At 70.6% G+C, this 54602-nt stretch carries 56 protein-coding genes, 2 tRNA genes and 3 pseudogenes (1 of these 61 running past the window's edge); 30 read left to right on the top strand and 31 right to left on the bottom strand.

Going from position 1 to position 54602, the window contains the following annotated elements; genetic code table 11:
* The 12 genes and pseudogenes from ACWDAS_RS28630 to ACWDAS_RS28575 all read right to left on the bottom strand — a co-directional run.
* Positions 1-1167: the 5' portion of a ParB N-terminal domain-containing protein gene (locus ACWDAS_RS28630; protein ID WP_450396569.1), read on the bottom strand. 315 nt of this gene lie to the left of the window's left edge; 1167 of the gene's 1482 nt are visible here — the first part of the coding sequence; the start codon lies at positions 1165-1167; its stop codon lies off the left edge, out of view.
* Positions 1164-1913, bottom strand: a complete 750-nt coding sequence (locus tag ACWDAS_RS28625; protein WP_450396566.1) for a ParB/RepB/Spo0J family partition protein — start codon at positions 1911-1913, stop codon at positions 1164-1166. Before ACWDAS_RS28625 ends, ACWDAS_RS28630 begins: the two co-directional genes overlap by 4 nt.
* A gap of 86 nt (positions 1914-1999) precedes the next feature.
* The gene (locus ACWDAS_RS28620; RefSeq protein ID WP_450396563.1) at positions 2000-2281 is read right to left on the bottom strand and encodes a hypothetical protein; all 282 of its coding nucleotides are present in this window, start codon (positions 2279-2281) and stop codon (positions 2000-2002) included.
* Positions 2282-3721: 1440 nt separating this feature from the next.
* Positions 3722-4132 carry a hypothetical protein gene (locus ACWDAS_RS28615; protein ID WP_450396560.1) on the bottom strand — a complete coding sequence of 137 codons (411 nt, stop codon included), beginning with the start codon at positions 4130-4132 and terminating at the stop codon, positions 3722-3724.
* A pseudogene (locus ACWDAS_RS28610) lies at positions 4129-4347 on the bottom strand (IS5/IS1182 family transposase); the annotation flags it as partial. The gene ACWDAS_RS28615 and the pseudogene ACWDAS_RS28610, both read right to left, overlap by 4 nt.
* 15 nt (positions 4348-4362) lie before the next feature.
* On the bottom strand, positions 4363-5064 hold the full coding sequence (locus ACWDAS_RS28605) for a zinc finger domain-containing protein (RefSeq protein ID WP_450396558.1): 702 nt from the start codon (positions 5062-5064) through the stop codon (positions 4363-4365).
* Positions 5061-5534, bottom strand: a complete 474-nt coding sequence (locus tag ACWDAS_RS28600) for a hypothetical protein (protein WP_450396555.1) — start codon at positions 5532-5534, stop codon at positions 5061-5063. The genes ACWDAS_RS28605 and ACWDAS_RS28600 overlap by 4 nt, the downstream gene beginning before the upstream one ends.
* A complete protein-coding gene (locus ACWDAS_RS28595; RefSeq protein ID WP_450396552.1) occupies positions 5483-5824 on the bottom strand; it encodes a hypothetical protein in 342 nt (113 codons plus the stop codon). Before ACWDAS_RS28595 ends, ACWDAS_RS28600 begins: the two co-directional genes overlap by 52 nt.
* A gap of 259 nt (positions 5825-6083) precedes the next feature.
* On the bottom strand, positions 6084-6335 hold the full coding sequence (locus ACWDAS_RS28590) for a hypothetical protein (protein WP_450396549.1): 252 nt from the start codon (positions 6333-6335) through the stop codon (positions 6084-6086).
* Positions 6336-6401: 66 nt separating this feature from the next.
* On the bottom strand, positions 6402-7550 hold the full coding sequence (locus ACWDAS_RS28585) for a ParB/RepB/Spo0J family partition protein (RefSeq protein ID WP_450396547.1): 1149 nt from the start codon (positions 7548-7550) through the stop codon (positions 6402-6404).
* Between the two features lie 167 nt (positions 7551-7717).
* Positions 7718-7867: a hypothetical protein gene (locus ACWDAS_RS28580; RefSeq protein WP_450396544.1), complete on the bottom strand. Its 150-nt coding sequence runs from the start codon at positions 7865-7867 to the stop codon at positions 7718-7720.
* 193 nt (positions 7868-8060) lie between these two features.
* Complete coding sequence (locus ACWDAS_RS28575; RefSeq protein ID WP_450396541.1) at positions 8061-8288, bottom strand: hypothetical protein; 228 nt, start codon at positions 8286-8288, stop codon at positions 8061-8063.
* A gap of 485 nt (positions 8289-8773) precedes the next feature.
* Between ACWDAS_RS28575 and ACWDAS_RS28570 the strand changes: the two genes are divergently transcribed.
* The gene (locus ACWDAS_RS28570; protein WP_450396538.1) at positions 8774-9520 is read left to right on the top strand and encodes a hypothetical protein; all 747 of its coding nucleotides are present in this window, start codon (positions 8774-8776) and stop codon (positions 9518-9520) included.
* Between the two features lie 17 nt (positions 9521-9537).
* On the opposite strand, the gene ACWDAS_RS28565 is transcribed toward ACWDAS_RS28570, so the two are convergent.
* On the bottom strand, positions 9538-10500 hold the full coding sequence (locus ACWDAS_RS28565; RefSeq protein WP_450396535.1) for a recombinase zinc beta ribbon domain-containing protein: 963 nt from the start codon (positions 10498-10500) through the stop codon (positions 9538-9540).
* A 20-nt stretch (positions 10501-10520) separates the two neighbouring features.
* On the bottom strand, positions 10521-10829 hold the full coding sequence (locus ACWDAS_RS28560; protein ID WP_450396532.1) for a hypothetical protein: 309 nt from the start codon (positions 10827-10829) through the stop codon (positions 10521-10523).
* Between the two features lie 90 nt (positions 10830-10919).
* On the opposite strand from ACWDAS_RS28560, the gene ACWDAS_RS28555 reads away from it, so the two are divergent.
* Positions 10920-12473 (top strand): tyrosine-type recombinase/integrase, encoded by a 1554-nt coding sequence (locus tag ACWDAS_RS28555; RefSeq protein ID WP_450396530.1) that lies wholly within the window; start codon positions 10920-10922, stop codon positions 12471-12473.
* Positions 12474-12569: 96 nt separating this feature from the next.
* Here the strand turns inward: ACWDAS_RS28555 and ACWDAS_RS28550 are convergent.
* Positions 12570-12642 (bottom strand) — tRNA-Arg (locus tag ACWDAS_RS28550).
* Between the two features lie 173 nt (positions 12643-12815).
* Positions 12816-13298, bottom strand: coding sequence for a MarR family winged helix-turn-helix transcriptional regulator (locus ACWDAS_RS28545; protein ID WP_450396528.1), 483 nt, complete (start codon positions 13296-13298; stop codon positions 12816-12818).
* Positions 13299-13402: 104 nt separating this feature from the next.
* Between ACWDAS_RS28545 and ACWDAS_RS28540 the strand changes: the two genes are divergently transcribed.
* The 3 genes from ACWDAS_RS28540 (at position 13403) to ACWDAS_RS28530 (ending at position 16412) form a co-directional block, all read left to right on the top strand.
* Positions 13403-13813 (top strand): organic hydroperoxide resistance protein, encoded by a 411-nt coding sequence (locus ACWDAS_RS28540; protein ID WP_450396525.1) that lies wholly within the window; start codon positions 13403-13405, stop codon positions 13811-13813.
* 330 nt (positions 13814-14143) lie between these two features.
* Complete coding sequence (locus ACWDAS_RS28535) at positions 14144-14773, top strand: TetR/AcrR family transcriptional regulator (protein WP_450396523.1); 630 nt, start codon at positions 14144-14146, stop codon at positions 14771-14773.
* A 121-nt stretch (positions 14774-14894) separates the two neighbouring features.
* Positions 14895-16412, top strand: a complete 1518-nt coding sequence (locus ACWDAS_RS28530; protein WP_450396520.1) for an MFS transporter — start codon at positions 14895-14897, stop codon at positions 16410-16412.
* A gap of 88 nt (positions 16413-16500) precedes the next feature.
* Here ACWDAS_RS28530 and ACWDAS_RS28525 read toward each other — a convergent pair whose 3' ends face one another.
* Together ACWDAS_RS28525 and ACWDAS_RS28520 are read right to left on the bottom strand one after the other, a co-directional pair.
* A complete protein-coding gene (locus ACWDAS_RS28525) occupies positions 16501-17268 on the bottom strand; it encodes a dioxygenase family protein (RefSeq protein WP_450396517.1) in 768 nt (255 codons plus the stop codon).
* Between the two features lie 9 nt (positions 17269-17277).
* A complete protein-coding gene (locus ACWDAS_RS28520) occupies positions 17278-17928 on the bottom strand; it encodes a GTP cyclohydrolase II (RefSeq protein WP_450396514.1) in 651 nt (216 codons plus the stop codon).
* A 104-nt stretch (positions 17929-18032) separates the two neighbouring features.
* Between ACWDAS_RS28520 and ACWDAS_RS28515 the strand changes: the two genes are divergently transcribed.
* Complete coding sequence (locus ACWDAS_RS28515; RefSeq protein ID WP_450396512.1) at positions 18033-18536, top strand: MarR family winged helix-turn-helix transcriptional regulator; 504 nt, start codon at positions 18033-18035, stop codon at positions 18534-18536.
* 10 nt (positions 18537-18546) lie between these two features.
* Here the strand turns inward: ACWDAS_RS28515 and ACWDAS_RS28510 are convergent.
* A pseudogene (locus ACWDAS_RS28510) lies at positions 18547-19071 on the bottom strand (N-acetyltransferase family protein); the annotation flags it as partial.
* Positions 19072-19260: 189 nt separating this feature from the next.
* Here ACWDAS_RS28510 and ACWDAS_RS28505 point away from each other — a divergent pair.
* From ACWDAS_RS28505 to ACWDAS_RS28485, 5 genes are all read left to right on the top strand, one after another.
* Positions 19261-20247 (top strand): sigma-70 family RNA polymerase sigma factor, encoded by a 987-nt coding sequence (locus ACWDAS_RS28505; RefSeq protein WP_450396511.1) that lies wholly within the window; start codon positions 19261-19263, stop codon positions 20245-20247.
* A 220-nt stretch (positions 20248-20467) separates the two neighbouring features.
* Positions 20468-21235 (top strand): DeoR/GlpR family DNA-binding transcription regulator, encoded by a 768-nt coding sequence (locus ACWDAS_RS28500; RefSeq protein WP_450396509.1) that lies wholly within the window; start codon positions 20468-20470, stop codon positions 21233-21235.
* Complete coding sequence (pfkB, locus tag ACWDAS_RS28495; RefSeq protein ID WP_450396506.1) at positions 21232-22191, top strand: 1-phosphofructokinase; 960 nt, start codon at positions 21232-21234, stop codon at positions 22189-22191. The genes ACWDAS_RS28500 and pfkB overlap by 4 nt, the downstream gene beginning before the upstream one ends.
* Positions 22188-24335, top strand: coding sequence for a PTS fructose transporter subunit IIABC (locus tag ACWDAS_RS28490; RefSeq protein ID WP_450396503.1), 2148 nt, complete (start codon positions 22188-22190; stop codon positions 24333-24335). Before pfkB ends, ACWDAS_RS28490 begins: the two co-directional genes overlap by 4 nt.
* A gap of 101 nt (positions 24336-24436) precedes the next feature.
* Positions 24437-24652: a hypothetical protein gene (locus ACWDAS_RS28485; RefSeq protein ID WP_450396500.1), complete on the top strand. Its 216-nt coding sequence runs from the start codon at positions 24437-24439 to the stop codon at positions 24650-24652.
* 13 nt (positions 24653-24665) lie between these two features.
* Here ACWDAS_RS28485 and mscL read toward each other — a convergent pair whose 3' ends face one another.
* Together mscL and ACWDAS_RS28475 are read right to left on the bottom strand one after the other, a co-directional pair.
* Positions 24666-25145, bottom strand: a complete 480-nt coding sequence (gene mscL, locus ACWDAS_RS28480) for a large conductance mechanosensitive channel protein MscL (protein ID WP_450396497.1) — start codon at positions 25143-25145, stop codon at positions 24666-24668.
* Between the two features lie 183 nt (positions 25146-25328).
* Positions 25329-25940 carry a hypothetical protein gene (locus ACWDAS_RS28475; protein WP_450396494.1) on the bottom strand — a complete coding sequence of 204 codons (612 nt, stop codon included), beginning with the start codon at positions 25938-25940 and terminating at the stop codon, positions 25329-25331.
* Positions 25941-26143: 203 nt separating this feature from the next.
* On the opposite strand from ACWDAS_RS28475, the gene ACWDAS_RS28470 reads away from it, so the two are divergent.
* Complete coding sequence (locus tag ACWDAS_RS28470) at positions 26144-26833, top strand: helix-turn-helix domain-containing protein (RefSeq protein WP_450396491.1); 690 nt, start codon at positions 26144-26146, stop codon at positions 26831-26833.
* A 74-nt stretch (positions 26834-26907) separates the two neighbouring features.
* On the opposite strand, the gene ACWDAS_RS28465 is transcribed toward ACWDAS_RS28470, so the two are convergent.
* From ACWDAS_RS28465 to ACWDAS_RS28445, 5 genes are all read right to left on the bottom strand, one after another.
* Entirely contained in the window at positions 26908-27768 is an 861-nt protein-coding gene (locus ACWDAS_RS28465; protein ID WP_450396489.1) for a universal stress protein, read from the bottom strand.
* A gap of 106 nt (positions 27769-27874) precedes the next feature.
* Positions 27875-28885: a zinc-dependent alcohol dehydrogenase family protein gene (locus ACWDAS_RS28460; protein ID WP_450396852.1), complete on the bottom strand. Its 1011-nt coding sequence runs from the start codon at positions 28883-28885 to the stop codon at positions 27875-27877.
* Positions 28886-29009: 124 nt separating this feature from the next.
* Positions 29010-29318, bottom strand: a complete 309-nt coding sequence (locus ACWDAS_RS28455) for an FmdB family zinc ribbon protein (protein ID WP_450396486.1) — start codon at positions 29316-29318, stop codon at positions 29010-29012.
* Between the two features lie 66 nt (positions 29319-29384).
* The gene (locus ACWDAS_RS28450; RefSeq protein ID WP_450396483.1) at positions 29385-30638 is read right to left on the bottom strand and encodes an MFS transporter; all 1254 of its coding nucleotides are present in this window, start codon (positions 30636-30638) and stop codon (positions 29385-29387) included.
* 291 nt (positions 30639-30929) lie between these two features.
* Positions 30930-32429: a potassium/proton antiporter gene (locus ACWDAS_RS28445; protein WP_450396849.1), complete on the bottom strand. Its 1500-nt coding sequence runs from the start codon at positions 32427-32429 to the stop codon at positions 30930-30932.
* 165 nt (positions 32430-32594) lie between these two features.
* Here ACWDAS_RS28445 and ACWDAS_RS28440 point away from each other — a divergent pair, with 165 nt between their 5' ends.
* On the top strand, positions 32595-35375 hold the full coding sequence (locus ACWDAS_RS28440; RefSeq protein ID WP_450396480.1) for a penicillin acylase family protein: 2781 nt from the start codon (positions 32595-32597) through the stop codon (positions 35373-35375).
* 103 nt (positions 35376-35478) lie between these two features.
* On the opposite strand, the gene ACWDAS_RS28435 is transcribed toward ACWDAS_RS28440, so the two are convergent.
* Complete coding sequence (locus ACWDAS_RS28435) at positions 35479-36075, bottom strand: 5-formyltetrahydrofolate cyclo-ligase (RefSeq protein WP_450396477.1); 597 nt, start codon at positions 36073-36075, stop codon at positions 35479-35481.
* An 80-nt stretch (positions 36076-36155) separates the two neighbouring features.
* Between ACWDAS_RS28435 and galU the strand changes: the two genes are divergently transcribed.
* The 7 genes from galU to ACWDAS_RS28400 all read left to right on the top strand — a co-directional run bounded on the left by galU (position 36156) and on the right by ACWDAS_RS28400 (position 41201).
* Entirely contained in the window at positions 36156-37064 is a 909-nt protein-coding gene (gene galU / locus ACWDAS_RS28430; protein WP_450396476.1) for a UTP--glucose-1-phosphate uridylyltransferase GalU, read from the top strand.
* On the top strand, positions 37061-38404 hold the full coding sequence (glp, locus tag ACWDAS_RS28425) for a molybdotransferase-like divisome protein Glp (RefSeq protein ID WP_450396473.1): 1344 nt from the start codon (positions 37061-37063) through the stop codon (positions 38402-38404). The genes galU and glp overlap by 4 nt, the downstream gene beginning before the upstream one ends.
* 56 nt (positions 38405-38460) lie before the next feature.
* Positions 38461-38943, top strand: a complete 483-nt coding sequence (gene moaC, locus ACWDAS_RS28420) for a cyclic pyranopterin monophosphate synthase MoaC (protein WP_450396471.1) — start codon at positions 38461-38463, stop codon at positions 38941-38943.
* Complete coding sequence (locus tag ACWDAS_RS28415; protein WP_450396468.1) at positions 38940-39428, top strand: MogA/MoaB family molybdenum cofactor biosynthesis protein; 489 nt, start codon at positions 38940-38942, stop codon at positions 39426-39428. The genes moaC and ACWDAS_RS28415 overlap by 4 nt, the downstream gene beginning before the upstream one ends.
* On the top strand, positions 39425-40045 hold the full coding sequence (locus ACWDAS_RS28410; RefSeq protein ID WP_450396848.1) for a GNAT family N-acetyltransferase: 621 nt from the start codon (positions 39425-39427) through the stop codon (positions 40043-40045). The genes ACWDAS_RS28415 and ACWDAS_RS28410 overlap by 4 nt, the downstream gene beginning before the upstream one ends.
* 140 nt (positions 40046-40185) lie before the next feature.
* Positions 40186-41064, top strand: coding sequence for a divisome protein SepX/GlpR (gene sepX, locus ACWDAS_RS28405; protein ID WP_450396465.1), 879 nt, complete (start codon positions 40186-40188; stop codon positions 41062-41064).
* Positions 41065-41127: 63 nt separating this feature from the next.
* Positions 41128-41201: transfer RNA gene (locus ACWDAS_RS28400), tRNA-Ala, on the top strand.
* A gap of 73 nt (positions 41202-41274) precedes the next feature.
* On the opposite strand, the gene ACWDAS_RS28395 is transcribed toward ACWDAS_RS28400, so the two are convergent.
* A complete protein-coding gene (locus ACWDAS_RS28395; protein ID WP_450396845.1) occupies positions 41275-41634 on the bottom strand; it encodes a tyrosine-type recombinase/integrase in 360 nt (119 codons plus the stop codon).
* 138 nt (positions 41635-41772) lie between these two features.
* Between ACWDAS_RS28395 and ACWDAS_RS28390 the strand changes: the two genes are divergently transcribed.
* Entirely contained in the window at positions 41773-42219 is a 447-nt protein-coding gene (locus tag ACWDAS_RS28390) for a hypothetical protein (protein WP_450396463.1), read from the top strand.
* A 306-nt stretch (positions 42220-42525) separates the two neighbouring features.
* Here ACWDAS_RS28390 and ACWDAS_RS28385 read toward each other — a convergent pair whose 3' ends face one another.
* Entirely contained in the window at positions 42526-42915 is a 390-nt protein-coding gene (locus ACWDAS_RS28385) for a hypothetical protein (RefSeq protein WP_450396460.1), read from the bottom strand.
* A gap of 68 nt (positions 42916-42983) precedes the next feature.
* Here ACWDAS_RS28385 and ACWDAS_RS28380 point away from each other — a divergent pair, with 68 nt between their 5' ends.
* Positions 42984-43310, top strand: a complete 327-nt coding sequence (locus ACWDAS_RS28380; RefSeq protein WP_450396459.1) for a hypothetical protein — start codon at positions 42984-42986, stop codon at positions 43308-43310.
* Positions 43311-43413: 103 nt separating this feature from the next.
* Here ACWDAS_RS28380 and ACWDAS_RS28375 read toward each other — a convergent pair whose 3' ends face one another.
* A complete protein-coding gene (locus ACWDAS_RS28375) occupies positions 43414-45675 on the bottom strand; it encodes a SpoIIE family protein phosphatase (protein WP_450396457.1) in 2262 nt (753 codons plus the stop codon).
* Between the two features lie 365 nt (positions 45676-46040).
* Between ACWDAS_RS28375 and ACWDAS_RS28370 the strand changes: the two genes are divergently transcribed.
* From ACWDAS_RS28370 to ACWDAS_RS28360, 3 genes are all read left to right on the top strand, one after another.
* Positions 46041-46514, top strand: a complete 474-nt coding sequence (locus ACWDAS_RS28370; RefSeq protein ID WP_450396455.1) for a VOC family protein — start codon at positions 46041-46043, stop codon at positions 46512-46514.
* A gap of 142 nt (positions 46515-46656) precedes the next feature.
* Positions 46657-48087 (top strand): dihydrolipoyl dehydrogenase family protein, encoded by a 1431-nt coding sequence (locus tag ACWDAS_RS28365; RefSeq protein ID WP_450396452.1) that lies wholly within the window; start codon positions 46657-46659, stop codon positions 48085-48087.
* Positions 48088-48771: 684 nt separating this feature from the next.
* Positions 48772-49305 carry a sigma factor-like helix-turn-helix DNA-binding protein gene (locus ACWDAS_RS28360; RefSeq protein WP_450396449.1) on the top strand — a complete coding sequence of 178 codons (534 nt, stop codon included), beginning with the start codon at positions 48772-48774 and terminating at the stop codon, positions 49303-49305.
* Positions 49306-49366: 61 nt separating this feature from the next.
* On the opposite strand, the gene ACWDAS_RS28355 is transcribed toward ACWDAS_RS28360, so the two are convergent.
* Complete coding sequence (locus tag ACWDAS_RS28355; RefSeq protein ID WP_450396446.1) at positions 49367-49846, bottom strand: MarR family winged helix-turn-helix transcriptional regulator; 480 nt, start codon at positions 49844-49846, stop codon at positions 49367-49369.
* A gap of 186 nt (positions 49847-50032) precedes the next feature.
* On the opposite strand from ACWDAS_RS28355, the pseudogene ACWDAS_RS28350 reads away from it, so the two are divergent.
* The 5 genes and pseudogenes from ACWDAS_RS28350 to tatB form a co-directional block, all read left to right on the top strand.
* Positions 50033-50650 (top strand): annotated as a pseudogene (locus ACWDAS_RS28350) (alpha/beta hydrolase fold domain-containing protein); the annotation flags it as partial.
* Positions 50651-51236: 586 nt separating this feature from the next.
* A complete protein-coding gene (locus tag ACWDAS_RS28345) occupies positions 51237-52568 on the top strand; it encodes an epoxide hydrolase family protein (RefSeq protein ID WP_450396443.1) in 1332 nt (443 codons plus the stop codon).
* A gap of 297 nt (positions 52569-52865) precedes the next feature.
* Complete coding sequence (gene tatA, locus ACWDAS_RS28340) at positions 52866-53129, top strand: Sec-independent protein translocase subunit TatA (protein ID WP_450396842.1); 264 nt, start codon at positions 52866-52868, stop codon at positions 53127-53129.
* A 79-nt stretch (positions 53130-53208) separates the two neighbouring features.
* Entirely contained in the window at positions 53209-54021 is an 813-nt protein-coding gene (tatC, locus tag ACWDAS_RS28335) for a twin-arginine translocase subunit TatC (RefSeq protein ID WP_450396440.1), read from the top strand.
* 42 nt (positions 54022-54063) lie between these two features.
* On the top strand, positions 54064-54471 hold the full coding sequence (tatB, locus tag ACWDAS_RS28330; protein ID WP_450396438.1) for a Sec-independent protein translocase protein TatB: 408 nt from the start codon (positions 54064-54066) through the stop codon (positions 54469-54471).
* The last annotated feature ends 131 nt before the right edge of the window (positions 54472-54602 follow it).

Below are 54602 nucleotides of genomic sequence, written 5' to 3'. Positions count from 1 at the left end.
CAGCCGCGTGGAGTCGTTGGCGCTGGTGGTGTGCTGCTTCGCCTCGAACGCCTGCTCGGCCAGCAGGTTGCGGGTGCCGATGCACACCGTGCCGTCGGCGGCGACGAGCGCGTTGACGACCGTCAACACCCAGTGCTGGTAATCCAGCGACGTGGTCGCGTTGATGACGGAGTCCAGCACCACCATCTCGTACAGGCCGTGCTGCGCCACCCGCTTCTCGATCGTGCGGATCATCGAGACGACGCCCCGGATGTCGACGGCGTACTTGCCGGGGGTGGTGCGGTACGGCTCGTAGTCGTCGATGCTGTAGCCCTCGGGCCGCAGCTTCTTGGCGTAGTCGCCGTGCCCGGCGCCGAAGTCCACCACCCGCGTCTCGGGGCGCTCCCGCAGCCGGGGCAGGGCCAGCTTCTCCCACACCTCCGACTTGTAGGCGAGCTTCCCCTGCTTCTTCAGCGAGGTGTACTGGCGCAGCCGCTTGGGCTGCACGATGTGCTGGTTGTAGACGGGGGCCTGGTCCTCCAGGCCGGACCAGTCGTACACGCCGTACTCGCCGGTGAGGTCGGCGACCAGCTGCGCCGCGTCCATGGACGTGCAGGTCCAGGCGAGGACGTCGAAGTGGTTCGCGGCGGCGACCACCGCGTACTCGGCGTTCAGCGCGATCTGGCCCTGGTCGTCGATGACGACGGAGCCCCACGCGCCGTGCCCGCCGGTCATGTGGGAGATGGCCTGCTGGAACGGCTTGTTGCGGGAGACGGCCACCTCGATGGTCTGCCACGGGATCCACGACCACTCGCCGATGGGGCCGGGCTGCGCGTACACCACGCTCGCCTCGGTCTCCACGCGGTTGTGCAGGAGGTTGAACTGGATCTCGTCGGTCAGGCGCACCACCTGGCCGAGCATCACCGCCGGCGTGTGCGTCATCCCCAGCGCGGTCATGGCCTTGGTTCTCTGGTGGCCTGCGACCAGCGTCCCGTTGGCGTTGAGGATGACCGGCTTGACGATGCCGTGGCGGCCGATGGACCCCTTGAGCCGCTCGAAGGCGTCCTCGGACAGGTGCCGCGGGTTGTAGTCGGCCGGCCGCAGGTCCTTGAGCGGGTACGCCTCGTAGAAAGTGGTCTGCGGGCCGCTGCTGTTCGGGGCGGAGATGCCACCCGGGACGTCGCTCATGCGTCCTCGTCCTCGTCGTCCTCGTCGGCCTCGTCGGCGTCGTCGGGCTCGGCCTGGTCGACGGGGGCGTCCTCACCGTCGCCGGGCACCTCGGCGGTGTCGGTGTGGGCCTCCTGCAGCAGGTGCCAGCCGAAGCCGAGGTCGGTGCGGGACTCCTTGAGGAACCGCTCGTAGATCGCGTTGAGGGTTTCCACCTCGGCCGCGGTGATCTGCACGCGGGTGGTGGACCACTGCAGGTACCCCCACTGCAGGTACTCCAGCTTGGCCATGGCCCCGGTGCCCTGCCCGTCGGAGGGCAGGTCGATCGTGGCGGGCAGGGCCCGGCTGTCCAGCAGCTTGTCCAGGGCGGTCTGGTCGTAGCCGGTGCCGTCCAGGTCGGGCAGGTCCTCCAGGATGTCGGCCAGCAGCTCGCTGTCGTAGCCGGCCAGGTCGGAGGTGCGGTTGTCGACGACGACGATGCGGGCCGCGTCCTCGTCGGCGACGTCGACCCACGTGGCGGCGATCTGCTCCCAGCCGAGCTGCTTGGCGGCGGTCCAGGTGTGGTTACCGGCCAGGATCTCGTTGGGGCGGCCGGTGTGGGTGCCGCGGTTGACGACGATGGCCTTGTACTGGCCGTTGACGCGCAGCGATTCGGCGATGGCGTCGACGTCGCCGGTGCGCGGGTTGCGGTGGTACACCGTCAGGTCGTCGATCGGCACCGCCAGCGGCAGCAGCGACTCGGGAATGCGGGCGGGCGCAGCACTCACAGCAGGAGTCCTTCGTGTAGGAGCGTGCCCCCGCGCCCTACGCCCGCCCACCCTAAGGGATCAGCTCGTGCACGTTGCTGCCGTGATCAGTCGTCGTCGCCGAGGACATCGTCCTCAGTCGGGGCGGTCGGTGCGCAGGTCGGGCAGAAGTCGCCGGCGAAGTCATTGCGCCAGCCCGCGGCAGCCGCCAACTCGGTCGCCTGCTCGGTGAGCTCGTCCGCGCTTGGGTCGGGGCTGAGGCCTTCGCTCAGCTCAGACAAGGAGTAGGTCAGGGACTCGATGCACGTGGTGCCCTGCGTGCCGTCGCATTCGATGGTGGCGCCGGCGGGGATGCTGCCGATGGCAGTGTCGGTAATGGTCATGCCCATCCGGTCACTATGCCAGGGCTGGGACCACAGCCCCGGGCGGCTCCGCGAAAACCTCGCGGCGAGGTTCGGCGACCTCGGCCCGTCGAACGGGTGGAGTCCGTGTGGCGCGAGTGGTAGCGCGGCCGAGACACGGTTCATTGAGGCGATTGTGGAAGACGGCAGTGGCCAGCACTCTGGTCCGCGTCGTGGGACCCCCCTCATCCGAGACCAACGCACCTTCACCACCGAGCCACCGCAACGTGGACTCACAGCGGCGTGACCTGATCGCCAAGCGTCACCGAAGCCCTTGACAAACACCATTGGGAATCAGTGACTGCCCGCGATCGGCGAAGACGGCGAGGATGTGCCGATAGACGGGGTTGTCCCACCGGCCGCCTACGTGTCATCCCAGACGAACACGACGGCTTGACTCTTCTTTGACACCACGAAGTTCATGCCTGACCAGCGGAAACCAATCGATCATGTTCGGTGCAACAACGGCTACTCAACGCGGACCGGAACGTTGCAACGCTCCTCTACCGGCACCCGTGACGTGCCGTTAGCATCTCTGGCCAGGAACCGTCCGATCGGGGAGCCGCGGCGTGGCACAGGATGGCAATACTCCCAGTAATGGAGCAGGCGGAAGCCAGGTCGACTCCTCGACCGAATCCTCACAGGATGGATCAACATCCCAGGGCTTCTTCCACTGGTCAGGATTCAACGCAGTTGGTGCAATAGCCGGGGCGCTGAGTGTGGTCGTTGGAGTGATTGCACTGCTCCCCGATAAGCCAGGAGTCCTACCTCCGGCGCCTCCGTCATCAACCAGTCCTTCCTCGTCCCCTCCTTCCTCGTCCCCTCCTTCCCCGTCCAAGTCCTGCCTGGTTGGCAGGTGGCGCCTGACCCAGTTCACCACAACGCTGAAAGATGGTGGGAACACCCTCGACTTGGCTCTAGCAGGCACCGGCCCGACCAAAACCTTCAACGCGAATGGAATAGGAGTCTGGGACACCTCTCCCTCCGGCCTGCGTTTGAAGATCGTCCGAACATCCCTCGGGGAGCTCGATGGCAACCTGGAGGTGAGAACATTCGGGCGGGCTGACTTCAACTACGAGGTAAGTGGAAATCAGCTACGAGTGGGCCAATACACGTGGCATAACAGCTCTGGCGCATTCTACAAGAACGGCCAGCTGGATAGACCTGCCACCATCCAGCCCGAAGCCGGGGTGGGAACGTCCGACTTCCTCTGCGCCGGCAGCTCGCTCGATATCTCCGACGACGAAGGAGCTCAGCACTTCGAGCGTATCGGGTAATAGGCCTCGACATCATTTCCCGGCGGGTCTGCGTCCGGGATGCAGACCCGCCGAAGTTGTCAGGGGCTTTTGAGAGGGCTTGTTGAGAGTTGATGTCCGTTTCGTTCTTGGGGTTGGGTGAAGTCGGCTGTTCGCCTGCTCCGACGCCGGGTTACGGGCGCGGTTGGGAGAACGAGCCCGGTTCGGTCTCGGCGAGGATGCCGCGACCGACGAGGCGCTTGAGCTTGGCGCGCACGCCCTCGATGCGCTTCGGCTCGAAACCGAGGTTCAGGGCTTCGCACAGGTCGCGGGCGCGCAGTGACTGCCCGCAATCGGCGAAGACGGTGAGGATGTGCTGGTGGGCGGGGTTCTCGGGCAGCTCCGGCCGCTCGTCGGGTTTCTCGGCGAGCCCGTCGGCCAGCGCCAGGACGGTCTTGTAGGTGACCTGTAGCTGCTCCACCTCCTGCTCGGTCTGGCGCAGGCGGAAGGGCAGGACGTCGATATCGGCGCGCAGGCGCTCCGCGCGGCAGGCGGCGTCCCGCCCGCACTGCGCGAGCCTGTCGAGCAGCGGTTTCAGCGTCATGCGCGCACCGCCTCCGGCTCGCGCCAGGTCGGAGTCGAGGCACCGGTCAGCCGTCGGCTCATCGTGTCGGTCATCGCCCAATACACCAGCGACTCCGACGAGGCCGGGCGGATCTCGTAGTCCCACACCAGCCTGCGGTGCAGTATCAAGATCCCGTAGGTCTGCTCCACGACCCACCGTACGGGCTGCGGGACGAAGCCGGTGTCCTTCGGGTGCGCTGCTGGCAGCGGTCAGGTGCTGCTGTCGTTGTCGACGTCGCCGCCCGGCATGGACAACACTGCAGTGTAGGTGCGGATACGCCGGTACTTCTGCTCGAAGGTGTGGCCGTCCCACTGGGCCCTTGGGTCGTCGGCGGGCACGCGCTGGACGTGGTCGAACAGGGACAGGTCGCCGGGCGTGACGTGCCAGCAGAACTGCCAGCCCCCGGCGCGCAGGAACAGCACGTACCAGCCGTCGCCGGTGTCGGGCGGGGCGGGAGCGATGACGGAGGGGTGAAGGCCCGCGAGCCATGCCGCGAGGTGGGCGCGTTCCCGGTAGGCGGCGTTCAGCAGCTTATCGAGGGGCCCGGCGGCGCTGATGTGGACGGCCCGCTGCCGGTGGGGGTCTCTGGTGCCGGTTCCGGTGACGGCGGCGGCCGCGAGGCGTTCGGTGTGCGAGCCGGACAGGGGCGGCCCCAGGCGCGTGACGCACCCGGACCCGGGAGGCGCCTGGCACACGGGACATTCGACGTCGAGGACGGGGCGGGCTCCGCCCGAGAGTCGGCGGGTGAGCTCGGCGACCTTGGCGGCAAGGCCGGCCTGACTGGCGACCAGGTGCTCCACGCCGGCGCGCAGCCGTTCGGACTCCACGACGCTGAGGACCCGGTGCCCGGTGTGGCCGATCAGGTGCCGCAGCTGGTCCAGCGTCGGCCGGTCCTTGCGCGTGCGGGTCACCGGCGTGCCTCCTGGTCGGCTTGCGTCCAGCGGCGCAGCAGGCGGCGGCGCTGGCCGTCGGTGAGCTGCACGGCCCGGTCGTAGACGGACACCACGCGGGCGGCGGGCGTGCACCAGGTCGGGAAGGGTTCCTCGGTGGACGGCTCCATCTCGCCGACGGGCTGCACGGTGTACAGGTCGCCGTACCAGGTCAGGGAGGCGTAGAAGCGGCCGTAGTCGCGGTCGGTGGTGATGTACACGCGGTCGGGGCGACCGGTGGGCGGGTCGATGGGCTGGCCGTCGAGGGTGGCGGTCAGGCCCTGGGCGCGGGCGGTGCAGACCGGGCAGCCGTCGAGGGAGCGCGGCGGGTGCGGGGTGATGAGGTCCCCGGGCCGAAGCCCGGGGACACCACCGTGGAAGTAGCGCAACGCTGCCTCGTCTACCGGTCGTTGCAGCGGCACATGCCCGCCGGGGTGCACCAGCTGCTGCACGAGTCGCACCAGACCGCGCCGGGCACCGGCGGTGTGCGCTCCTTGGGGGCGACGATCGGGCGCGGCCGGCGGGCGGACTCGGCGAGGTCCTGCTGGAGCTCGGCGAGGTGCGCGGCCGCGTTGGGGTCGGGGTCGAGGCGGGGCATGAGGCAACTCCGGGCGAAGGTTGGAGGGCGGCGGGAGGTGCCTCGTTCGGCGAAGACCTTCGCCGGCGGCCCGTACCGCTCCCGCATGAGCCGTTCGTACAGCTCGGGGTCGGCGGCGTGGTCGCTGCGGTAGGTCTCGATCACGAGGTGCCTCCCGGGGACGCGGGGACCCGCCCGGCCTTGCGGCGCGGGCGGGTCCGAACGCGGTTGCGTGGGGCGGCGTCCCCGTGCGGCTCCGCATGGGGCGGGGCCGGTGTCTGGCGGGTAGGGCGCGGGGGATTGCCACCCGCCAGACACCGTTGGGGGATGCCGCATGCCACGGCATTGCTGAGGGGCCGGTCCCGCGGCTGCGGCCGTTCCCGTTCAGCGAGCAGAACGTACCACGATCCAATGTTGTGGCACATCATTCGGGACCTGTGATCGTTCCGTCCGCCAGGCCCGGAAGCGGATCGGGGTCGGTCGGGACCGCGGCGGCGGCCGAGTCGCCGGGTGCGCCGTCCCACAGGTCGACGCCGAACATGGCCTCGGTGCCGCCGGCGTCGAGCTCGTCGGCGGAGAACAGGCCGCGCCCGGCCTGCGGCGCCTTGGGGCGGCGGCCGGTGAAGTCGCCGGGCTTCATGTGCCGCCAGTCGGGGCGGCCGGTCGTGTCGCTCACAGGGTTTCCCTTCGGTGGTGGGGACAAGGCCCGGCCCGCCCCCGGGTGGGGGCGGGCCGGTTCGGGTCAGGCCGTGGCCGCGGCGGCACGCTTGGCCGGGGCCTTGCGCCGCGCCGGGGCCTTCGGCTTGGCGGCGGCGGTCTTGGTCGGGGCCTTCGGCTTGGGCGTGGCGGCCGCGGCCGGGGCGGCGGGCTCGGCCGGCGTGGCGGGATCGGCGGGGGCTTGCGGCTCGGCCGGCGTGGCGGGGGCGGCCACGGCCTTGGGCTTGAGGCTTCCGTGCTCGGCGTCGGGGTTCAGGCGGGCGATCTCGCGGGCCTCGGCGTGCGCCTTGGCCTGCCGCACGTTGAACCGCGCCTTGGCAACGGCGTCGGCCACGCGGTCCATCTGCTCCAGGCGCTTGCCGACCTCGCCCTCCAGGGCCACGGCCAGCTTCATCGGGTCGGCCTTGCCCAACTCCTCCAGCAGGCCGAGGATCTGCTCGATCTTGTCGATGGTCGAGCGGGCCTTGGTGCGCTCGCGCTGCCGCTCCTCGCGCTCCTCGGGGCTCATGTCCTCCACCAGCATCGCGACGACCTGGCCCTGCTGCTGCTTGAGCGCGTACGCGAAGTGGACGAGCTCGTTGTCGCCGGCGAAGGCGCCCTTGGCCCACTTGGCCATGACCGCGCGCTGGTTGCCCGGGGTCAGGGCCGCGATCTGCACGGCGGCCTGGGTGCCGATCGCTCCGGAGTTGACGTGCTGCTGCACCTCGTCGGTCAGGTCCAGGAGGGCCAGGCGCAGCGACACGTACACCGAGGACTTGCCGAACTCCTTGGCGACGTCCTTGACTTCGGCGCCCTCCTGATCGTCGAGGATGCGCCGGAACGCCTTGGCCTCCTCGATCGGCGTCATGTCGGCCCGGTTGATGTTCTCGGCGACCGACCGCTTGAACCGCTCCAGGACGGTCAGGTCGTCGTCGGTGACGATGCACTTGATCTCGGTCAGGCCGGCGAGCTGGTGCGCGCGCCACCGGCGCTCGCCCGCGACGATCTCGTAGCGGGTGTGACGGGGGTCGTCCGCGAACTCGGGCAGCCCCAGGCGGCGGACCTCGATCGGCTGCATCAGGCCGAACCGCGTGATGGAGTCCGCCAGTTCCTGCAGGGCGGTGGGCTCGAAGAACTCGCGCGGCTGGCGCTGGTTGCGGATGATCTCGCTGATCGGGATGGTCATGATCGTCATGGCTCGCTCCAAGAGGCCGTCGTCGGGGGGGGCTTCCCGCCCCCTGCTCTCTTATTCTAGCGGCTCAGCTGATCTTAGGCCAGATTTTTCGGCCAAAACTTCGCAGGTCAGAGGGCATGCGAAGGGGCGGGCAACAGCCTTGCCCGCCCCTTTCGAATGTCAGGTCCTCAGCACACCTGCACCCGCTCCGCCCTCTGGCAGCAGCAGAGCAACTCCTCCTGCGGCTCCTCGTCGACCACCACGGCCAGCGTGCACAACACCGCCCCCGCTTGCCGGGCACCCAGAGGCGGGCGGCCCGACTGCTCGGCCTCCAACATGCGCCTCTGGATGCGCGCCGGATCGATTGCCACTTCGGCCCTCCCCTGTGCGGGCGGGATCCCCCCGCCCCCGTGTCACCGTGCACCGATCGCCAAGTCGCGCGCGTGGGGCGCGCGGCCGGCTTCTTCCCACCCCCCTGGCTGGGCGTCCGACCGTGGGGTCCGGACGCCCAGCCTGCATCCGCCTGACGAACTACCAGGTGGTGTCGGCGGCCTTGTTGGCGCGCACGCCGCCGTCGTGGGCATCGACAACGGTGTCCGTCGCGTGTGCGTGGACGGCCCAGGTCGTGTCACCGGCGAGGACGCGCCAGGTCGTGTCGTCGCCGACGGGGGAAACCGCCCAGGTGGTGTCGTCGCCGACGGGGGAAACCGCCCAGGTGGTGTCGTCGGCGACAACGGTGTCGGCCTGTGCGTGGAGCATCCCGGCTGCGGCAAGCCCCGTCAGCGCGGCAAGCGCAACGGTGGCGGCAACACGGACAGTACGGGTGAGAAGCATGGAAACCTCAGAGCTTCGTAGCAGCGGTGAGAGTGGCCGCAGCGCAGCGGCGGCGGCAACTGGGCCGCCAGGCTGTAGATGAACCGTTACACGCGGTGCGCATGTGCCATGGGCAACGATGTAGCGGGCCTGTGAAAAGATCAAGAAGAGCAGACGTCGGATTTTCACCAGTCCCACAACTCAGAGGTTGCAAGGTGCCACAAGTACCCGACCTGCCCGCGCAGGCTGCCAGCGCATATCAGCGCATACTCGACGGCGAAACCCTGCCCCCGGATACGCCGGGCCTTGACTCTCTCCTCGGTAATGGTCTGGTAGCCGCTTACCCGTACGCGCCGGACACCTATAGCGCGGTCGAACCCCGGAACGCCGCGCTGGGAATGCTGCGCATCCTGCACGCCCACCTTGAGCAGATGAACGCTTATGTGGGCGCGATGCCGGAATTCCTGGTGAACCTCCGCGACCGGTACCAGGTGGCCCGGCCCTCCAATAAGTCGATCCAGCGCCTGGTCGGCCGCACGCTCATCAACCAGCGCATCGCCGCCGAACACAGCGCCGCCAGCAAGGAGATCCTGGCTTCCCAGCCCGGACCCCGCCCCGCCGCAGACCTGGCCCAGTCCTTCGAGCGGGACCGCGACGGGCTGCTGCGCGGCCTGACCATGCGCACGGTCTACCACGGCTCCGTGCGCCGAGCGGCCGCCGTCGGCGACTGGGCGCGGAAGATCGCCGTAGCCGGCGGCGAAGTACGCACCGCCCAGGGCCGCTTCGCGCGCAGCATCGTCTTCGACCGCCGCGTGGCGTTCGTCCCCGTGTACACCTGCGACGACGAACCGCCCGGCGACGAGGCGGTCATGATCACAGACCCCCTGGTGGTCGGGGAGATCGCCCACAGCTTCGACCTGTTATGGGAACGCGCCGACCAGTGGGAGGGCCGACGCGAGAGCCCCGAGGACGGCCTGACCACCAACCGCAGCCAGCGGGACATCCTGCGCGAACTGTGCCTGGGCCGCACCCAGGCGCAGACCGCGAAGAACCTCGGCATCAGCTCGGCCTGGGTCAACAAGCAGATGGGGGAACTGCGCGACAAGCTCGGTGTGGGCACCCTGAACGAGGCCATCTACTGGTGGGCGACGTCCCCCGACCACGACGTGCAGGACTGACGCACGCGGCGCACCGACTACGCGGCAGCGGCGGTGCGCCAGGTCAGTGTGACCCGGTCGTCCACGTCGCGCACCCCGCGGGCACGCGCCGGGTACACCTGGACCTTCTCCAGCAGCAGCACGAGCAGGGCCCGCTTGGAGCGGGACGGCGCATGCTCCCACCAGCGGGCCAGGTCCTCGACCCCGCCCAAGGGCACATCCACGGCCTGCTCCACGTACCGAAGCTTGGAGCGGGCCTGCTTCAACTTCTCGCTGATGCTCCGGTCGGCGGCGACGAACGCATCCCGGGACACCTGGCCAAGGGCGTACGGCTCGGCCAGCTCGCCCCTCGACTTCTCCAGGTCGGTGATCTGCGCGCGCAGCTGGTCCGCCTCGGCGCCCATCTTCGTCCGCACCAACTCCAGAGCGGCCTGCGCGCCCGGGCGCGCCAGCTCACCGAGAGCATGCTCGCCGAGGAATTCCTCGAGCAACGCCCCGTTGATGCGGACCTTGCCGCATCCGCCGCGCCCCTCGAAGTTGGTCGGGCAGCGGTAGGACGGCGAGCCTGCGCTGGTACGGCCACCAGTCAGCTGCTGCCCACACTCACCGCACTCTGCGAGCCCGCCCGTCGCCAGGTACTCGTGATCGTCCTCGCGGGCCTGCCCACTGCGGACACTGCCACGCCGGCCCGGACGGTTCTCCTGCAGCCACCGGAACTCCTCCGGTGTGATCAGCGCCTCCCGGCCGGTCTCGCGCAGCTCGCTCATGTGGGGGTCCCACTCCAGTCCGGCGATCGCCGGATTGTCCAGCAGGCGGCCCAGCGTCATGGAAGTCCACGCGCCGCCCATGGTGCCCCGGTGGCCCTCGGCGGTCATCCAGGCCGCGACCTCGGCCTGCGACTGTCCTGCCCGGATGCGGCCCACGGCCTCGCGCACGACCTGCCGCTCATCTACGCGGACACGCGTCAGAGCTTGGTTGTCGAAGCCGTACAAGCGCGGCATGCCACCGTTCCCAATTCAACTCAGCGGCCCGCAGACGCCAGTCCCTGTCGCAGCGAGCCGACCCCCAATGCCTCCCACAAGGCTGCTGTGGGAATGCGTACCGTGCTCCCCATCGACAGCGTCCGCACAGGGAACTGACCGGTCTTGATCAAGTCGTACGCCTTGTTGTGGCCGATACCCAATGCGCGGGCCGCGGTCACGACGTTGACCGTCGCAGGCAGCGCCAGGACCTCGTCCAAGCTCATGCCGCGCTGATCGCCGGTCGGAATGCTCGTTGTCGCCATGATCGTTGTCGCGTTTCTCCCCCGCGCCAACTTGTGCCACACCATACACGTGCTCCCGCAAGAAGCAGCGTGTCCCGGCCACATTAGGGAAGAATGTGCGCCCACAGTGACAGCCAGGCGTAGGGGTGGGGGACGGTGTTCGAGGACAAGACGTACAAGCGGTGCGCCTGCAAGGGACCACTGGTAGGCGAGGACGGCAAGCCAGTCCTCGACACTGACGGCAATCAGAAGGTCGGTTCCCTGGAGAAGACCTGCCCCAAGCTCAAGCAGCGCGACCACGGCTCCTGGTACTACTCCATCGAGCTGCCCCCCGGCGCGGACGGAAAGCGCCGGCCACGCGCCAAGAAGGGCGGCTTCCGCACGAAGAAGGACGCAGCCACAGCGGCCGAGAAAGTGTGGAAGCTCGCAGAAGGCGGCGTCGACGTCCTCAGCGACGAGACGGTGGGGGAGTACCTGCGCCGCTGGTTCGCCAAGCGTGTCGACCTGAAGAAGTCCACCCGCAAGGGATACGAGGACTACATCGAGCGCGTCTTCATCCCCTACCTCGGCGGGATCAAGATGCTGTCGCTGCGCACCCGGCACATCCAGGCCATGTTCGAGAGGCTGTGGGCCGACAACGAGGTTCACGCAGAGAACCACGTCAAGGCGCACCAGGCCCTCGCGGCCGAGCGTGCAGCCCACGAGGCCTGGAAAGCCTCCACGGACCGACCCCGGCCCAAGAAGCTGCGGCAGGAATGGGAGGACGCCAAGGCCGCCCTACAGGCGGCGCGCGCCCTGCCATGGCACGTCACCGGGCCCGGCACGCAGACGAAGATGCTCAACACGCTCTCCGGCGCCCTGCAGGACGCCGTGCAGGAGAAGCTGATCTCCGAGAACTGGACGAAGGGCGTCGTCCTGCCCAAGTACGTCCGTCCCAAGCCGCTGGTGTGGACGCCGGCGCGGATCGAGGCGTGGTGGCAGACCGGCGAAAAGCCCGGCAAGGTCATGGTGTGGATGCCGGAGCAGACCGGCGAGTTCCTGGACGCAGTCGCCGAGCACCGCCTGTACCCGATGTTCCACCTGATGGTCTTCCGAGGGCTGCGCCGCGGCGAGGCGGTCGGCCTGCCGTGGGCCGAGACCGACCTGGCGATGGGCATCGTGCACATCAGCGAGCAGCTGGTGGCCGCCTCGTACGACGTGTGGGAAGACACCCCCAAGAGCGAGAGCGGCGCCCGGACGATCAAGCTGGATTCCGAGACGCGGAAGCTGCTGGAACTGTGGCGCGAGCGGCAGACCAAGGAGCGCGCCGATTGGGAGCAGAGCGCCAAGACCTGGAAGCAGACGGGCCTGGTGTTCTCCTGGGAGGACGGCGGCGCGTACCACCCGGAGTACCTCTCGCAGGCGTTCATGCGCCTGATCAAGAAGCTCGGACTGCCGCCGGTACGGCTACACGACCTGCGGCACTGCGCAGCAACCCTGTCCCTGGCGTCCGGCGTCCACATGAAGGCCATTCAGGCCCTGCTGGGGCACTCCTCGTACTCGCTGACCGCCGACACCTACACGTCGGTGCTGCCGCAGTTCGAGGAAGCTCAGGCCGACGCCCCGCTTGCTCTGGTTCCGCGAAAGTCGCCGGCGCTGCGGGAGGTGGCGCCCGAGTCGGAGACGACGGCGGAGACGCCCCCGGACGTTCCCAGGAATGATGCCGCCTGACGGCTCGTTCCCAGATCGTTCCCATACGACATCGCAAGGCCCCCCGGAAACCGACTCCGGGGGGCCTTTCGATGCTCTGACGCAGGTCAGACCATGTGCCCCAGGCAGGATTCGAACCTGCGACACCCGCTTTAGGAGAGCGGTGCTCTATCCCCTGAGCTACTGAGGCGGAGGCGTGGGACAGCCTAGCGGATGCGGCTCAGGGGTGGGTCGGCGATTACTCCGGGTCCGCGGGCCGCGAGGGCTCGGGCTCGGCGCCGGTGTCGGCGATCAGGCCGCGCCGGCTGCGGCGGGGTGGTGCGGCGGCCACGCCCCGGTCGATGGACGACGCCGCGCCGGGCGTCAGCCGCAGAACGGGCCGTCGTCGAGGTCGGCCCCGTCGAGGGCGGCGGTGAGCCGGTCGACGCGGGTGCGCAGGTCGTTGATCTCGTCCAGGCCGAGGCCGGTGGCGGCGGAGATGCGGCGGGGCACCTCCAGGGCCTTCTCGTGCAAGGCGATGCCCGCGTCGGTGAGGTGGACGGTGACGGAGCGCTCGTCGTCGACGGAGCGCTCGCGGCGTACGAGCCCCGCGGTCTCCAGGCGCTTGAGGAGCGGGGAGAGGGTGCCGGAGTCGAGTCGCAGGTGCTCGCCGATCTTCTTGACCGGCAGGGCGCCGTGCTCCCAGAGCACGAGCATCACCAGGTACTGGGGGTAGGTGAGGCCGAGGTCCTTGAGCACGACCCGGTAGACGCCGCCGAAGGCGCGTGAGGCGGCGTGCAGGGAGAAGCAGATCTGGTTCTCGAGCCGGAGGTGGTCCTCGGCGCGGGCGGGCGCGGTCGCGGTCATGGAACCAGGGTAGCTCGGCCGCCCACATTTGAGTTGTGTCCAACTTAGTTGTGTGCTCTACTTATGTCATCGAGATCGCAACCGATCGAAAGAGGACGGTTTCCATGGACGCGCTGTACACCGCTGTCGCCACCGCCAACGGCCGTGACGGTCGTGCCGTCAGCTCCGACGGCCAGCTCGACCTGGCGCTGGCCATGCCCCCGGCGCTCGGCGGCAACGGCCAGGGCACCAACCCCGAGCAGCTCTTCGCCGCCGGCTATGCCGCGTGCTTCGCCAGCGCCCTCGGCCTGGTCGGCCGGCAGGCGAAGGTCGACACCAGCGAGATCTCCGTGACCGCTGAGGTGACCATCGGCAAGGACGACACGAGCTTCGGCCTGTCGGTCGTGCTCCGCGCGGAGCTGCCGGCGGAGTTGGAGAACGAGACCGGCCGCCGGCTGATCGAGCAGGCCCACCAGGTGTGCCCGTACTCCAAGGCGACGCGGGGCAACATCCAGGTCGAGCTCGTCGTGGAGTAACGGGCCACCGGACCGCGTGGGGACGTGGTGGGGGCGGGGGAGCGGAAGGGTCCCGGGTGCGCGGCGGCGCCCGGGGCCCTTCCCGCGTTCGCGGGGCCGGCCGGGACGGGATTGCGTCCGTCCGGCCGTGCCGCGTGCCGCACCCGGGGCGGCGGATCCCTTCGGACGGACCCTCAGGTGCCGCCGAATCCACCCAAATTGGGTGTGATTCAGCTCACAAGCGCCAGGTGAAATATCCGGGGACCGCGTCCCCGTTTATGCCTACGTCGCACAAACGGGGACTCGCTCCCCGGAACCGCAGCATCGCGAGGGAAGAGAGGAGTACCCGCCATGGCAGTCGCCACCGCAAAGCTCCGCGCGGACGCCACGCGCAATCGCGAACGGATCATCGCCGCCGCCCGCGAGGTGCTCCTCGAGCACGGCGCCGATGCCCCGCTGGACGAGATCGCCAAGCGGGCCGGCGTGGGCAACGCCACTGTCTACCGGCACTTCGCCGATCGCCAGGAACTGTCGCTCCAGGTGGCCCTGTCGGTGATGGACCGGATCGCCGTGCGGGCCGAGGAGGCGCTGGCGCAGGAGCCGGACGCCTTCGACGCGCTGCGCCGCTTCGTGTACGAGGCGGCCGACGAGCGCGTGGGCGCGCTGTGCCCGATGCTCTGCACCGGATTCGGCGAGGGGGACCCGCGGCTCGAGGAGAGCCGCATACGTCTGCAGCACGCGATCGAGAACCTGATGGCCGCCGGGCGACGGTCCGGACGGCTCCGCGTCGACATCGGCGTCGGCGATGTGATGGTGGCGGTCAGCCAGCTGACGCGGCCGCTGCCCGGACAGCACTGCGGCAACATGGAGGGCTTCATCCGCCGTCATCTGCAGCTGTTCGTGGACGGTCTTGAGGCGCCGGCGCGCTCCGAACTCCCGGGCACCTCGGCCACTTTCGAGGACCTGCGGCAGTGCCGCTGAGCCCCGCCCGCCGATCGGGCGCCACCGCGTAATTCACTCGCCCACAACATTTCCGTTACGTACCGTAAGTCGTCTTCGTCTTCAATGTCGTCATCTCTTCGTCCCGTTAGTGAGTACACGCATGCCTGATACGGCACACGCTCAGCGCTGGAAAGCGCTGGCGTTCATCGCGATAGCCCAGCTGATGGTCGTCCTCGACGGCACCATCGTGAACATCGCCCTGCCCTCCGCCCAGACCGCACTGGGCATCTCCGACGCGAACAAGCAGTGGGTCATCACCGCCTACGCGCTGGTCTTCGGTGGTCTGCTGCTCTTCGGCGGACGCATCGCGGACATGTGGGGCCGCCGCCGCACCTTCGTCACCGGCCTCATCGGCTTCGCCGCCGCCTCGGCGCTCGGCGGCGCCGCCGCCAACGAGGCGGTGCTCTTCGGCGCCCGTGCTCTGCAGGGTGCCTTCGGCGCGCTGCTCGCGCCGGCCGCGCTGTCGCTCCTCGCGGTGATGTTCACCGAGCCCAAGGAGCGCGCCAAGGCGTTCGGCATCTTCGGCGCCATCGCCGGTGGTGGCGGTGCTGTCGGCCTGATCCTCGGTGGTGTGCTCACCGAGTACCTGGACTGGCGCTGGACGTTCTTTGTGAACATCCCCTTCGCGGCCGTCGCCGTGATCGGTGCCGTGCGGGTCGTCCACGAGCCTGCCGGCAGCCGCAACAGCAGCAGCCTCGACGTTCCCGGTGCCGTGCTGGCCACCGCCGGCCTGGTCTCGCTGGTCTACGGCTTCACCCGTGCCGAGTCCGACGGCTGGGGCGCGGGCGTGACCATCAGCCTGTTCGTCGCCGCAGGCGTGCTGCTGCTCGCCTTCCTGCTGGTCGAGAGCCGTGTGAAGGCGCCGCTGCTGCCGCTGCGCGTGGTGACCGACCGCAACCGCGGTGGCGTGTACCTCTCGCTCGGCCTGGCCATCATCGCGATGTTCGGCCTCTTCCTCTTCCTCGGCTACTACCTGCAGGTCGTGCAGGGCTACTCCGCCCTCAAGACCGGCTTCGCCTTCCTCCCGATGATCGCCGGCATGATCACCGGCTCGACGCAGATCGGCGCGCGCCTGATGAACCGCGTCCGGCCGCGGCTGCTGATGACCCCGGGCTTCCTGGTGGCGGGTCTGGGCATGCTGATCCTGACCCAGCTTCAGGTCGGCAGCTCCTACGCGGGCCTGATCCTTCCGGCGGAGATCCTGCTCGGCCTCGGCATGGGTACGGCGTTCATGCCGGCCATGAGCCTGGCCACGCACGGCGTCGAGCCGCGCGACGCGGGTGTCGCCTCCGCGATGGTCAACACCTCGCAGCAGGTGGGCGGTGCCATCGGTACGGCGCTGCTGAACACCATCGCGGCCAGCGCGACCACCTCGTGGATCGCCTCGCACGCGGCCGAGGCCCGCGCGCTGGGCAAGCAGGGCTTCATCAACGCCGCCGCCGTGCACGGCTACTCCACCGCCATCTGGTGGGCGGCCGGCATCCTGGCGCTCTCCGCCGTCATCGCCTTCACCTTCGTGAACGCCGGCAACGGCGGTGGCGCGGTCGCGGCGTCCGGCGGCAAAAACGCCGAGGGCGCCGAGGACGCGGACCTGGCCGTCCCGGTGATCGCTCACTGACGGACGTCCAGGACGACGGCACGTCGGACGGTGAGCACGGCGAAGGGCCCCGCTTCATGGGAGGAAGCGGGGCCCTTCGCTGCGGAGACTATCGGCCGAACTGCACGGACCGCTTGGCCAGCCCCATCCAGAACCCGTCGATGACACTGCGCTGGGTGTCGAGTTCATGCTCGGCCGCGCCCATCGTGACGAAGAGCGGTGCGAAGTGCTCGGTCCGCGGGTGGGCGAGCCGTCCGGCGGGGGACTTGTGCTCGAAGTCCAGCAGGGCGTCCACGTCCTGGGCGTCCAGGGCGCGGTGGCCCCAGTCGTCGAACTCCGCCGACCAGCCCGGCACGCCGCCGGCGTGCCGCAGCGCGGCGAGATTGTGGGTGAAGAAGCCGCTGCCGACGATCAGCACGCCCTCGTCGCGCAGCGGGGCCAGCTTCCGCCCGATGTCCATCAGCTTCTGCGGGTCGAGCGTGGGCATCGACACCTGCAGCACGGGGATGTCGGCGTCCGGGAACATCTCCACGAGCGGTACGTACGCCCCGTGGTCCAGGCCCCGGTCCGGGATGTCCTGGACGGAGGTGCCCGCGCCGCGCAGCAGCTTGCGCACGGATTCGGCCAGCGCGGGCGCGCCCGGGGCCGCGTACCGCACCTCGTAGTAGTGCCGCGGGAAGCCCCAGAAGTCGTACACGAGCGGGACCGTGGTGGTCGCACCGAGCGCGAGCGGGGCCTCCTCCCAGTGGGCGGAGATCATCAGGATCGCGGTGGGGCGGGGGAGCCCGGCGGACCAGGCGGCCAGTTCACCGGGCCACACCGGGTCGTCGGCCAGCGGCGGGGCGCCGTGCGACAGATAGAGGGCGGGCATGCGCATGGGGGCTCCTCAGGCCGGGAGGTCGAGGGTGTGGTGGGTGTGCTCGGCCTTGGCGCGCAGGTACCGCACATTGGCCTGCGACAGGTGCACCCCGGTCGGCACCCGCTCGGTGATCGCGACGCCGAGCCCGGACAACTGCTCCGCCTTGTCGGGATTGTTGCTGAGCAGGCGGATCGCGTCGACGCCCAGCGCGCCCAGCATCTGGGCGGCCGCGGTGTAGTCGCGCTCGTCGTCGAGGCGGCCGAGGGCGCGGTTGGCGGCGTAGGTGTCCAGGCCCCGGTCCTGGAGGGCGTACGCGTCGAGCTTGGCGTACAGGCCGATGCCGCGGCCCTCCTGGCGCAGGTAGAGCAGGTAACCGCCGGCCTCGGCGATCCGCTGGGCGGCCTCGCGCAGCTGGGGCCCGCAGTCGCAGCGCTCGGAGCCGAAGACGTCGCCCGTCAGGCACTCGGAGTGCGGGCGGACCAGCGGCGACGGCGTGTCCCGGTAGGCACCCAGACCGAGCGCGAGGTGCTCCTTGCCGTCGGCGAGGCCGGTGAAGGTGAAGACGTCGGCGGGGGTGGTCCAGCCGTCGGGGAAGCGCAGCGGGATCCGCACCTGGGTGCGGACGGCCGCGCGGGGTGGGGCGGGGACTGCGTCCGGTGCGGTCGGGGCGGTCGTCATTCGGGGGTCCCTTGCTTGAAGATTCCTTGAAGTTTCAAGCTGCCATTCCGGAACCTACAACTGATTGCTTGAAAGTTCAAGGTCGACTTCGTAGAGTGGGCGGCATGACCACGAGAGCGCCCGAACCCCGCTGGCTGAGCGAGGAGGAGCAGCGCGCCTGGCGCGCTTACATGGCGTCCACCCAGCTGGTCTCGGACGCACTCGACCGGCAGCTGCAGCGTGACGCGCACATGCCCCACGCGTACTACTCGCTGCTGGTGTGGCTCTCGGAGACCCCCGACCGCCGGATGCGCATGACGGAGCTGGCCGAACGCTCGAAGATTACGCGCAGCCGGCTCTCCCACGCCATCTCCCGCCTGGAGGAGAACGGCTGGGTCCGCCGCGAGAACTGCCCCTCCGACCGGCGCGGCCAGCTCGCGGTCCTCACCGACGAGGGTTTCGCCGCGCTCGCCGAGGCCGCGCCCGGGCATGTGGAGGCGGTGCGCGGGGCGATCTTCGACCGGCTCTCGGAGGAGCAGGTGCGTCAGCTCGGCGAGATCTGCCGGGTCATCGCCGAGGGGCTCCAGCCGAAGGAAGGCCCGGCGGTCGATCTTCCGTGGCTGCGCTGAGCGGCGGGTTCAGCTCCTTCTCGTACCAGGCGACGTCCCAGTAGCGGCCGAACTTCCGGCCGACCTCGCGGTAGACGCCCAGCGGGCGGAAGCCGAAGCGGGTGTGGAGGCGGACGGACGCCTCGTTGGGCTGCGCGATGCCGGCGTAGGCGCGGTGCACATCCTCGCCCCGCAGGGCCTCGAAGAGCGCCGTGTAGAGCAGGGTGCCGACCCCGCGCCCGCCCGCGCCCGGGGCGCAGTACACGGAGGTCTCCACCGAGGTGGCGTACGCGGCCTTCGGGCGGAAGGGGCTGCTGGTGGCGTAGCCGAGCAGGGGGCCGTTCGTGCCGTCCGGTTCCGTCCCGTGGGCAACCAAAAGGCGGTGTGGTCCGTCTTCCGGGTGGGAGAGCAGCCAATGGCGGCGCTGTTCCAGGGAAAGCGGCTCCAGGTCGAACGTGATCGGCGTCTCGCGGACGTAGTGGTTGTAGAGGTCGGTGAGGGCCTGCAGATCTTCTTCCGTACCAGGCCTGACCTGCACTTCGACGGACTCCGGCACTGATCCACCTCTCGCTGTGGCGGCACAGGGTACTGCAAGATCGTAAAAAACGGGGCGGTGCTTGGGAATTGTGTCCGGATTCCAGTCGTTATCTCTTTTCGAGTGGGCAGCCGAAAGGCACGCGTGAAGCTGCTGGAGAGGCGGCTCATTCGATCCGACACCCGACCGAACCTTCGCAAGGGAGCACGCATGGCAACCCGTGCCGTCGCCCGCAGCACCAGAGGCGGGAACAGCAGCGCTCGCGCTGGCCACGGCGAGATGGCCGACCGTGACCTCGTCGGCATGTACCTCGACGAGATCGCGCGCACGCCGCTGCTCGACGCCGCGCAGGAAGTCGAGCTTTCCAGGGCGATCGAGGCCGGCGTCTACGCCGAGCAGCTCCTCGCGGGCGAGGAGCTGGGTCAGGGGGCGGACGCCGACCGAGAGGAACTGGAGGCGATAGCCGCCGCGGGTGCGCGGGCCAAGGACGTCTTCATCCGTTCCAACCTGCGCCTGGTCGTCGCGGTCGCGCGACGTTATCCGCGCAGTGGCCTGCCGCTGCTCGACCTGATCCAGGAGGGCAACGCAGGCCTGGTACGCGCCGTCGAGAAGTTCGACTACACCAAGGGCTTCAAGTTCTCCACGTACGCCACGTGGTGGATCCGTCAGGCGATCACCCGGTCCATCGCGGACCAGTCGCGCACGATCCGGCTTCCCGTCCACCTGGTGGAGGAGCTGGGGCGGGTGCGCCGGGTGCAGCGCGAGTTCAACCGTGAGCACGGGCGTGACCCGGAGCCCGCGGAGATCGCTGCCGAACTCGGCTCCACCCCGGAACGGATCTCCGACGTGCTGGACTGGGCGCGCGACCCCGTGAGCCTGAACATGTCGGTGGACGACGAGGGCGAGACCCAGTTCGGTGATCTCGTCGAGGACACCTCGGCGGCCTCGCCGGAGGATTCCGTACTCGTCATGCTGCGGCGCGAGGAACTGGAGGACCTGATCGACCGGCTCGACGACCGGACGGCGTCCATCATCCGGGCGCGGTACGGGATCGTGGACGGCCGCGAGCGCACGCTGACCGAGGTCGGCAAGCAGCACGGGCTGACGCGTGAGCGGATCCGGCAGATCGAGAAGCACGCGCTGGCGGACCTGAAGCGCATGGCGCGCGCAACGGGGCTGTCCTTCGAGGCGGCCTGACATCAGGCGGGCGCCGATCGCGGCGCCCGCGACACCACAGACTCGAGCCCCGGTGCCACCCCCCTGCATCGGGGCTCGACCCTTGCTCCGACCGGGTGATTTCCGCCTCTCGTGTCCGACTGAGTCCGAAGGATGCCCGTATCTGTTTACATCTCCGGGCTTGTGAGCGTAGTCTGACGGTGAAACCACAGGTTCGGACATGGAACGGACGCGGTCGGAAATGTACGCACCGGAGAGGCAGCAGGAGATCCTGCGTCGGGCCCGCGAGCGCGGACGCGTCGAAGTCCTGGCCCTCGCCGAGGAGTTCGACGTCACGCCGGAGACCGTCCGGCGCGATCTCAAGGCGCTGGACCGGTCCGGGCTGATCCGCCGGGTGCACGGCGGGGCGATCCCCGCCGGACGGCTGGACTTCGAGCCGGACCTCAGCGAGCGCGAGTCGACCGCGACCGGCCAGAAGGACCGCATCGCCCACGCGGCGCTCGGTGAACTCCCGGCCGACGGCAGCATCGTCATCGACGCCGGCACGACCACCTCCCGCTTCGCGGCGGCCCTGCCGCTGGACTGCCGGCTCACCGTCGTCACCCACGCCCTCCCGATAGCCGCCCGCCTCGCCGAACTCCCCGACCTGACCCTGCACCTCGTCGGCGGCCGGCTGCGCCACCGCACCCGGGCGGCCGTCGACGAATGGGCGCTGCGCGCGTACGGGGAGATCAACGCCGACGTCGCCTTCGTCGCCGCCAACGGCTTCACCGCGGACGGCGAGGGAGGGCTGACCACCCCCGATCTGGCCGAGGCGGCCGTCAAGCGGGCGATCATCCGCGCCGCGCGGCGGGTCGTCCTGCTCGCCGACTCCTCCAAGCTCGGGCAGTCGCACTTCGCCCGCTTCGGCGGCCTGGCGGACGTCGACCTGCTCATCACCGACGAGGGGCTGAGCCCCGAGGACGCCCGGGCGATCGAGCGGCACGGCGCCGAGGTGGTGCGCGCATGATCGTCACGGTCACCCCCAACCCGAGCCTGGACCGCACCTACGAGGTGCCGTCGCTGGAGCGCGGCGAGGTGCTGCGCGCGCTCGCCGACCGCGTCGACCCGGGCGGCAAGGGCGTCAACGTCTCCCGCGCGGTGGCCGCCGCCGGGCACCACACCGTCGCCGTTCTGCCGCTCGGCGGCCCGGAGGGCGAACTGCTCGGCCGGCTCCTGACCGCGCAGGGCATCGAAGCGGCGGGCGTCGACATCGCGGGCCGTACGCGGATCAACATCTCGGTCGCCGAGCCCGACGGCACCCTCACCAAGATCAACGCGGCGGGACCCGAGCTCTCCGAGGCCGAGGCCGAGGCCCTGTTCAACGCCGTGCGCGCCGGCTCCCTCCACGCCGACTGGGTCGCCTGCTGCGGCAGCCTGCCGCGCGGCCTCGCCCCGGAGTGGTACGGCGAACTGGTCGCGCACGCGCACCTCGCCGGTGCCCGGATCGCCCTGGACACCTCGGGGCCGTCCCTGCGGGCCGCGCTGCGCGAGCGGCCCGACGTGGTCAAGCCCAACGCCGAGGAACTGGCCGAGGCCGTAGGCCGCCCGCTGTCCACCGTCGGTGACGCCGTCAAGGCGGCGGAGGAACTCCGTACGCTGGGAGCACGGGCCGTGCTCGCCAGCCTCGGAGCGGACGGCCAGCTGCTGGTCGAGGCGTCGGGCACGTGGTTCGGGCGTGCCGAGGTCGGCCATGTGCGCAGCAACGTCGGCGCCGGCGACGCCTCGCTCGCGGGATTCCTGATCGCGGGCGGCACCGGCCCCGCCGCCCTGGCCTCCGCCGTCGCCCACGGCGCGGCCGCGGTGCAACTGCCCGGCAGCGTCATGCCGACCCCCGCAGACCTCAAGCCCTCGGCGGTCGTCACCACCGCCGATGTCCCGCTGGACCGCCGCCTGGTGGACGTGAGCAATGGAGCCGCGAGATGAGTGACATGATCACCGCGGATCTGGTCGACCTCGACCTGACCGCCGAGACGAAGGAAGCGGCCGCGCGATCACTGGCCGAGCGCATGGTCGCGGCCGGCCGGGTGACCGACCTCGATGGCTTCCTCGCCGACGTGGCCGCCCGCGAGGCGCAGATGCCCACCGGCCTCGACGGCGGTATCGGCATCCCGCACTGCCGCAGCGAGCATGTCACCGAGCCGTCGCTGGCCTTCGGGCGCAGCTCCGCCGGGATCGACTTCGGCGCGGCCGACGGGCCCGCCGACCTGATCTTCCTCATCGCTGCCCCTGCCGGCGCCGACGAGGACCACCTCACGATCCTCTCCGCCCTGGCCCGCCGGCTGATGGACGGCGAGTTCACCGGTGCGCTGCGCTCCGGGACCGACCCGGGGCACGTGGCCGCCCTCATCCGCGGTGACGCGGAACCCCGGGCAGCCGCCGCGCCCGAACCCGCGGGAGTGGCCTCCTCGGCGGGCGCGGCGGCCACCGGCACGGAACGCGGTACCGGGCGCGGCGAGGGCGCCGAGGCCGGCGACGGGGGCGAGGGTGCCGAGGCGGGCGCGGCCGGAGACGTCGGCGAGGGTGCCGGTGAGCATGCGGGGCCCGGAAAGACAGGGAAGCCCGAGGCGGTACGGCCCTTCCGGATCGTCGCGGTCACCTCCTGTCCGACGGGCATCGCCCACACCTACATGGCCGCCGAGTCGCTGCAGCGGGCCGCTGCCGACAAGGGCTATGAGATAACCGTCGAACCCCAGGGCTCCGCCGGCTTCGCCCGGCTCGACCCCGCGGTCATCGCCGCCGCCGACGCCGTGATCCTCGCCCATGACGTCGAAGTACGGGAGAAGGACCGCTTCGCGGGCAAGCCGACCGTCGACGTGGGTGTCAAGGCCGGTATCAACCGCGCCGCCGAACTGATCGACGAGGTGCGCGGCAAGGCCGAGCGCGGTGAGGTCTCCGCCCCCGCCGCCCCCGGGCGCCGCGCCCCGATGGACGCCGGCGCCGGTGCGCAGGACCACTTCGGCATCAAGCTCCGCAAGTGGCTGATGACCGGCGTCAGTTACATGGTGCCGTTCGTGGCGGCGGGCGGTCTGCTGATCGCGATCGGCTTCGCCGTCGGCGGCTGGGGGATCAACAAGGCCCCGTCGGTGATGGAGCACTTCGTGTGGACCCAGGCCGACAGCTGGGCAGCCCTGATGTTCCAGGTCGGCGTGGCGGCCTTCGGCTTCCTCGTGCCCGTACTGGCCGGATACATCGCCTACGGCATGGCCGACCGCCCCGGTTTGGTCCCCGGCTTCGTCGGCGGGGCCATCGCGCTCACCATCAACGCGGGCTTCCTGGGCGGCCTGGCCGCCGGTCTCATCGCGGGCGCGGTGGTGATGGCGATCCAGAGGGTCCGCATCCCGCCCGTGCTGCGCGGCATCATGCCGGTCGTGGTGATACCCCTGATCTCCTCCGCGGTCGTCGGATTCCTGATGTTCGTCGTCATCGGCAAGCCCATAGCCTCCGCGCAGAAGGCCATGACCGACTGGCTGAACGGCCTGACCGGCACCAACGCCATCGTGCTCGGCGTCATCCTCGGCCTGATGATGTGCTTCGACCTCGGCGGCCCGGTCAACAAGGTCGCCTACACCTTCGCCACCGCCGGCATCGCGGTGACCAATCCCAGCGACTCCGCGATGAAGATCATGGCGGCCGTGATGGCGGCCGGTATGGTCCCGCCGCTCGCCATGGCGCTGGCCACCACTGTGCGCGGCAGGCTCTTCACCGAGACCGAGCGCGAGAACGGGAAGGCGGCCTGGGTGCTGGGTGCCTCCTTCATCTCCGAGGGAGCCATCCCCTTCGCCGCGGCCGACCCGCTGCGCGTCATTCCCGCCTCCATGGCCGGCGGCGCCGTAACCGGCGCCCTCACCATGGCGTTCGGCAACACGCTGCGCGCCCCGCACGGCGGCGTCTTCGTCGTCCCCTTGATCGGTTCGCCCTGGCTCTACCTGGTGGCCATTGCCGCCGGAACGCTGGTCACCACCGGGCTGGTGGTGTTCCTGAAGGGCCTGCGCCGGACCCGGGACCTTCCGGTGGCCGAGCCCGCTGCCACCGCCGGTGCCGGGACGAAGGTGACGGTGGCCGCGTAACGGCCTCCGGCGACCGGGCCCGGCCGTGCGTCGCTCACGGACGTGCGGCCGGGCCTTCGCCGTGGCCGGGCGCCATGGGCCGCCCCCGTACCCTGGACCGTATGAGCAGCACCCCCGACCCCGACCCCGCCTCCGGGCCTGCCGTGCCCCCCGCGCCGCGTGCGCCCCGCGACCCCGCGGCCGCGCTGGTCTTCGACGACCCGCTGGACCGGCAGTCGTCCGACGACACCGACACCGGATGGGGCGAGCGCCCCGGCCAGGGTGGTGCGGGAGATCTCGCGCGCTTTCTCGACGAGAAGCCCCCGCACCACATCTGAGGCGGACGGGCCCTTACGGACGCGTCCGGTTGGCGCCTCCGTGGTCGTACGGCGACGGGATGCTCGGGGCGCTGCCGTAGCCGACCTGCTGGCGGGCCAGCAGGTCACGTATCTCGGTCAGCAGCTCCAGCTCCGTCGGCGCGGCAGCGGCCTCTTCCTTGCCCTGCTTGCGCCGCTCGTTGAGCTTGTTCATCGGCAGGATCAGCAGGAAGTACACGACCGCGGCCGTGATCAGGAAGGTCAGCGCCGCGCCGGCGACCGAGCCCCACAGGAGGCCCACACCCTGCTTGAGCACGCCGTTGGCGGCGACGCAGGGGTCCTTGACGCAGAAGATGTAGCCGTCGAGGTTCTTGGTGCCGATGGCACCGATCACCGGGTTGATGAGGCCCTTCACGAACGCGTCGACGATCTTGCTGAATGCGGCGCCGACGACGACCGCGACAGCGAGCTCCACGACGTTGCCGCGCAGCAGGAAGGCTTTGAAGCCCTTCAAGGGACGATTTCCTTTCGAACGACCGTGCAGTTCGGCCCGGGGGACCCGTGGGGCCTGGTGGTGTCCGCCGGGCGCCGCCGGCGGGAGGCCGGCGTTGACGGGGTGGGTGAGCGGTTCGGCCTCCGAGGGTAAGGGTTCGGCGCCATCGGCCTTCCGGCCGGTTGCCTTTCTCACGACCGAGGGCTAGCGCAGCGCCACCGCCAGGGGTGAGGTCGCCGCCGCCCCGGACAGGGCGGCAGCAGTGCGCCGCGGCACCGACAGCACGATCAGCGCACCGCCGCCCATTCCGCCCCCGTCCATGCCTGCCGTGCCCGCCGTTGCGGCCGGGGCCCCAGCGGTGGGGGAGGGCACCGCCACCACGGGCGCCCCGCGGGCCACGACGCGTGCCGCCGCCAGGATGTCCACCCGGTCACCGGGCCGTACCATCGCGGCCGCCGCCGCGTCCGCGATCCGCACCGGAGCCCGCACCATGTCCCGCGCCGCCGTGGCGGGCGCGCGGGCGGAACCCTCCCGCCCGGTCCGGTCGGAGTGGGGGGCCGTCCGGGGCGCGGCGGCGGCCAGGGCCGCCGCGGTCATCGCCAGGCCCGCGGCCATCATCCGCCGCCGTCTGCGCAGCGCCCGGCGCAGCCGGTGCCGCCCGCCTCCCGCCCTGATCGGGGCGAAGAGCGGCACCACGCACGGCGCGGGCGCTCCCGCCCCGGCCGGAAGTCCCGGACCGCCATCGCCGCCCGTCCACAGCACCGCGCCACCGCTGTCCACCATCCCGAGCACCCCCGTCTTGAAAACCTCGCCCACCGGCGCATCCGGCCTGGCAGGGACCACCATCGCGCATCGCGGTGAAGTCCCTCGGAGCCCTGTGGAGTACTGGCCGGTTGTGGATAACTCGGTCACCCGTTCGAGGGGACGGGCGGGGCGGGTCTGGCGGCGCGGCGTCCGTGGTGGTGTGCTTGCTGGTAACGAATCGAAGCGTCCGAACCCGAGAGCGGGAGGTGGTCGACGTGCCCAGGCAGACATTGCGCGACGGCCCGTCCGAGAGGTCGAGAGCCCATCCGGGGGACGTCAGCCGTCGCGTCGCGCAGCGGCGGGAGCAACTGGGGCTCAGCCGTGAGGAGGTGGCCGCCAGGGCCGGGATGACGCCCAGCTATGTGCGGTACGTGGAGGAGCAGTGTCACCACACCATCGGGACCAACGCCCTGCTCCGGCTCGCGGGCGCGTTGCGGACCACCGCCAGTCATCTGCTCGGGGGCGACGCCGAGCACGTCCCCGGCGAGACGGAGGCGCTGGGTCCGCCCGTGCTGGAAGAGCTGCGCTCCGAGGACTGCTGGACTCGCCTGTCCGGCCATGACGTCGGCAGGATCGCGCTCACCACCGGAGGCGGCCACCCCACGGTGGTGCCGGTGAACTACGCGGTCGTCGGCGGGGCCATCGTCTATCGCACGGCTCCGGACGCGCCTCCGTCCCCCGTCAAGGGCAGCGAGGTCGCCTTCGAGGTCGACCAGCTCGACGCCTGCCTCAGCGCGGGCTGGAGTGTGCTCGTCATCGGGGTTGCCGAGCACATCACTGACCCCGAGGACGTGGACGCGCTGGCCGAGGAGTCCCAGCCCGGCCCGTGGTCCGGGGGTGAGGACGACCTGTGGATACGCATCGTCCCCACCCATGTCACGGGCAGTCTCATACGCGCCGAATAGAGGGCGGGAACAGGGGGTGGGGCGGAGGGAAGCGGGCCGCTCCGTGAATGCCGCAGCGGCGCAGGGCCAACCGGTCACTCCTGGTGGAAGACCGCCACCGGACAGTGGGCGTGGTGCAGCACGGCATGACTCACGTGGGCCAGCCGGCCGGTCGCGCGCTGATGCCTCCGGGCACCCACGACGAGCAGATCGGCGTGGGCGGAGGCATCCACCAGGGCACCGCTCGCAGAGGAGGCCTTGACCAGGTCCACGGTCACGGTGAGGTCCGGGTACTCCTCGCCGATCGTGTCGGCGACGTGCTGTTCGTCCGCGGCCTCCCGGTCGCCGACCGAGGTGGCGTCGTCCAGTCCCGGCACCATCTCGCCCATCGCCCCGATCAGGCTCCACGCGGTCAGTACGCGCAGGGTCGCCTTGCGCAGCCGGGCCTCTTCGGCGGCGAAGCGGACGGTCGCCAGATCGGTCTCGTCCCGGACCCCGACCAGGACGACACCGGTGGACGGCTGCTCGCTGCCCCGCACGACGACCACGGGCCCGCGGGCATGCGTCGCCACCCGCAGCCCGACCGAGCCCAGCAGCAGCGCGTGGAAGCCACCGCAGCCACGGCAGCCGACCACGGTCAGGCCATCGGCCCCGGCCTGCTCCAGCAGGGTGTCGACGGGTTTGCCCTTGCCGACTGTGGTGGAGACCGTCAGGTCCGGGTAGCGGGTGGTGGCGGCCGCCGCCGCTTCGTCCAGCAGTGCGCGGCTTCCGTCGAGGACGAGCTGTGCGGTCTCGGGCGACAGATGACTGCCGGAACGGGTCTCAAGGCTGGTCGCGTGCAGGATGTGCAGCGGAAGATCGCGCAGTACGGCCTCACCGGCGGCCCACATCACTGCGGCGGTGGCCCGGGGCGAGCCGTCCGTGCCGACCACGACCGGCCCGTGGGTGGTGTCCATGGCGGTGCCTCCTCGTCGCTCCGCTCCGATCCGATCCGCTCGGCTCCGTTCCGCCCCGTTCCGCTCCGTTCCCCGTCCCGTCCCGTCCCGTTCCCGTCCCCCGCCGTCAGCCCGGTACGAGCACCGCGGCCCCGTTGACGCGGTCGGCGGCCAGGTCGGACAGGGCCCGATCCGCGCGGTCCAGGGGGTACCGGGTGGCGGTCACCCGGATCCCGATCCTGGCGGCCAGGGCCAGGAACTCCTGTCCGTCCTGCCGCGTGTTGGAGGTGACGCTGCGCAGATTCCGTTCCTGGAACATATGGCGCTGGTAGTTCAGGGCCGGGATGTCGCTGAGGTGGATGCCGGCGATCGCCAGCGTCCCGCCCCGGTCCAGGGCCTCCAGGGCCGGCGGCACCAGATCGCCGACCGGTGCGAAGAGGATGGCGGCGTCCAGCGGCTCCGGCGGCCGGTCCGCCGCCGCTCCCGCGGAGGCGGCGCCGAGCTCCAGCGCGAGTTCCCGTGCCCGCTCCGACCTGGTCAGCACATGTACGGTCGCCCCCTCGGCCAGCGCGACCTGGGCGGCGATGTGGGCGGAAGCCCCGAAGCCGTAGATGCCCAGCCGCCCGCCGGCCGGCAGGTCGCTGCGGCGCAGGGCGCGGTAGCCGATGATGCCCGCGCACAGCAGGGGCGCCAGGTGCACGGCGTCACGGCCGTCGGCGTCCTCGGGCAGGGCGTAGGCGTACTCCTCCGGGACGGAGGTGAAGTCGGCGAAGCCGCCGTCGGCGTCCCAGCCGGTGTAGATCGAGTGCGGACACAGGTTCTCGCGGCCGGTCAGGCAGTACGCGCACCTCCCGCAGGTGCCGCGGAGCCAGGCGACGCCCACCCGGTCGCCCTCGGAGAAGCGGCTGACCAGCTCACCGGTGCCGATGACCCGCCCGACCACCTCATGGCCGGGAACGGTCTCCCGCCGGTGCGGCGGCAGGTCGCCCTCGGCCAGATGGAGATCGGTACGGCACACGCCGCACGCCTCCACGCGGAGCAGCAGTTCGTGCGGGCCGGGCTCCGGCTTGGGACGCCCGACGCGTACGAGTGGCTCCGTGATCATGGGCCCGGGCCGGTCGACGACCCAACCACTCAGCATGTCTCCAGTCTGCGGCCGGAGACGTCGGCGCTGCACCACGAAACCGGTCTCGCGGGTGCGCCGAAGGCCCCCGTCGCATGCGACGGGGGCCTTCACCAGGCATGGGTGCCCTTGGCTCCGCTCAGGCGGCCGAGGTGCTCGCCGAGCCGGTGGAACCGCTGGAGGAGCCGGCAGAGGAACTGCTCGTGGAACCCGACGAGGACTTCGACTCCGAGCTGCTGCTCTTGGCGGCCGGTGTGCTGCTGGACGACGAGCCGCGGCTGTCGGTCCGGTAGAAGCCGGAACCCTTGAAGACGACGCCGACCGCGGAGAAGACCTTGCGCAGCCGGCCGTCGCAGGCCGGGCACTCGGTCAGCGGGTCGTCCGTGAACTTCTGCACCGCCTCGAGGCCCTCGCCGCACGCGGTGCACTGGTACTGGTAGGTCGGCACTTGCTCCTCCTGGCACTCTGGCTCATTGAGTGCTAACGACGGTCAATAGTGCAGCATTCCGCGGCGTCAGTCCACCGTGACCGGCTCGCGGTGACCGACGCCACTGCCGGCGCCGCCCCCGCCGCCGCGTGCCGCGACGACTCCCACCGGCCTCGGCGTGAGCCGTCCGCGCAGCGCCACCAGCGTGATCAGGGCCAGCGCGGTGCCCACCAGCGGCACCGTGAATCCGGTGCTCGCCCCGAGCCCGTCGGCCAGCCGTCCGGCGGCCGTGGCGGCCGCCGCCTGCCCCAGCGCCACCGCGCCGGTCAGCCAGGTGAACGCCTCCGTGCGGATCGCCGCCGGTACCAGCGACTCGACCAGGGTGTAGCCGGTGATCAGGGCCGGCGCGATGGTCAGCCCGACCAGCAGTCCGAGCCCGCCCAGCAGCGGCACGGCGTGCGCCGCCCACAGCATGGAGGTCGCCAGGGTCAGCGCCGTGTAGCCGACGACCATGCGCCGCTTGGGCCCGGACTTCCAGGCGATCGCGCCGCACGCGATGCCCGCGAGCATGTTGCCCGCCGCGAAGGTGCCGTAGAGCAGGCCGTTGATGCCGGGCCGCCCGATCTCCTCCGTGAAGGCCGTCATGGAGACCTGCATGCCGCCGAAGACGGCGCCGATCCCCAGGAAGGCCACGGCCAGCACCCGCACGCCGGGCACGGTCAGCGCGGAGACCCGCCGCTCCCGCGCCCCGGGGACGGTCCGGGACGGAGCCGGCGCCGTGCGCCGCTGCGCGGCGAAGAGCAGTCCGCCGGCCAGGGTCAGCACGGACTCGGCCAGCAGTCCGGCCGCCGGGTGCACGCCGGTGGCGAGCGCCGTGGCCAGCACCGGTCCGATGACGAAGGTGAACTCGTCGGTGACCGACTCGAAGGCCGCCGCGGTCTGGAGCAGCGGCGACCCGGCCGGCAGCGCGGCCGCCCAGCGGGCCCGCACCATGGGCCCGACCTGCGGCACCGAGGCGCCGGTGGGCACGGCCAGGGCCAGCAGTGCCCACAGCGGCGCGTGCGCCAGCGCGAGGACGGCGAGCAGCGTCCCCGACGCCGCGTGGACGATCACCCCGGGCAGCAGGACGACGCCCTGGCCGAAGCGGTCGGAGAGCTTGCCGCTCTGCGGGGCGAACAGCGCCATCGAGACGCCGGTGACGGCGGACACGGCCCCCGCGGTGCCGTAGGAGCCGGTCGTGTGCTGCACCAGCAGCACGATCCCGATCGTCAGCATCGCGAAGGGCTGGCGCGCGGCGAACCCGGGGAGCAGGAAGGTCCACGCACCCGGCGTGCGCAGCAACTGCCCGTACCCCGGACGCGCCGAAGAGCGCGACGAACGCGAAGCGCGGGACGGACGCGAAGAACGGGATGTGCGAGACGAACGAGATGAACGGGACGTGCGAGTGACCGTGGACGCCACGGCCGGGCCTTTCTGCCGCCTGGTAGCGCACCCTGGACGCCTGGTCGCGTTCCTGTGCGCCGAGAGCTGTCCTCTCGCGCATGACCGAGGTAGATACCGGGTGTCTCCGGCCGCCGGGCGGTCGCGCCAGCTCTGCATCAGACAGAGTTGGTGGTGACTGTCGCGCCCATGTTAACGGCTGGTTCCGCCGCCCGATTCCAGCCATCCGGCGAGCTTGCCGCCGCGTCCCACCGCCCGCAGCCGCGCCTCCGCCTTGTCCCGCACCGGGTCGGTGGCGACGACGAGAAGTTCGTCACCGTGCCGCAGCACCGTCGTCGGCAGCGGTACGAAGCTCTTGCCCTCGCGGACGACGAGCGTGACCGCGGCGCCCGGCGGCAGCCGCAGTTCGCTGACCTCCACGCCGTGCATGCGGGAGCGTGGCGGGATGCGCACCGACAGCAGATGCCCGCGCAGCCGCTCCAGTGGCGCCGACTCGATCCCCAGGTCCTCCGCGGCACCCGGGTCCCCGAGCTGCAGCCTCCGGGCGACCCACGGCAGCGTCGGACCCTGCACGAGGGTGTACACGATCACCAGGACGAAGACGATGTTGAAGATGCGCTCGCTCTGCCGGACGCCGGCCACCATCGGGATGGTCGCGAGCACGATGGGCACCGCCCCGCGCAGCCCCGCCCAGGACAGCAGCACCTGGTCGCGGTAGGGCGTACGGAACGGCAGCAGGCTCGCCGTCACCGACACCGGCCGCGCCACCATCGTGAGGACCAGGCCCACCACGAGGGCCGGCACGATGTCGTCGCCGAGTTCGTGCGGGGTCACCAGCAGACCCAGCAGCACGAACAGCCCGATCTGCGCGAGCCAGGCCAGCCCCTCGGCGAAGCCCCGGGTGGCCGGGCGGTGCGGGAGCTTGGCGTTGCCCAGTACGACGGAGGCGACGTACACGGCGAGGAAGCCCGAGCCGTGGGCCAGCGCCCCGCCCGCGTAGGCCAGGACGGCGATCGCCAGGACCGCGATCGGGTAGAGGCCCGAGGCGGGCAGCGCGACATGGCGCATCGCGAACGCACCGAGCATGCCGATGGCCAGCCCGATCGCGGCGCCGATGGCCAGCTCCAGGGTGATCTCGCCCAGCAGCCGGGCCCAGTTGTGCACGGGCCAGTGCTGGGAGAAGGCGACGACCAGAATGACCACCGGCGCGTCGTTGAAGCCGGACTCCGCTTCGAGCACCCCGGTCACCCGGCTCGGCAGCGGCACCTTGCGCAACACCGAGAAGACGGCCGCCGCGTCCGTGGACGAGACGACCGCGCCGATGAGCAGCGCCTGCCGCCAGTCCAGGCCGACCAGATAGTGCCCGGCGGCCGCCGTGATGCCGACGCTGACCGCGACGCCGAAGGTCGCCAGGACCGCCGCCGCCGGGGCCGCCGGTTTGATCTCCCGCCACTGGGTGCCGAGGCCGCCCTCCGCCAGAATCACCACAAGAGCGGCATATCCCAGCACTTGGGTCAATTCGGCGTTGTTGAAGGCGACTCCCAGTCCGTCCTGTCCTATGGCGACCCCGATGCCCAGATACAGGAGCAGGCTCGGCAGGCCGCTGCGCGAGGAGAGGCGCACGGCAACCACCGCTATGAGCAGCACGAGGGCGCACACCAGCAGGAGTTCATTGAGGCGGTCGACAGTCAGGAGCCGGTCCTTCCAACGAAGTTCATTGCCTTACCTAACATTTTACCTGTGCTTGAGCTTGTGGCGATCTCCGTCCACAGGTCAGGACACCGCCTGGGGAGCTACGGGGCGGTACGCCTAAGGTGGCCCCTAGCAATCGGTCCACCCTGCCCTCGAAGGACATCGATGCCCGCCAAGAAGAAGTCCCGCCGCACGCGCCTCATCGTGATCGGGGTCGTGCTCGTGCTCGTGGCGGGCATTGTCTACGGGTCGTACTGGAGTGTCGCGACCGTCCGCGCCTCCCTCCCGCAGACCACCGGAACCCTGCAGCTCAAGGGCCTGTCCGGCACCGTCCAGGTGAAGCGGGACGGAAACGGCATCCCGCAGATCTACGCCGACACCGCCGAGGACCTGTTCCGTGCCCAGGGCTACGTCCAGGCCCAGGACCGCTTCTACGAGATGGACGTGCGCCGGCACCTGACCGCCGGCCGCCTGTCGGAGATGTTCGGCAGCGGCCAGGTCGAGACCGACGCCTTCCTGCGCACGCTCGGCTGGCGCCGCATCGCGCAGCAGGAGTACGACACCAAGCTGTCGGCCTCCACCAAGAAGTACCTCCAGGCCTACTCCGACGGCGTCAACGCCTACTTGGACGGCCACTCCGGCGCCGACCTGTCCGTCGAGTACGCCGCGCTGAAGTTCAGCAACGACTACGTGCCGCAGAAGTGGACCCCGGTCGACTCGGTCGCCTGGCTGAAGGCCATGGCCTGGGACCTGCGCGGCAACATGCAGGACGAGATCGACCGCTCACTGCTGTCGAGCCGGCTGAGCCCCCGGCAGATCGCCCAGCTCTACCCCAAGTACCCGGACCGGATCAATCCGATCGTCGAGGGCGGAGCGGTCGATACCGCCACGAACACATACCAGCCGGCCGGAACCACCACGGGCACCGGCGCGGGCACGAACACCGGCACCGGCACCGGCACGGGTGCCGACGGCACCTCCACCGCCGACGCGACGCAGAACGTCGAGTCCCAGCTGGCCTCGCTCTCCGACACCCTCGACCAGATCCCGGCGCTGCTCGGCCCCAACGGCAACGGCATCGGTTCCAACTCCTGGGTCGTCTCCGGCGAGCACACCACCACCGGCAAGCCGCTGCTGGCCAACGACCCGCACCTGGCCCCCCAGATGCCCTCGCTCTGGTACCAGATGGGCCTGCACTGCAACAGCGTCGGCAAGGCCTGCCCCTTCGACGTGGCCGGCTACACCTTCTCCGGCATGCCCGGTGTGATCATCGGACACAACCAGTCGATCGCCTGGGGCATGACCAACCTCGGCGCCGACGTGACCGACCTCTACCTGGAGAAGGTCACCGCCGACAGCTACCTCTACGACGGCAAGCAGCACCGCTTCACCACCCGCAAGGAGACCATCAAGGTCGCCGGCGGCGACGACCGGACGATCACCGTGCGGAGCACCCGCAACGGCCCGGTCATCTCCGACCGGAGCGCCGAGCTGCGCACGGTGGGCGACCGGGCCCCGGTGCCGAACTCCGCCCCCGACCGAGGCGACGGCTACGCGGTCTCCCTCAAGTGGACCGCGCTCTACCCGTCCAACACCATGGACGCGGTCTTCGAGCTCGACACGGCGACCGACTGGGAGCAGTTCCGGGCCGCCGCCCGCGACTTCGCCGTCCCGTCCCAGAACCTGATCTACGCCGACAACAAGGGCGCCCACGGCCACATCGGCTACCAGGCCCCCGGCTGGATCCCGGTCCGTGCCGCGGGCTACGACGGCACCTACCCGGCCCCCGGCTGGAACCCGCGGTACCAGTGGGGGAAGAAGCCGATCCCCTTCTCCGCCATGCCGTACGACTACGATCCGAAGCGCGGCTACATCGTCACCGCCAACCAGGCCGTGATCGACCAGGACAAGTACCAGTACCTGCTCACCAAGGACTGGGGCTACGGCATGCGCAGCCAGCGGATCAACGACCTGATCGAGTTGAAGATCAAGGACAACGGTCTGATCTCCATGGAGGACATGGGGGAGATGCAGGGCGACGGCTTCAGCGTGGTCGCCCAGAAGCTTGTGCCGATCCTGCTGAAGATCGACATCAAGAACGACAAGGACGACTACGTCCGCAACGCCCAGAAGCTGCTGGAGGGCTGGGACTTCAACCAGGACTCCGACTCCGCCGCGGCGGCCTACTTCAACGCCGTCTGGCGCAACATCCTCAAGCTGGCCTTCGGCAACAAGCTGCCCAAGGAGCTGCGCCCCGAGGGGCAGTGCCTGACCGTCCCGGCCACCGACCAGTCCGGGCCGGTCGACGACCTCAACGGCAAGTCCAAGCTGGTGCGCGAGTGCGGCCAGCGGGCCGCGGACCAGGCGCAGCCGGACGGCGGCGACCGCTGGTACGAGGTCGTGCTCTCGATCCTGGACGACGAGAACAACCAGTGGTGGACCACGTCCCCCACGGCGTTCTACGACAAGGACAGCGGCAGGCCGCACACCACCCGCGACGAGCTGTTCGCCCAGGCCATGAAGGACGCCCGCTACGAGCTGACCGCCAAGCTCGGCAAGGACATCGACACCTGGAGCTGGGGCCGTCTCCACAAGCTGGAGCTGCGCAACCAGACCCTGGGCACCGGCGGCCCGGCCGTCGTCCGGTGGATGCTCAACCGCGGCCCGTGGCTCCTCGGCGGCGGCGAGGCGGCGGTCAACGCCACCGGCTGGAACGCGGCCGGCGGCTACGACGTCGTCTGGGTGCCGTCGATGCGGATGGTGGTCTCCCTGGACGACTTCGACAAGTCCCGCTGGATCAACCTGACGGGTGCCTCCGGCCACGCCTACAGCGCCCACTACAGCGACCAGACCGCCAAGTGGGCCAAGGGCGAGCTGCTGCCCTGGGTCTTCACCCAGCGGCCGGTCGACGCGGCGACGGAGGACACCCTCGCGCTGACGCCGTAGCCGCCACCGGCGACGGGGAGGGGCGGACCCGCTTCGGGGCCGCCCCCTCAGCCGTTCCCGCCCCCATCGCCGTCCCGCAGTCGTCCTCTGGCCGTCCAGCCGTTCAGCCGTTCCCGAAGCGCCGTACGCCCTCCGGGGTGATCACCGCGTCCACCGGCCGGTCGTGCGGCTCGGCGGGCACCCGGTCCAGCACCTCGTGCGCGTGGAGCAGCACCACCAGCGCGGGCGTCGCCCCGGCCGCGTCCAGCCGGGCCAGGACACGGTCGTACGAGCCCCCGCCGCGGCCCAGCCGCAGCCCCCGGCCGTCGACCGCGAGCCCGGGGAGCAGGACCGCGTCCGCCCCGGTCACCGCCGCCGGGCCGAGCCGGGGGCCGGTCGGCTCGTACAGGCCGCGGGCCGTCCGCACCAGGCCGTCGGCGCCCTCGTAGGGGGCCCAGTCCAGATCGTTGTCCGGGAGCAGGACCGGCAGCAGCACCCGCTCCCCGCGTGCGCGCAGCACGTCCAGCAGGGCACGGGTCCCGGGCTCGCCGCCCATCGACACATAGGCCGCCACTGTCCGGGCGCCGGACAACTCCGGAAGATCGAGGGCGTGTTCCGCGATGGCGCGCTCGGCCGCCGCTCGGTCATCCTGTGTCAACCCGCGCCTCACCTGGAGGAGACGTTCCCGCAACGCGGCCTTGCTAGCGTTTTCGTTACGCATTTGATGCGCAATCACCACCTATCGCCATCAATCAACCGGAACTTCATCTTCACCTCATACGCAACGGTTATCGTTGGCGCATGACTCACGCGCGTACTCGGATCAGCAAGGCTGTCATCCCCGCAGCCGGCCTCGGCACCCGCTTCCTGCCCGCCACGAAGGCGACGCCCAAGGAAATGCTGCCGGTGGTCGACAAGCCCGCCATCCAGTACGTGGTCGAAGAAGCCGTCGCGGCGAACCTCTCCGACGTCCTCATGATCACAGGCCGGAACAAGCGGCCGCTGGAGGACCACTTCGACCGCAACTACGAGCTCGAGTCCGCGCTGACCGCCAAGGGCGACGAGGCCCGCCTGGCGAGGGTCCAGGAGTCCAGCGACCTCGCCACCATGCACTACGTCCGCCAGGGCGACCCGCGCGGCCTCGGCCACGCCGTGCTCTGCGCCGAGCCGCACGTCGGCGACCAGCCCTTCGCGGTACTGCTCGGCGACGACCTGATCGACCCCCGTGACCCGCTGCTGAGCCGCATGATCGATGTGCAGGAGCGGCACGGCGGCAGCGTCGTCGCGCTGATGGAGGTCGACCCGAGCCAGATCCACCTCTACGGCTGCGCCGCCATAGTCCCCACCGACGACGAGGGGGTGGTCCGTGTGACCGACCTCGTCGAGAAGCCCGCGCCGGGCGAGGCCCCGTCCGCGTACGCCGTCATCGGGCGCTACGTCCTGGACCCGTCGGTCTTCGGGGTGCTCAACAAGACCCAGCCCGGCCGCGGCGGCGAGATCCAGCTGACCGACGCGCTGCGCGAACTGGCCCAGGAGGGCGGTCCGGACGGGCCCGTGCACGGTGTCATCTTCACCGGCCGGCGCTATGACACCGGAGACCGTGGCGACTACCTGCGTGCGATTGTCCGACTGGCATGCGAACGTGAAGACCTGGGGCCGGACTTCCGGTCCTGGCTGCGCACGTATGTCAGCGAGGAGATGCAAGATTGAGCAGTGGCACGGCCGACCGCGTCTGGTCTGTCTCGGAGCACCTCGACAACATCCTGCGGCAGCTGAAGCCGCTGGAACCGATCGAGCTGCAACTTCTCGACGCCCAGGGATGCGTCCTCGTCGAGGACGTCATGGTGCCGGTGGCGCTGCCGCCCTTCGAGAACAGCTCGATGGACGGCTACGCGGTCCGGACCACCGACACCCAGGGCGCCGGCGAATCGCATCCGGCCGTGCTCACCGTCATCGGTGACGTGGCGGCCGGCAGTGGTGAACTGCCCACCGTGGGTCCCGGCCAGGCCGCCCGGATCATGACCGGCGCCCCGCTGCCGCCCGGTGCCGAGGCCGTCGTCCCCGTCGAGTGGACGGACGGCGGCACGGGTGGCAGCGCTCCGGTCGACGGCATGCTCGCCGCGAGCCGGACCCCCGACGCCGCGGGCGGCGAGGTGCGGGTCTACCGGTCCGTCGAGCCGGGCGCCCACGTCCGAGCCCGGGGCAGCGACGTCGCCGCGGGCGAGCTGGCGCTGAGCGCGGGCACGGTCCTGGGCCCGCCGCAGATCGCCCTGCTCGCGGCCATCGGCCGGGCCACCGTACGGGTACGGCCCCGGCCCCGGGTGGTCGTGGTCTCCACCGGCAGTGAGCTGGTGCCGCCCGGCGAGGAACTGGGCCCGGGCCGGATCCACGACTCCAACAGCTACATGCTCACGGCCGCCGCCCGTGACGCCGGGGCCCAGTCCTACCGGGTGGGCGCGGTCGCGGACGACGCCGAGACCTTCCGGGCCACCGTCGAGGACCAGCTGATCCGGGCGGACATCGTGGTCACCACCGGCGGCGTCAGCGTCGGCGCGTACGACGTGGTCAAGGAGGCGCTCGGCGAGGAGATCGAGTTCCGCAAGCTGGCCATGCAGCCCGGCAAGCCGCAGGGTTTCGGCTTCATCGACGCCGGCGCCCGCAGTGAGACGGAGGGCGTGGAGGGGGAGGAGACGGCGCCGCCGGAGCCCGAGCGCACCCCGCTGGTCGCCCTGCCCGGCAACCCGGTCAGCGCCTACGTCTCCTTCGAGCTGTTCGTACGGCCCGCGATCCGCACTCTCATGGGCGTGGAGCCGGTCTTCCGGACCTCCCTGCGGGCGGTGTGCGAGAGCGCCGTGGCCTCCTCGCCCAAGGGCAGGCGGCAGTTCCTGCGCGGCAGCTACGACCCCTCCACCGGCCGGGTCACCCCTGTGGGCGGCGCCGGATCGCACCTGGTCAAGGCGCTCGCCCACGCGAACGCGCTGATCGTGGTGCCCGAGGACGTGACGGAGGTCGCGGCGGGCTCGGAGATCGACGTCGTGCTGCTCGACTGAGCGGGTACCGTTACTGCCCACGCGAGCACGCGGTGAGCAGTGGGAGTGCCGTACCGATGACAGAACAGCAGCATCTGACGCACATCGACGAGGCGGGGGCGGCCCGCATGGTCGACGTCTCGGAGAAGGACGTCACCGCCCGCACCGCCCGTGCCACCGGCCGGGTCCTGGTGTCGCCACGGGTCATCGAGTTGCTGCGGGGCGAGGGCGTGCCCAAGGGGGACGCCCTCGCCACCGCGCGCATCGCCGGGATCATGGGCGCCAAGCGCACGCCCGACCTGATCCCGCTCTGCCACCCGCTGGCGGTCTCCGGGGTGAAGGTCGACCTCGCGGTGGGCGACTCCTCCGTGGACATCACCGCGACGGTGAAGACCACCGACCGCACGGGCGTGGAGATGGAGGCCCTCACGGCGGTGAGCGTCGCCGCGCTCACGGTCGTCGACATGGTCAAGGCCGTCGACAAGGCCGCGGTCATCACGGACGTACGGGTCGAGGAGAAGACCGGCGGCAAGTCCGGGGACTGGAGCCGCACCCGATGAGGGCACTCGCGATCACCGCGTCCAACCGCGCGGCCGCCGGGGTCTACGAGGACCGGGGCGGCCCGCTGATCGTCGCCGGACTGCGGGACATGGGCTTCGCCGTCGACGGCCCGCGCGTCGTCCCGGACGGCGAGCCCGTCGGCAGCGCGCTGCGGGAGGCCGTCGCCCAGGGGTACGACGTCGTGGTCACCACGGGCGGTACGGGCATCTCGCCCACCGACCGCACGCCGGAGGTCACCCGCGCCGTCCTCGACTACGAGGTGCCCGGCGTCGCCGAGGCCATCCGGGCCGCGGGCCGCGAGAAGGTGCCGGCCGCGGCGCTGTCCCGTGGTGTCTGCGGTGTCGCCGGGCGCACGCTGGTGGTGAACCTCCCGGGATCGACCGGCGGCGTCAAGGACGGCCTGGCCGTCCTGGCCCCGATCCTCGTCCATGCCGTCGACCAGATCCGCGGCGGCGACCACCCTACGTCTGGGAGACCGAGCTGAACGGGTCCTGGCCGGCCGAGCTGGCGGACGGGGACGTCCTCCTCCGCCCGATAAAGATGCGTGACCAGCGCGCCTGGCGTGAGGTGAACCGGCGCAACCGCGAATGGCTGCGGCCGTGGGAGGCCACCGTGCCCCCCGCGCCGCCCGGCCACCTCACCCAGCGGCCCACCTTCCGGCAGATGGTCCGCCATCTGCGCCACGAGGCCGCGGCAGGGCGGATGATGCCCTTCGTCATCGAGTACCAGGGGCGGCTCGCCGGGCAGCTCACCGTCGCCGGCATCACATGGGGCTCCATGTGCAGCGCCCATGTCGGCTACTGGGTCGACGAGGCCGTCGCCGGCCGCGGGGTCATGCCGACGGCCGTCGCGCTCGCCGTCGACCACTGCTTCCGCGCGGTGGGCCTGCACCGCATCGAGGTCTGCATCCGGCCCGAGAACATGCCGAGCCGGCGGGTGGTGGAGAAACTCGGCTTCCGCGAGGAAGGGCTGCGCCCCCGCTATCTCCATATCGACGGAGCCTGGCGTGACCATCTGGTCTTCGCGTTGACGGCGGAGGAGGTGCCGGAGGGAATGCTCCACCGCTGGCACCAGGCCCGACCTGGCACGGCTCACAAATAAAATATCTGTTCGAAATTGGCCGCCGATCGGACTCCGACATGAACGCAATCAGAAAAAAATTTCGGAGTATCAGCCAGATCGTGCGACACACCGCGCCAAATTGCGTATGCCCTGTCGCGAACCCCCCTACCGTGTGATGCGTGAGCAGTAGCGGCCTCATCTACGCAGTCATCGTCGGGGCCTGGGCTGCCTACTTGGTGCCGATGTGGCTCCGTAGGCAGGACGAGCTCAACGAAGCGCGCCCGACGGAACGCTTCAGCACCGCCATCCGGCTGTTGTCCGGACGCGCGGCCCTGGAGCGCAGGTACGCCAAGACGGCGGACCCGGAATCGGAGGCCGAGGCAGAGCCCGCGGTCGACGTCCGGGCCCTCGCCGTGCCCGCGACGGAGGTGAAGCCGAAGTCCCGGCAGAACGGGAAGCAGGGGAATCAGGGGAACCAGGCGAGCCAGGCGAGCAAGGGAAGCCAGAAGAGTCCCGGGAAGCCGAAGAAGCCCCATCCGCGGGCCAAGGCGCTCGCCGCCCGCCGCCGCACCATCACGCTGCTCTTCCTGGCCTTCACCGCGGGCATGATCGTCGCCGCCGTCGGCGGCCTCGCCTTCCTCTGGGCCCCGACCGCGCCCGCGGTGCTGCTCACCCTCTACATCGCCTATCTGCGCACCCAGGAACGCCGCCGCTTCGAGGTCAAGCTCGACCAGCGTCGTGCCGCCGACGCCGCCAGGCGCCTGCGCGAGGCCCGTACGCCCCGTGAGCCCGCCCCCGAGGCCCCCGTTGTGACCGAACCCACACCGCCCGCCGAGGAGCCGGCCACGGCCGACCGGCGTGCCCTGGTCGAGCAGACCGACCACGCCGAGTGGGTCGACCAGCAGCGCATCCCCGCCGAGGACACCTGGGAGGTCCCGGCCCCGCGCCCCACCTTCTCCACCGCCCCCGTCACCCCCCGCCGCTCCCGCGACCGCTCCCGCACCCCCCTCTTCGACCAGCACGCCGACCGCGACAGGCCCCGCGCCGCCAACGAGTGACCGCGCCCCGGCAGAGGTGAGCGGAGCACCCCCGGCGGGATGCTAGAGTTTTCCTCGTTGCAAGGGCCTGTGGCGCAGTCCGGTAGCGCACCTCGTTCGCATCGAGGGGGTCAGGGGTTCGAATCCCCTCAGGTCCACAGCAGCTCGAAGCCCCTGTCGGAGACATCCGGCAGGGGCTTTGTCATGCCGTACAGCAGCGAAGTACAGCAATTACGTTTGATCTTGCCTGTCGAGGTGCTTGCCGAGCCTGCGCAGAGCCTTCCGTGTCGCCTCGGACGGGACATGCGTGTAGATCTCCATGGTCACCGCGATCTTGCTGTGCCGGAGGATCTGCATTGCGATCCGGGGGTGCACATCGAGCGCGGCCAGCAGCGACCCGCAGGTGTGCCGCGTGTCGTGGAGACGGATGCGCCGGACGCCGGCCTTCGCCGAGCGGCCCTCGAACGAGCGGTTGAAGTTGCGCGGCTCAATGGGCGTGCCGTAGCGGGTGGTGAACACGAAATCGGAGGCGGTCCAGAGCTCCCTGGCGGCTCGCCGAGCGGCTTCCTGCTCCTTCCGGCGGAGCTCCAGCGCAGCGGCCGTCCCGGACCACTAGCCGAAGATCATCTCATCCCCTTAGTATCCCGTCGCAGCCCAGCCCGCTTTGACGTCGGCCCAGTTGGGTGCGTCGGTCACAGCTGGAAACCGTGCAAGACAAGGATCCCTAGGATGAAGAAGCGTTCCAAGGCCTTCGGCGCTGCTACCGCGGGCCTGCTGGCTGTACTTGCGGTGGCTACCCCCGCCTCCGCCGCCACCTACACCGTCACGACCTCCGCCCCCCACACCGGCGACCTGTGTACCGTCAACCCCTACTACTGCAACGGGTCCGCGTCGTTCGTCAAGGACGGTGACCACCTGCTGGTGTGGGACAACAACAGCGACGGCCACTCGGTGGTGGTCAGGTACATCCGGTCCGACGACGGCGGCGCGAGGCACGACGACTGGAACCACTACGGGGCCGGAACCAAGCTGGACATCAACATGGACCTCCCGGAGGGCCAGTGGCCGGAGGATTGGATCGAGTACGAAGTCTGCCTGGGTGAGTACAACAACGGCGACAACCCGACCATCATGTTCGAAACCTGCTCGGGATACACAATCGAAGACACCAACTGATTCCCCCGCCCGCAGCAAAACGCGCGTGCCGGCTGTTGGTCCCTACGACTGGCAGCCGGCCGCTCGATCCCCAGGTGGCCTTCCAAACCGGTTTCTGTACAGCAGTGAAGTACAGCAACCGTGGCGACCGTGGCCGCCCGACAGCAGCTCCCAACCCCTGCTCAGCCACCTTGGCGACCCTCAGCGACCGAAGCGCCCATAGTTCGCATCGAGGGGGTCAGGGGTTCGAATCCCCTCAGGTCCACAGCAGCTCGAAGCCCCTGTCGGAGAGATCCGGCAGGGGCTTCGTCGTGCCCCGCGGTGGGATCAGCACACAGGCCGGATCCGGGCGGGTCGCCGGCCGGGGATCGCGCCGGCGCCCGCGCGACGCGGTTGCCGGCCCGGGCGAGTTGCGGGGAGCGCGGAATGACACTGGAGATGATCCCGGACCCGCCCGGGCGGGAGGGCGCCTTCGAGCCGATACTCGACCGGCTCCTCGCGATCTTCTGCCCCGGCTGGGAGTTGCCGGCTGTCATGGAGGACGAGCATCAGCACCACCGCTGTGAGGTCAAGCGCTTCCGGATCGGCGAAGCCGCGGGTGCGGATCCCGATATGACCCGGCAACACGCGGATCTCGGGCTGCACGCCGCCATGCACGATCAATGCCGCAGTGGTGTATGCCAGTTGATCCAGCCGCTGGTGGCAGCCCCGGGTCACGCGCGGTCCAGCAGGCGATCATCACCTGCGCGCGGTCCGGCACCGATGCCGAGAAGGTCGGGGCCACGATGGCCTGGTACTTTGCACAACCCGGGCTGCGGTATGCCTCCCGGGACGATCTGCGGCTCGGGGTGCCCACGCGGAAGAGCAAGGCCGAATGGGACGAACTGGCGGACCTGCGCGCCGAGTACCGGGCCGTCTGCCTTGCGGCATTCCTGGCCTGCGACGACTCCGAGATCCGCCGGGACCTCTCCCTCGCGATCGACCTCGACGCGAGCGCGTACCCGGAACACCTCCAAGCCGGTCACCAGCAGGCGAAGTGCATCGTCATGGCCGACCCCGAGCGGTATCGCGTGCTGCTCCGGCGTTCTGCCGATGCGCCCACGCAGGGGTGACCGGCCCGGACGGCAAGTCGCCTCGCCTTTCGGGCCGGTGCGGGACTCCGCCCGGGAACGGCCCTGTCCCAGAGCGCCTTCTCGACCAGGGCCATGGTGGTCCTCAACCGTGCCTCACGGGTTGCTCGGCCCAGACGATCTTGCTGTCCGCCTGGTAGCGGGTGCCCCACTGCTCGGCGAGGCTCGCGACGATGAACAGCCCCCGGCCGGTCTCGTCGACGGTGCGGGCATGTTTCACGTGGGGCGCACTGGGGGCGGTGTCGCCGACCTCGCAGGTCAGGGTCCGGTCCAGGATCAGACGCATCCGCAGCGGGGGTGAGCCGTAGCGGATGGCGTTGCCGACGAACTCGCTGACGATGAGCTCCGTGGTGAACGCCGTCTCCTCGCTCAGCCCCCAGAGCTCCAACTGGCGGCGGGCCGCCGCCCGGGCGATGGGGGCGGCTTCGGAGCCCTCCGGCAGGGCGCACGTGAGGACGCGCTCCGCGGGCAGTGCCTTGGTGCGGGCCATCAGCAGCAGCGTCTCGTGCGTGCGGTGTTCATCGGTGAAGGTGCGCGCGATGGTGTCCGAGAGTTCGGCCAGGGAGCCGGTGCCGCCACCGTCGAGGAGAGGGCGCAGAGAGCCGGAAGGCGCCAGCACCTCGGCGGCCAGAGCGGCGGTGCCCATCGCCAGTGTGGTGCCCTCGGGGAGCGGGATGGTGGCCGCGGGAATGGGGGCGGTGTCCCTTGCCGCGAGCTGTGGTCCGGGTGGCACGGGCAGGTTGACCGAAGTGCCGTCGGGGAGGACCGCGACGGGCGCCGGCAGGCCGGCCCGGGCGATGGTGCAGGTGAGATCCACAGGGTCGTAGATCGCGATGGCGCAGCCGGCCGTGAGCGGCTCACGGTGGAGAGGGTCGACAGGGGGCAGTGCGGCGCGCGCGGCGACGAGACGCGCCGTCGTGTCGCTCAGCCGGGCCAACAGCTCATCGGGCTGCAGGTCCAGTGCGGCGAGCGTGTGCACGGCGGTGCGCAGCAGCCCCATGGTGATGGCCGCGGGGATGCCCTCCCCTGCCACGTCGCCGACGATCAGTGCGGTCCGCGCGCCCGGCAGCGCGATCGCGTCGGACCACGCACCACCGCCCTGCGGGCCGGGAACGTGCAGTCGGGAGACCTCCACGGCCGGCTGGACGGCGGGTTCTCCGGGAAGCACCCTCTGCTGCACGGTCGAGGCGATGATCCACTCGCGCATGTACCGGCGGGCGTTGTCGACGGACAGCGCGGCGTGCGCGCACACGGCGGACGCCACTTCGAGGTCGTCCTCCTCGAAGGGGACTTCGTCCTTGTGGCGGTAGAAGCACACGACACCCAGCGCCCGGCCCCGCAGCGCCAGCGGCGCCACGATCAGGGATCGGGCACCGGATCGCCCGATGTCGTCCGCCTGGATGGGGCCGGAGGCCGTCCACGCGCCGTCGTCCTCCCACGGCACCAGGCGTGCCTTCAGGTCGGACAGCACACGTGAGGAGAGACTGCCCGCGAGCAGAGGGCGCACCGATCCCACCGAGTGAGCCGGGAAGCGACCGCGGAAGGCCGCCTGGCGCAACGGCACACCCGAGCGGAGGGGGGCCAGGGGAGGGTCGTCGCCGCGCACGACGTCTTCGAGCACCTCGACGACGGTGGTGCCCGCGAATGCGGGAACCACCGCCTCCACGAGTTCCCAGCAGACGTCCATCACGCTCAGCCGGTGGCCCACCCGCGTGTGCACCCTTTCCAGCACGGCCCGGTACTTGCGAGCCCTCTCCCGCTCCGTGACGTCCACCGCGGCGGCCATCAACCCGAGCACGTCGCCGCGGGAGTCCTGCACACGGAAATAGGAGAGGGCATGGACGGGGTGCCCGGTCCGGCCCGGTGCCCGCCTGCCCCTGGCGAGCCGGTTCAGCGCCGCCTCCCCGCTCGCCAGGACTCCCCGCGCGACGGCCGTCTCCTCCTCGGGGTCGTCGAACGACCACACCTCGGTGAAGGAGCTGCCCAGCAGTTCCCCGGCCGGTACATCGTGCAAGGCGCCGGCGCCGGTGCTCGCCCGGACGATGCGCAGTCGATCGTCGAGGACGTACAGCGTCACAGGGGAGTGGGAGAACACCGCATCCAGGATCGCTGCGTCCCGTGCCGCCGGACCCTCCCCCGCCGGGAGGACCTGCCATGTCAGAGACGTGCCACGGAGGACCGGCTTGACCAGCGCGTCGGCGGCACCCGCGGCCTCGCGTACCAGGGTGATCACGGAGCGTCCCACGGCCTCCTTCGCGGACCATCCGAACACTTCCTCGGCCGACGGCCCCCACTCGATCACCCGGCCCCCCTCGTCGACGAGGGCGAGCACGTCACCGCTGGACATGTGCAGCACCTCCATCTCCATACCTGCCCATCTGTGCCCCGACAGACGCGGAACAGGGCGGCCGTACCTCTGTGACCTGCGGAAACGCGGAGAATGTCGAGCTGTCGAGCGCGCTTTCGATCAAGGAAATGCCTTTGACCATCGTTAAGTTTGCAAACTTTACTTGCGTCAAAGTTAAGTGCCGGGTACGTTTCCCGTGTGGGTCGGAGCGGACTGCATCGGCCGGCCCCGGCCCGAAGGCGATGGCCCGCAGTGGCAGCCGGGCCGCACGCGCCGCTCTGCCGGCGCCATCACATCCCATGAACAGGTGACGCGCCGAGTGCGGCCTCACCCACGTCAAGAACCCATACCCGAAGGACATCCCCATGGATCTGAAGCTCGAAATGATCGTGCTCCCCGTCTCCGACATCGACCGGGCCAAGGCCTTCTACGAGAAGGTCGGCTTCCGCCTCGACGTCGACTACACCGCCAGTGACGATTTCCGCGTCGTGCACTTCACCCCGCCCGGCTCGGAGTGCTCGATCATCTTCGGCGAGGGGATGACGAACATTCCTCCGGGCTCGTTCCAGGGCCTGTACCTCATCGTCTCCGACATCCGCGAGGCGCACGCGGAGCTCGCCGCCCGCGGCATTCCGGTCAGCGAGATCTTCCATGACGAGGGAGGGCTCCTCCACCACGGCCACGAGGGTGGGGACTGCGTCCACGCCGGCGAGGGACAGCGGCGCATCGCCGGTCTGCACCCCGAGCGCGCCTCCTACGGCTCCTACCTCACCTTCAGCGACCCGGACGGCAACGGCTGGGTGCTCCAGGAGGTCTCGAAGCGCCTCCCCGGCCGCTGACACCGCGCACTCGCCTCACCCAGGGGCCGGGACGGCCGACGCGGTCATCCTGCGGGCCGGCCCCTGGGGTACGGCGCGCGCAGCCACATCCGGGCCCGTCATTCCTGACCTGATCACCCCCCCACACCAGTACGGAGCAGTGATGAACGAGACCACCCGCACTTACGACGTGATCGTCATCGGCGCCGGGCCGGTCGGCGAGAATGTGGCCGAACGCGCTCGTGCCGCGGGGCTGAGCACCGTGATCGTGGAGCGCGACCTGATCGGCGGTGAGTGCTCGTTCTGGGCCTGCGACCCCAGCAAGGCGCTGCTGCGCCCGGTGGTGGCGCGTGCCGACGCACGCCGAGTGCCCGGGCTTGGGCACGCGGTCGCCGGGCCGCTGGACGTGGCGGCGGTCCTCGCGCACCGCGACAGCATGGCCTCGTACTGGAAGGACGCGGACCAGGTCGACTGGCTGAACTCGGTCTCCGTCGATCTGATCCGCGGCCACGGCCGGCTCGACGGCCCCCGCAAGGTCCGTGTGCAGACCCCCGACGGCGAGACCGTCAGGCTGACGGCGAGGCACGCCGTGGCTGTCTCCACCGGCACCAGCGCCGCTCTGCCCGACGTTCCCGGTCTGGACACCGTCCGCCCCTGGACCAGCCGTGAGGCGACCAGCGCGGACAAGGTCCCCGGACGTCTGGCCGTCGTCGGCGGAGGTGTGGTCGCCGTCGAGATGGCCACGGCCTGGCAGGCGCTCGGCTCGCAGGTGACGATGCTGGTCCTCGAGGACGGGCTGCTGCAGCGGATGGAGCCGTTCGCCGGAGAGCTGGTGACCGACGGACTGCGCGAAGCCGGCGTCGACGTCCGGTTCAAGACCTCCGTGGCCTCCCTGGCGCGTGAGGACGGCGAGGTCCGGATGACCCTCGCGGGCGGCGGGCATCTGGTGGCGGACGAGATCCTGTTCGCCACCGGCCGTGCCCCGAACACCTGGGACCTGGGCCTGGAGACGATAGGTCTCACCCCGGGCGACTGGCTGAAGGTGGACGACACCTTCCGAGTGACCGACGTCGCCGACGGCTGGTTCTACGCCGTCGGCGACGTCAACCACCGCGCCCTCATGACCCACCAGGGCAAGTACCAGGCCCGGATCGCCGGCGCCGTGATCGGGGCGCGCGCCAACGGCGAGCCGGTCGACGACACCCGGTGGGGCGCGCACGCGGCCACGGCCGACAGCGTGGCCGTCCCGCAGGTGGTCTTCACCCACCCGGAAGTCGCCGCCGTGGGCCTGACCACCCGGGAGGCGGTGCGGAGCGGGCGCCGGATCAAGGTGGTGGACTACGACCTCGCGCATGTCGCGGGCGCCCATCAGTACGCCGAGGGCTACCGCGGCCAGGCCCGCATGCTCATCGACCTGGACCGTGGCACCGTGGCCGGCGTCACCTTCGCCGGGCCGGGCGTCGGAGAGCTGCTGCACTCGGCCACCATCGCCGTCGCGGGCGAGGTACCGATCGACAGGCTGTGGCACGCCGTACCCGCCTTCCCCACGATCAGCGAGATCTGGCTGAGGCTGCTGGAGACCCACCGGGGCTGAGGCGTCACGGCGGGACGCCCGGGCCCGGCCGCCGGTACGGCTTTCCGGCGTCCCGCCGCACGGCCGCCGTCTCTCCCGGCGCCGGGCCCGGGCCGGAATCCCGCCGTGGGATACGGCTCGTCTGCCGCGAGGACCGTGCCGTCACAAGCCGCCCTGGCCGACGCCCAGTTGGCGATGAGGGCGAGGGAGCCCGCAGGTCTTGGCCAGATGACTGCCATGACGGCTGCCGTCGGTACCGAGTCAAGTTACCCAGGTAGAGCGCCACCACCGCCACGGAATCCCGGTCAGGTTCCGGATTACCGCGCCGGCAGCGCAAATCCATCATGGAAATACGCCGGAAAGAGGAGCGGGCCACAGGGCCCCGACACCCCGGCCGGCGGGATCGACGAGTCGCGGAAACCCCGGAGAACTCGATGGCGCCCGCATCACCTTGGTCGCCCCCGGTGCCGCGCATGAGCTCTCCCCTCCGGGAGGGCACCGGCACCCGATGCCGTCAGTTTTGGAGCACCACATGTCCTCAGCAGTAACGCTGCCCGTCGACGCCTCGCCCCCGCCGGCCGTCGCGGACCACGCGAAGGGCCGGCACCGCGGGGTAGCGGCGTCCGAACGCGTGCGAGACCTCCGGCAGTCCGGACGAGGGCGGCATCGCCGTGTCGCGGCGCCCGTCTCCGCACGGGGCCGGACATGATCAGCGGGGAGGTGCGGTTCGCGCGGTTCGAGCACGAGGCCATGCCGTTCCTCGACAGGCTGTACTCGGCGGCGACGCGGATGGCATGTGACCGCGCCGACGCCGATGACCTGGTTCAGCAGACGTACGTTCAGGCTTTCCAGGCGTTCGATTCGTTCCCCGAGGGGATCGGCCCGAAGGTCCGGCTGTTCCGGATCCTGGCCGACACGGCGCTCGGCGCCCGGGGCGAGCGGAACCGATCGTGCAGCGTCCCGGGCGAGCAGGTCCCGGCCCGTTCCGGGCACAAGGTCCCGGCGGCACAGGCACTGGGCCGGCTGCCCGACGACGAGGTGTCGGCCGCGCTTCGCCGGCTGCCCGCCGAGGTGCGGATCGTCGTCCACCTGGCCGACGCCGAAGACTTCCCTGCCGCCGACATCGCGGGGATCCTGCGGATCCCCGCGAGCACTGCGAGATCGCGACTCCGTCACGGACGGAACCTTCTCCTTCAGGCGCTCACTGACGCCGTCCGGCGGCGCGGGATGCCCGACTGACCGCGGGCTCGCCTCAGGGAACCGTTCGCCGCCGGGATGAGGCTGGGCCCGGCTCCCGGGGTCAGTGGCTCGCGGTGACGTTCACCGTCAGCCGCTCCAGGAGAGCCTTGACGTTGGCGGCCTCCAGCTGCGTGAGGCCCGCGGCCTGCCCGATGGTGGCAGGGATGACGCGAGCGCGTTCGCGCAGTTCGGCACCCTGCTCGGTGAGGCTGATCTGCACCGAACGCTCGTCGTTCGCCTGGCGTTCGCGCCGGACCAGTCCGTGGGTCTGCAGGCGCTTCAGAAGGGGCGTCAGGGTGCCGTAGTCGAGTTGCAGGAGCTTGCCCAGCGACTTGATGGGCAGCGCGCCGTGCTCCCACAGCACCAACATCACCAGGTACTGCGGATAGGTCAGGTTGAACTCTTCCAGCAGGGGCCGGTAGCGATTGGTCAACGCCCGCTGCGCCGCGTACAGGGCGAAGCACATCTGGTCGTCGAGGAGCAGGCTGACCTCGTCGGCGCCCGCTGTGGGCTGCTCGACGGCCGACTTGTTCTCGCTCATCGCGACTCCTCTCCGCGCAATGCTTGTGTACCGAACAATACACCTCACAACTTCTATGTGGGCCATTATATTGCGCACACTTAAAATTGCCACGCTGGGTCGTGGGGCCGGTGCGTGGAGTACGCGGGCCGGCCCGGTTCCCCGACCCGCTCAGGGCCCTCCCCTCCCTCCGTCAAGGAATTCGTGATGCCTGACTGCGCCCCCTCGGAGCTGCCGGTCCTCGAACCCGCAGCTCGCGAGTTCGCCGAGGCCACCGCTGCCCCCGCCGTTCCCGTTCGATCTGGGACCGGTGCGTGCCCGCAGGGCGCTGGAGAAGGCGCAGACCCCGGAGCATCCCGGGCCCGAGGTGGACGACGGCTGGGTCGCGGTCTCCGGCGGGCCGAAGGGCAGCGTGGCGGTGCGCCTTGTGCGCCCGGCGGACCGCTGCCCGCCGTCCTGTACGTCCACGGCGGGGGCTGGGTCCTCGGGAGCGCGCACACACGACCGCCTGGTACGTGAGCTTGCCGTGGGCGTGCGGGCCGTCGTCGTCTTCCCCGAGTACACGCGGTCTCCCGAGGCGCGCTACCCCCAGGCGCTGGAGGAGTGCTACGCGGTCGCGGAGGTGAGCACGGCATCGACCCAGAACGACTGGCCGTGGCAGGCGACTCGGCGGGCGGCAACATCGCTGCGGCTCTGACGTTGCTCGCCAAGGAGCGTGCGGATGTCTCCTTCGGGCACCAGGTGTTGTTCTGTCCCGTCACCGACGCGAACTTCGGCACGCGCTCCTACCGCCGGTTCGCCGAGGGTCACTTCCTGCGTCGCGATGTCATTCCAGGAGGCCATGGCCACGCGCGCCGAGCGCACCGTGCGGCTGCGTTCCGGGCACAGCCCGTTCCTGTCGCAACCGGCGGAACTGGCCCGTGTTCTCTGTCGGGAACTCGCACTTCAGCCGCAGGAGCGGCGGTCCTCCCCGGCCTGATGGCCCGGGGCCGCGGCCCTGCCGGACAGAGCCGGCCGCGAGGTGTGCCTCGCGGCCGGCCGCCGTGTATGCGCGCTGAGACCGGCCGGCGCACTCGCTCACTCCCCGTACTTGCTTTGCTACATTTTAAATGCGTCAACTTTACTTGCGTCAAAGGTAAGTGTGTCGTAGGTTTGTCGTCAGGTTGAGCCGGGGCCCGTCGGCCCCCGTAAGAAAAGACTCGCCAAGCAGGCTCTCGCAGAAGCGCTTCGCGACTTCCGGTCGCCGCGCGTGACGGCTGTGATCGGCCGTCTGCGGGCGCCCCGGCCCGATGGGCCCCGCTCTTTCACGTGCGACCACCGGCCAGGCCGATGACGCGCGCCTGCGGGTCATCGGGAACGGCGACGACGGTCGAGCTCACCCACGCACATCGACAACCCCAGGAGGTTCTCCATGTCCGACATCATTCCGCCGCACTCCCGACGGGCATTCCTTTCCACCTCGGCGACCGCCGCGGCCGCCGCGGCGATGGCCGGCTCGTTCGGCGTCTTCCCCGCCCGGACGGCTTCGGCGGCCGAACCGGGAGCCCGCCCCGCCGCGGCGGCCGACAGGCGTATCCGCCCCTTCCGAGTGCATTTCCCGCGCAAGGACCTGGTCGATCTCCGCCGGCGCATCATCGACACGCGGTGGCCCGAGAAGGAGACCGTGACGGACCAGTCGCAGGGCACCCAGCTCGCGACGATGAGGAAGCTCGCGCACTACTGGGCGACGGAGTACGACTGGCGCAAGGTCGAGGCGCGGCTGAACTCCCATCCGCAGTTCATCACCGAGATCGACGGGCTGGACATCCACTTCATCCACGTCCGCTCGAAGCACAAGAACGCCCTGCCGCTGATCGTCACCCATGGCTGGCCGGGCTCGGTCATCGAGCAGCTGAAGATCATCGAACCGCTCACGAACCCCACCGCCCACGGCGGCAAGGCCTCGGACGCCTTCCACGTGGTGATCCCGTCGATGCCCGGCTACGGCTTCTCCGGCAAGCCGTCCTCCAAGGGCTGGGGACCGGACCGCATCGCCCGCGCCTGGGCCGAGCTGATGAAGCGTCTGGGCTACACCAAGTACGTCGCACAGGGCGGCGACTGGGGGGCGGTCGTCACCGACCTCATGGGCGTGCAGGAGCCGCATGGGCTGCTCGGCATCCACACCAACATGCCCGGCGTGATCCCGCCCGCCATCGACGCCGCGCTCGCGAAGGGCAACCCGCTCCCCTCGGAGACCGTGCTCTCCGACGAGGAGAAGGCAACGGTGGAGCAGCTGGACTTCGTGTACCGGCACGTCTACTACGCGTACATGATGGGCTCGCGCCCGCAGACGCTGACCGGGCTCGTGGACTCGCCCACCGGTCTCGCCGCCTTCCTGCTCGACCACGACGCGGCCAGCCTGGCGATGATCTCCCGGGTCTTCGACGGCCACCGCGAGGGCCTGTCCCGGGACGACGTGCTGGACAACATCACGCTCTTCTGGCTGACGAAGACGGGTGTGTCCGCCGCACGTCTCTACGCGGAGAACACGTTCCCGTTCTTCGGTGCGAAGGGCGTCAGGATCCCGGTCGCCGTCAGCGTCTTCCCCGACGAGCTCTACCAGTCCCCCAAGAGCTGGGCCAGGCAGGCCTACCCCAACCTGATCCACTACAACAAGCTTCCCAAGGGCGGCCACTTCGCCGCCTGGGAGCAGCCGAAGCTGCTCGTCGACGAGATCCGCACGGGCTTCCGGCCCCTTCGCTAGGCAACCCGGCGCCGGGCACGCGTACCCATCGGTGGGAGGCCGAGCGGCCGGGATCCGAGCCACTCGGCCCCCCACCGGGACGCCCGGAATCCGCGCCCGGACACGGCCGCACCGAACGGACCACCTTCCGTACCGGCCGTGAGGTCGGGCCAGACCGCACGCACGCACACGCACACGCACGCACAAGCACGCACACGCACGCACACGCACGCACACCCCCACGCATCCCCCCTCGCGAGACATCGCTTTCTCGGAGAAGCGATCGACTCGATGCTCCCGACTCGAAAGGCACGCACCATGTTCGGCAAACTCGGAGCCCCTGAGCTGCTGCTCGTCCTCGTCGTCGTCATCCTCGTCTTCGGCGCGAAGCGCCTGCCGGACATGGCGCGTTCGCTCGGCCAGTCCATGCGCATCCTCAAGAGCGAGACCAAGGCGATGCGCGAGCGGGAGGACGACACGACCGCCGCGGACGCCTTCCCGGAGCGCCCCCTCCACGCGATGCCCGGGGGGCAGCGGGCCACGGACGTCGCGCCTGCCCACGACACCTTCGACCCGCGCTGACGCCCGACAGCGTCCGCGCGACAGGAACCGAGGTCCGCTCGTGCTCTCAGCCGCCGCAACCCAAGCCCCTCCGGGGAGCATGACCCTTGCAGGGCACCTCCGCGAGCTGCGGAACCGTCTGCTCAAGGCGACCGGTGCCATTGTCGTGACCACCGTCATCGCGGGGTTGTTCTACAAGCAACTGGTCGACTTCGCCATCGCGCCCCTGCCGGGCTGCGGCACGGCCGACGGTGGAGGTACGCCCTCCGCCGGGCGATGCGGGCTCATCGCCACCAACGGTCTCCTGTCGCCCTTCACCCTCGCCCTGAAGGTGTCGCTCACCGCCGGCCTCATCGCGGCGAGTCCGGTCTGGCTCTACCAGTTGTGGGCCTTCCTCGCCCCCGGCCTGCACCGCCGTGAGAAGAAGTACGGTCTCGCCTTCCTCGCCACAGGCATCCCGCTGTTCCTCGCCGGGGCCGCATTCGCCTACGCCGTCCTGCCCACCACGGCCCGGGTACTGATCTCCTTCACCCCGGACCGGGCCACCAACATCCTGCCCGTCGACGACTTCCTGGACCTGGCGACCCGCATGGTCGTGGTGTTCGGTCTCTCCTTCGAGCTGCCCCTGGTCCTCATCATGCTCAACCTGGCGGGTCTCCTCGGCGCCCGCCGGATGACGGGCTGGTGGCGCCACATGATCATCGGCGTCACGGTGTTCGCCGCCGTCGCCACGCCCAGCAGCGACCCCCTGAGCATGCTCGCCCTCGCCGGGCCCATCACCGCGCTGTATCTGGCCGCCTGCGGCGTCTCCTGGATCAATGACAGCCGCCGCGCCCGGAAGAGCGGTACGACCATCGGCCCCGACGAGCCCTCACCGCTCCCCGCACCCGAGCCGGACCACCGCATCCGGTGAGCCGGCGCCGCTCGTCGCCCGCAACTTCCCAGGAGGCCAGTCATGTTCTTCGACATGGGCCCACTCGAGATCCTCGTCATCCTCGTGATCGCGATCGTCGTTCTCGGCCCGGAAAAGCTCCCCAAGGCGATCTCCGAGATCTCCGCCGTCCTGCGCAAAGTCCGGTCCTTCGCCGACAGCGCCCAAGCCGAGATCCGCCGGGAGCTCGGGCCGGAGTTCTCCGACCTCCGCATGGGCGACCTCGACCCGCGCGCACTGGCCGAAAGAGCCCTCGCCCGGGCCGATGACGAGGCCGGCCTGCGCGAGTTCACGGCAGCCTTCGGATTCGACGCGCCGGCGGACGGCGGGGACGGCCGGCTCGGCCCGTTCGACCGGCTCGGCCCCGCGAACGACCCCCAGGAGCGCAGAGCCTCGACCGGCTCCATGCGGGAGGGGCGCGGTGACGGGTAGAGGCCGGCCCGGACTTCCTCCCGGGCCTTGTGCGCGGCGGGCCTCAGGAGGGTGCCCGGAGTGCGTCCACGGGTTCCATGCGGGCGGCGCGCAGCGACGGATAGAGTCCGGCGAGGAGTCCGACGAGGGCG

Source organism: Streptomyces sp. NPDC001070 (assembly GCF_053598835.1).
Note: the sequence above shows the minus strand (reverse complement) of the source record. Positions and strands in the feature narration are given on the sequence as shown.

Bases quoted from the DNA above. Each gene is read 5' to 3' on its own strand.
- ACWDAS_RS28565 (WP_450396535.1), bottom strand. From the start codon at position 10,500: ATGCCGCGCTTGTACGGCTTCGACAACCAAGCTCTGACGCGTGTCCGC.
- ACWDAS_RS28515 (WP_450396512.1), top strand. From the start codon at position 18,033: ATGACCACGAGAGCGCCCGAACCCCGCTGGCTGAGCGAGGAGGAGCAG.
- galU (WP_450396476.1), top strand. From the start codon at position 36,156: ATGACTCACGCGCGTACTCGGATCAGCAAGGCTGTCATCCCCGCAGCC.
- tatB (WP_450396438.1), top strand. From the start codon at position 54,064: ATGTTCTTCGACATGGGCCCACTCGAGATCCTCGTCATCCTCGTGATC.
- ACWDAS_RS28485 (WP_450396500.1), top strand. From the start codon at position 24,437: ATGAGCAGCACCCCCGACCCCGACCCCGCCTCCGGGCCTGCCGTGCCC.
- ACWDAS_RS28530 (WP_450396520.1), top strand. From the start codon at position 14,895: ATGCCTGATACGGCACACGCTCAGCGCTGGAAAGCGCTGGCGTTCATC.
- ACWDAS_RS28435 (WP_450396477.1), bottom strand. From the start codon at position 36,075: ATGCGTAACGAAAACGCTAGCAAGGCCGCGTTGCGGGAACGTCTCCTC.
- ACWDAS_RS28615 (WP_450396560.1), bottom strand. From the start codon at position 4,132: ATGACGCTGAAACCGCTGCTCGACAGGCTCGCGCAGTGCGGGCGGGAC.
- ACWDAS_RS28520 (WP_450396514.1), bottom strand. From the start codon at position 17,928: ATGACGACCGCCCCGACCGCACCGGACGCAGTCCCCGCCCCACCCCGC.
- ACWDAS_RS28540 (WP_450396525.1), top strand. From the start codon at position 13,403: ATGGACGCGCTGTACACCGCTGTCGCCACCGCCAACGGCCGTGACGGT.
- ACWDAS_RS28500 (WP_450396509.1), top strand. From the start codon at position 20,468: ATGTACGCACCGGAGAGGCAGCAGGAGATCCTGCGTCGGGCCCGCGAG.
- ACWDAS_RS28620 (WP_450396563.1), bottom strand. From the start codon at position 2,281: ATGGGCATGACCATTACCGACACTGCCATCGGCAGCATCCCCGCCGGC.
- ACWDAS_RS28575 (WP_450396541.1), bottom strand. From the start codon at position 8,288: ATGCTCCACGCACAGGCCGACACCGTTGTCGCCGACGACACCACCTGG.
- ACWDAS_RS28360 (WP_450396449.1), top strand. From the start codon at position 48,772: ATGATCAGCGGGGAGGTGCGGTTCGCGCGGTTCGAGCACGAGGCCATG.
- ACWDAS_RS28365 (WP_450396452.1), top strand. From the start codon at position 46,657: ATGAACGAGACCACCCGCACTTACGACGTGATCGTCATCGGCGCCGGG.
- ACWDAS_RS28390 (WP_450396463.1), top strand. From the start codon at position 41,773: ATGAAGAAGCGTTCCAAGGCCTTCGGCGCTGCTACCGCGGGCCTGCTG.
- ACWDAS_RS28545 (WP_450396528.1), bottom strand. From the start codon at position 13,298: ATGACCGCGACCGCGCCCGCCCGCGCCGAGGACCACCTCCGGCTCGAG.
- ACWDAS_RS28380 (WP_450396459.1), top strand. From the start codon at position 42,984: ATGGCCTGGTACTTTGCACAACCCGGGCTGCGGTATGCCTCCCGGGAC.
- ACWDAS_RS28535 (WP_450396523.1), top strand. From the start codon at position 14,144: ATGGCAGTCGCCACCGCAAAGCTCCGCGCGGACGCCACGCGCAATCGC.
- ACWDAS_RS28580 (WP_450396544.1), bottom strand. From the start codon at position 7,867: ATGTTGGAGGCCGAGCAGTCGGGCCGCCCGCCTCTGGGTGCCCGGCAA.
- ACWDAS_RS28440 (WP_450396480.1), top strand. From the start codon at position 32,595: ATGCCCGCCAAGAAGAAGTCCCGCCGCACGCGCCTCATCGTGATCGGG.
- tatC (WP_450396440.1), top strand. From the start codon at position 53,209: ATGACCCTTGCAGGGCACCTCCGCGAGCTGCGGAACCGTCTGCTCAAG.
- moaC (WP_450396471.1), top strand. From the start codon at position 38,461: ATGACAGAACAGCAGCATCTGACGCACATCGACGAGGCGGGGGCGGCC.
- ACWDAS_RS28370 (WP_450396455.1), top strand. From the start codon at position 46,041: ATGGATCTGAAGCTCGAAATGATCGTGCTCCCCGTCTCCGACATCGAC.
- ACWDAS_RS28560 (WP_450396532.1), bottom strand. From the start codon at position 10,829: ATGGTGTGGCACAAGTTGGCGCGGGGGAGAAACGCGACAACGATCATG.
- ACWDAS_RS28345 (WP_450396443.1), top strand. From the start codon at position 51,237: ATGTCCGACATCATTCCGCCGCACTCCCGACGGGCATTCCTTTCCACC.
- ACWDAS_RS28570 (WP_450396538.1), top strand. From the start codon at position 8,774: ATGAACGCTTATGTGGGCGCGATGCCGGAATTCCTGGTGAACCTCCGC.
- ACWDAS_RS28355 (WP_450396446.1), bottom strand. From the start codon at position 49,846: ATGAGCGAGAACAAGTCGGCCGTCGAGCAGCCCACAGCGGGCGCCGAC.
- ACWDAS_RS28525 (WP_450396517.1), bottom strand. From the start codon at position 17,268: ATGCGCATGCCCGCCCTCTATCTGTCGCACGGCGCCCCGCCGCTGGCC.
- ACWDAS_RS28585 (WP_450396547.1), bottom strand. From the start codon at position 7,550: ATGACGATCATGACCATCCCGATCAGCGAGATCATCCGCAACCAGCGC.
- ACWDAS_RS28505 (WP_450396511.1), top strand. From the start codon at position 19,261: ATGGCAACCCGTGCCGTCGCCCGCAGCACCAGAGGCGGGAACAGCAGC.
- tatA (WP_450396842.1), top strand. From the start codon at position 52,866: ATGTTCGGCAAACTCGGAGCCCCTGAGCTGCTGCTCGTCCTCGTCGTC.
- ACWDAS_RS28415 (WP_450396468.1), top strand. From the start codon at position 38,940: ATGAGGGCACTCGCGATCACCGCGTCCAACCGCGCGGCCGCCGGGGTC.
- ACWDAS_RS28375 (WP_450396457.1), bottom strand. From the start codon at position 45,675: ATGTCCAGCGGTGACGTGCTCGCCCTCGTCGACGAGGGGGGCCGGGTG.
- pfkB (WP_450396506.1), top strand. From the start codon at position 21,232: ATGATCGTCACGGTCACCCCCAACCCGAGCCTGGACCGCACCTACGAG.
- ACWDAS_RS28490 (WP_450396503.1), top strand. From the start codon at position 22,188: ATGAGTGACATGATCACCGCGGATCTGGTCGACCTCGACCTGACCGCC.
- ACWDAS_RS28465 (WP_450396489.1), bottom strand. From the start codon at position 27,768: ATGGACACCACCCACGGGCCGGTCGTGGTCGGCACGGACGGCTCGCCC.